52 protein-coding genes (2 of these 52 cut by a window edge) are annotated in these 57,095 nt (G+C 54.9%); 23 read left to right on the forward strand and 29 right to left on the reverse strand.

Annotation, left to right across the window (positions count from 1 at the left end; translation table 11 throughout):
* From GSQ62_RS02565 to murA, 4 genes are all read left to right on the forward strand, one after another.
* A protein-coding gene (locus GSQ62_RS02565) for an ABC transporter permease (protein WP_161888055.1) crosses the window boundary here: on the forward strand, window positions 1-1,246 show its 3' portion. It extends 1,160 nt beyond the left edge of the window; the window shows 1,246 of its 2,406 coding nt (coding positions 1,161-2,406); its start codon lies beyond the left edge, outside the window; its stop codon occupies window positions 1,244-1,246.
* Window positions 1,247-1,390: 144 nt separating this feature from the next.
* Window positions 1,391-1,747, forward strand: a complete 357-nt coding sequence (locus tag GSQ62_RS02570; protein ID WP_161888056.1) for a tRNA-binding protein — start codon at window positions 1,391-1,393, stop codon at window positions 1,745-1,747.
* 151 nt (window positions 1,748-1,898) lie between these two features.
* Complete coding sequence (locus GSQ62_RS02575) at window positions 1,899-2,588, forward strand: DUF4290 domain-containing protein (protein WP_161888057.1); 690 nt, start codon at window positions 1,899-1,901, stop codon at window positions 2,586-2,588.
* Window positions 2,589-2,594: 6 nt separating this feature from the next.
* Entirely contained in the window at window positions 2,595-3,899 is a 1,305-nt protein-coding gene (gene murA / locus GSQ62_RS02580; RefSeq protein ID WP_161888058.1) for a UDP-N-acetylglucosamine 1-carboxyvinyltransferase, read from the forward strand.
* A 127-nt stretch (window positions 3,900-4,026) separates the two neighbouring features.
* On the opposite strand, the gene GSQ62_RS02585 is transcribed toward murA, so the two are convergent.
* Window positions 4,027-5,211 (reverse strand): THUMP domain-containing class I SAM-dependent RNA methyltransferase, encoded by a 1,185-nt coding sequence (locus tag GSQ62_RS02585; RefSeq protein WP_161888059.1) that lies wholly within the window; start codon window positions 5,209-5,211, stop codon window positions 4,027-4,029.
* Between the two features lie 234 nt (window positions 5,212-5,445).
* Here GSQ62_RS02585 and murB point away from each other — a divergent pair, with 234 nt between their 5' ends.
* The 3 genes from murB to GSQ62_RS02600 all read left to right on the forward strand — a co-directional run bounded on the left by murB (window position 5,446) and on the right by GSQ62_RS02600 (window position 7,727).
* Entirely contained in the window at window positions 5,446-6,462 is a 1,017-nt protein-coding gene (gene murB / locus GSQ62_RS02590; RefSeq protein WP_161888060.1) for a UDP-N-acetylmuramate dehydrogenase, read from the forward strand.
* A 94-nt stretch (window positions 6,463-6,556) separates the two neighbouring features.
* The gene (locus tag GSQ62_RS02595; protein WP_161888061.1) at window positions 6,557-7,057 is read left to right on the forward strand and encodes a hypothetical protein; all 501 of its coding nucleotides are present in this window, start codon (window positions 6,557-6,559) and stop codon (window positions 7,055-7,057) included.
* Between the two features lie 187 nt (window positions 7,058-7,244).
* On the forward strand, window positions 7,245-7,727 hold the full coding sequence (locus GSQ62_RS02600) for a lipocalin-like domain-containing protein (RefSeq protein ID WP_161888062.1): 483 nt from the start codon (window positions 7,245-7,247) through the stop codon (window positions 7,725-7,727).
* Window positions 7,728-7,855: 128 nt separating this feature from the next.
* Here GSQ62_RS02600 and GSQ62_RS20610 read toward each other — a convergent pair whose 3' ends face one another.
* From GSQ62_RS20610 to GSQ62_RS02640, 8 genes are all read right to left on the reverse strand, one after another.
* Window positions 7,856-9,010: an NTP transferase domain-containing protein gene (locus GSQ62_RS20610; RefSeq protein ID WP_202621828.1), complete on the reverse strand. Its 1,155-nt coding sequence runs from the start codon at window positions 9,008-9,010 to the stop codon at window positions 7,856-7,858.
* Window positions 8,991-9,467 (reverse strand): cyclic pyranopterin monophosphate synthase MoaC, encoded by a 477-nt coding sequence (gene moaC / locus GSQ62_RS02610; RefSeq protein WP_161888063.1) that lies wholly within the window; start codon window positions 9,465-9,467, stop codon window positions 8,991-8,993. The genes GSQ62_RS20610 and moaC overlap by 20 nt, the downstream gene beginning before the upstream one ends.
* 140 nt (window positions 9,468-9,607) lie before the next feature.
* On the reverse strand, window positions 9,608-10,801 hold the full coding sequence (locus GSQ62_RS02615; protein WP_161888064.1) for a molybdopterin molybdotransferase MoeA: 1,194 nt from the start codon (window positions 10,799-10,801) through the stop codon (window positions 9,608-9,610).
* A 108-nt stretch (window positions 10,802-10,909) separates the two neighbouring features.
* Entirely contained in the window at window positions 10,910-11,899 is a 990-nt protein-coding gene (gene moaA, locus GSQ62_RS02620) for a GTP 3',8-cyclase MoaA (protein ID WP_161888065.1), read from the reverse strand.
* A 210-nt stretch (window positions 11,900-12,109) separates the two neighbouring features.
* Complete coding sequence (locus GSQ62_RS02625) at window positions 12,110-12,601, reverse strand: hypothetical protein (protein ID WP_161888066.1); 492 nt, start codon at window positions 12,599-12,601, stop codon at window positions 12,110-12,112.
* Window positions 12,602-12,818: 217 nt separating this feature from the next.
* Window positions 12,819-14,963: a xanthine dehydrogenase family protein molybdopterin-binding subunit gene (locus tag GSQ62_RS02630; protein ID WP_161888067.1), complete on the reverse strand. Its 2,145-nt coding sequence runs from the start codon at window positions 14,961-14,963 to the stop codon at window positions 12,819-12,821.
* Window positions 14,964-14,965: 2 nt separating this feature from the next.
* Window positions 14,966-15,427, reverse strand: coding sequence for a (2Fe-2S)-binding protein (locus GSQ62_RS02635; protein ID WP_161888068.1), 462 nt, complete (start codon window positions 15,425-15,427; stop codon window positions 14,966-14,968).
* Between the two features lie 78 nt (window positions 15,428-15,505).
* On the reverse strand, window positions 15,506-16,102 hold the full coding sequence (locus tag GSQ62_RS02640; RefSeq protein ID WP_161888069.1) for a nucleotidyltransferase family protein: 597 nt from the start codon (window positions 16,100-16,102) through the stop codon (window positions 15,506-15,508).
* A gap of 491 nt (window positions 16,103-16,593) precedes the next feature.
* On the opposite strand from GSQ62_RS02640, the gene GSQ62_RS02645 reads away from it, so the two are divergent.
* Entirely contained in the window at window positions 16,594-17,061 is a 468-nt protein-coding gene (locus tag GSQ62_RS02645) for a MaoC family dehydratase (RefSeq protein WP_161888070.1), read from the forward strand.
* A 32-nt stretch (window positions 17,062-17,093) separates the two neighbouring features.
* On the opposite strand, the gene GSQ62_RS02650 is transcribed toward GSQ62_RS02645, so the two are convergent.
* Complete coding sequence (locus tag GSQ62_RS02650; RefSeq protein ID WP_161888071.1) at window positions 17,094-17,831, reverse strand: Mut7-C RNAse domain-containing protein; 738 nt, start codon at window positions 17,829-17,831, stop codon at window positions 17,094-17,096.
* 73 nt (window positions 17,832-17,904) lie between these two features.
* Window positions 17,905-18,210, reverse strand: a complete 306-nt coding sequence (locus tag GSQ62_RS02655) for a Dabb family protein (RefSeq protein ID WP_161888072.1) — start codon at window positions 18,208-18,210, stop codon at window positions 17,905-17,907.
* Window positions 18,211-18,646: 436 nt separating this feature from the next.
* Here GSQ62_RS02655 and GSQ62_RS02660 point away from each other — a divergent pair, with 436 nt between their 5' ends.
* Together GSQ62_RS02660 and GSQ62_RS02665 are read left to right on the forward strand one after the other, a co-directional pair.
* On the forward strand, window positions 18,647-19,951 hold the full coding sequence (locus tag GSQ62_RS02660) for an NCS2 family permease (protein WP_161888073.1): 1,305 nt from the start codon (window positions 18,647-18,649) through the stop codon (window positions 19,949-19,951).
* Between the two features lie 226 nt (window positions 19,952-20,177).
* Window positions 20,178-20,855 (forward strand): hypothetical protein, encoded by a 678-nt coding sequence (locus GSQ62_RS02665; protein ID WP_161888074.1) that lies wholly within the window; start codon window positions 20,178-20,180, stop codon window positions 20,853-20,855.
* Window positions 20,856-21,172: 317 nt separating this feature from the next.
* On the opposite strand, the gene glgX is transcribed toward GSQ62_RS02665, so the two are convergent.
* Window positions 21,173-23,311 carry a glycogen debranching protein GlgX gene (gene glgX, locus GSQ62_RS02670; protein WP_161888075.1) on the reverse strand — a complete coding sequence of 713 codons (2,139 nt, stop codon included), beginning with the start codon at window positions 23,309-23,311 and terminating at the stop codon, window positions 21,173-21,175.
* A 548-nt stretch (window positions 23,312-23,859) separates the two neighbouring features.
* Window positions 23,860-24,513: a response regulator transcription factor gene (locus tag GSQ62_RS02675; RefSeq protein ID WP_237586925.1), complete on the reverse strand. Its 654-nt coding sequence runs from the start codon at window positions 24,511-24,513 to the stop codon at window positions 23,860-23,862.
* Between the two features lie 249 nt (window positions 24,514-24,762).
* Between GSQ62_RS02675 and GSQ62_RS02680 the strand changes: the two genes are divergently transcribed.
* Window positions 24,763-25,347, forward strand: a complete 585-nt coding sequence (locus tag GSQ62_RS02680) for a heme NO-binding domain-containing protein (RefSeq protein WP_161888077.1) — start codon at window positions 24,763-24,765, stop codon at window positions 25,345-25,347.
* Window positions 25,348-25,361: 14 nt separating this feature from the next.
* Here the strand turns inward: GSQ62_RS02680 and GSQ62_RS02685 are convergent, their stop codons facing one another.
* Window positions 25,362-25,877, reverse strand: coding sequence for a YdeI/OmpD-associated family protein (locus tag GSQ62_RS02685; protein ID WP_161888078.1), 516 nt, complete (start codon window positions 25,875-25,877; stop codon window positions 25,362-25,364).
* A 135-nt stretch (window positions 25,878-26,012) separates the two neighbouring features.
* Complete coding sequence (mscL, locus tag GSQ62_RS02690) at window positions 26,013-26,447, reverse strand: large conductance mechanosensitive channel protein MscL (RefSeq protein WP_237586927.1); 435 nt, start codon at window positions 26,445-26,447, stop codon at window positions 26,013-26,015.
* A 776-nt stretch (window positions 26,448-27,223) separates the two neighbouring features.
* Between mscL and GSQ62_RS02695 the strand changes: the two genes are divergently transcribed.
* From GSQ62_RS02695 to GSQ62_RS02715, 5 genes are all read left to right on the forward strand, one after another.
* On the forward strand, window positions 27,224-27,604 hold the full coding sequence (locus tag GSQ62_RS02695) for a hypothetical protein (RefSeq protein ID WP_161888079.1): 381 nt from the start codon (window positions 27,224-27,226) through the stop codon (window positions 27,602-27,604).
* A 111-nt stretch (window positions 27,605-27,715) separates the two neighbouring features.
* Window positions 27,716-28,882: a sigma-54-dependent transcriptional regulator gene (locus GSQ62_RS02700; protein WP_161888080.1), complete on the forward strand. Its 1,167-nt coding sequence runs from the start codon at window positions 27,716-27,718 to the stop codon at window positions 28,880-28,882.
* 200 nt (window positions 28,883-29,082) lie between these two features.
* Window positions 29,083-30,435, forward strand: coding sequence for an MATE family efflux transporter (locus GSQ62_RS02705; RefSeq protein WP_161888081.1), 1,353 nt, complete (start codon window positions 29,083-29,085; stop codon window positions 30,433-30,435).
* Window positions 30,436-30,516: 81 nt separating this feature from the next.
* Window positions 30,517-31,092, forward strand: coding sequence for a DUF922 domain-containing protein (locus GSQ62_RS02710; RefSeq protein WP_161888082.1), 576 nt, complete (start codon window positions 30,517-30,519; stop codon window positions 31,090-31,092).
* A gap of 63 nt (window positions 31,093-31,155) precedes the next feature.
* Window positions 31,156-31,356 carry a hypothetical protein gene (locus GSQ62_RS02715; protein WP_161888083.1) on the forward strand — a complete coding sequence of 67 codons (201 nt, stop codon included), beginning with the start codon at window positions 31,156-31,158 and terminating at the stop codon, window positions 31,354-31,356.
* On the opposite strand, the gene GSQ62_RS02720 is transcribed toward GSQ62_RS02715, so the two are convergent.
* Together GSQ62_RS02720 and GSQ62_RS02725 are read right to left on the reverse strand one after the other, a co-directional pair.
* The gene (locus GSQ62_RS02720) at window positions 31,303-32,871 is read right to left on the reverse strand and encodes an FAD-dependent oxidoreductase (RefSeq protein ID WP_161888084.1); all 1,569 of its coding nucleotides are present in this window, start codon (window positions 32,869-32,871) and stop codon (window positions 31,303-31,305) included. The two genes, GSQ62_RS02715 and GSQ62_RS02720, sit on opposite strands and share 54 nt — an antisense overlap.
* A gap of 69 nt (window positions 32,872-32,940) precedes the next feature.
* Window positions 32,941-33,123 carry a hypothetical protein gene (locus GSQ62_RS02725; protein ID WP_161888085.1) on the reverse strand — a complete coding sequence of 61 codons (183 nt, stop codon included), beginning with the start codon at window positions 33,121-33,123 and terminating at the stop codon, window positions 32,941-32,943.
* 65 nt (window positions 33,124-33,188) lie between these two features.
* Between GSQ62_RS02725 and GSQ62_RS02730 the strand changes: the two genes are divergently transcribed.
* A complete protein-coding gene (locus GSQ62_RS02730) occupies window positions 33,189-34,157 on the forward strand; it encodes a PA0069 family radical SAM protein (RefSeq protein WP_237586929.1) in 969 nt (322 codons plus the stop codon).
* A 496-nt stretch (window positions 34,158-34,653) separates the two neighbouring features.
* Here GSQ62_RS02730 and ilvA read toward each other — a convergent pair whose 3' ends face one another.
* The 9 genes from ilvA to GSQ62_RS02775 form a co-directional block, all read right to left on the reverse strand.
* Window positions 34,654-35,922: a threonine ammonia-lyase IlvA gene (gene ilvA / locus GSQ62_RS02735; protein ID WP_161888086.1), complete on the reverse strand. Its 1,269-nt coding sequence runs from the start codon at window positions 35,920-35,922 to the stop codon at window positions 34,654-34,656.
* A 6-nt stretch (window positions 35,923-35,928) separates the two neighbouring features.
* Window positions 35,929-36,975, reverse strand: a complete 1,047-nt coding sequence (ilvC, locus tag GSQ62_RS02740; protein ID WP_161888087.1) for a ketol-acid reductoisomerase — start codon at window positions 36,973-36,975, stop codon at window positions 35,929-35,931.
* A 121-nt stretch (window positions 36,976-37,096) separates the two neighbouring features.
* Window positions 37,097-37,705, reverse strand: coding sequence for an acetolactate synthase small subunit (gene ilvN, locus GSQ62_RS02745; RefSeq protein ID WP_161888088.1), 609 nt, complete (start codon window positions 37,703-37,705; stop codon window positions 37,097-37,099).
* A 12-nt stretch (window positions 37,706-37,717) separates the two neighbouring features.
* On the reverse strand, window positions 37,718-39,451 hold the full coding sequence (ilvB, locus tag GSQ62_RS02750; RefSeq protein WP_161888089.1) for a biosynthetic-type acetolactate synthase large subunit: 1,734 nt from the start codon (window positions 39,449-39,451) through the stop codon (window positions 37,718-37,720).
* Complete coding sequence (gene ilvD, locus GSQ62_RS02755; protein ID WP_161888090.1) at window positions 39,414-41,132, reverse strand: dihydroxy-acid dehydratase; 1,719 nt, start codon at window positions 41,130-41,132, stop codon at window positions 39,414-39,416. Before ilvD ends, ilvB begins: the two co-directional genes overlap by 38 nt.
* 638 nt (window positions 41,133-41,770) lie before the next feature.
* Window positions 41,771-42,889: a 3-isopropylmalate dehydrogenase gene (leuB, locus tag GSQ62_RS02760; protein ID WP_161888091.1), complete on the reverse strand. Its 1,119-nt coding sequence runs from the start codon at window positions 42,887-42,889 to the stop codon at window positions 41,771-41,773.
* Window positions 42,877-43,473, reverse strand: coding sequence for a 3-isopropylmalate dehydratase small subunit (gene leuD, locus GSQ62_RS02765; RefSeq protein WP_161888092.1), 597 nt, complete (start codon window positions 43,471-43,473; stop codon window positions 42,877-42,879). The genes leuB and leuD overlap by 13 nt, the downstream gene beginning before the upstream one ends.
* Complete coding sequence (gene leuC / locus GSQ62_RS02770; protein ID WP_161888093.1) at window positions 43,473-44,867, reverse strand: 3-isopropylmalate dehydratase large subunit; 1,395 nt, start codon at window positions 44,865-44,867, stop codon at window positions 43,473-43,475. The genes leuD and leuC overlap by 1 nt, the downstream gene beginning before the upstream one ends.
* Window position 44,868: 1 nt before the next feature.
* Window positions 44,869-46,035: a 2-isopropylmalate synthase gene (locus tag GSQ62_RS02775; protein WP_161888094.1), complete on the reverse strand. Its 1,167-nt coding sequence runs from the start codon at window positions 46,033-46,035 to the stop codon at window positions 44,869-44,871.
* 166 nt (window positions 46,036-46,201) lie between these two features.
* Between GSQ62_RS02775 and GSQ62_RS02780 the strand changes: the two genes are divergently transcribed.
* From GSQ62_RS02780 to GSQ62_RS02800, 5 genes are all read left to right on the forward strand, one after another.
* On the forward strand, window positions 46,202-47,746 hold the full coding sequence (locus tag GSQ62_RS02780) for a hypothetical protein (RefSeq protein ID WP_161888095.1): 1,545 nt from the start codon (window positions 46,202-46,204) through the stop codon (window positions 47,744-47,746).
* Window positions 47,747-48,113: 367 nt separating this feature from the next.
* Window positions 48,114-48,908: an FRG domain-containing protein gene (locus tag GSQ62_RS02785; RefSeq protein ID WP_161888096.1), complete on the forward strand. Its 795-nt coding sequence runs from the start codon at window positions 48,114-48,116 to the stop codon at window positions 48,906-48,908.
* A gap of 88 nt (window positions 48,909-48,996) precedes the next feature.
* A complete protein-coding gene (locus GSQ62_RS02790) occupies window positions 48,997-50,127 on the forward strand; it encodes a hypothetical protein (RefSeq protein WP_237586931.1) in 1,131 nt (376 codons plus the stop codon).
* A gap of 396 nt (window positions 50,128-50,523) precedes the next feature.
* The gene (locus GSQ62_RS02795; protein WP_161888097.1) at window positions 50,524-51,417 is read left to right on the forward strand and encodes a transglutaminase domain-containing protein; all 894 of its coding nucleotides are present in this window, start codon (window positions 50,524-50,526) and stop codon (window positions 51,415-51,417) included.
* A gap of 184 nt (window positions 51,418-51,601) precedes the next feature.
* A complete protein-coding gene (locus tag GSQ62_RS02800) occupies window positions 51,602-52,507 on the forward strand; it encodes an IS982 family transposase (protein WP_161887865.1) in 906 nt (301 codons plus the stop codon).
* A 296-nt stretch (window positions 52,508-52,803) separates the two neighbouring features.
* Here GSQ62_RS02800 and GSQ62_RS02805 read toward each other — a convergent pair whose 3' ends face one another.
* Entirely contained in the window at window positions 52,804-53,889 is a 1,086-nt protein-coding gene (locus GSQ62_RS02805; protein WP_161888098.1) for an NAD(P)-dependent alcohol dehydrogenase, read from the reverse strand.
* Window positions 53,890-54,348: 459 nt separating this feature from the next.
* Between GSQ62_RS02805 and GSQ62_RS02810 the strand changes: the two genes are divergently transcribed.
* Window positions 54,349-54,822 (forward strand): DinB family protein, encoded by a 474-nt coding sequence (locus GSQ62_RS02810; RefSeq protein WP_161888099.1) that lies wholly within the window; start codon window positions 54,349-54,351, stop codon window positions 54,820-54,822.
* A 184-nt stretch (window positions 54,823-55,006) separates the two neighbouring features.
* Here the strand turns inward: GSQ62_RS02810 and GSQ62_RS02815 are convergent, their stop codons facing one another.
* Window positions 55,007-56,269 (reverse strand): PQQ-dependent sugar dehydrogenase, encoded by a 1,263-nt coding sequence (locus GSQ62_RS02815; RefSeq protein WP_161888100.1) that lies wholly within the window; start codon window positions 56,267-56,269, stop codon window positions 55,007-55,009.
* Window positions 56,270-56,596: 327 nt separating this feature from the next.
* Window positions 56,597-57,095: the 3' portion of an SDR family oxidoreductase gene (locus tag GSQ62_RS02820; RefSeq protein WP_161888101.1), read on the reverse strand. It continues 356 nt past the right edge of the window; 499 of the gene's 855 nt are visible here — the last part of the coding sequence; its start codon lies off the right edge, out of view — the gene reads right to left on this strand; its stop codon occupies window positions 56,597-56,599.

A 57,095-nucleotide genomic window follows, 5' to 3' on the forward strand; every position in this document is an offset into this window, starting at 1 on the left:
GCTGTTCCTGGTGGCAGAGGTGCTGCTGGTCACGCTTTTTGCGGGCCTGTACCCGGCCTTGATTTTGTCGAATTTTCAACCGATTACGGCCCTCAAGAGCCGGATTTCCACGCAGCAGGTGGCGGGGCTGCCAATCCGGCAGGGGCTGGTGGTGCTGCAGTTCACCATATGCCAGGTGCTCATCATCTGCACCATTCTGGTAAACGAGCAAATGGATTTCTTCCGGACCAAATCGCTGGGTTTTGACAAGGAGGCCGTGGTCACGGTGCAGCTACCCAACCAGGCGGGGAAAAAGATTATGCCGTTGCGCGAGGAACTGCTGAACAGCCCGGCCATCCGAAAGGTGAGCCTTGCCGCTGCGCCGCCCTCTGCCAACATGACCTGGGGCTCCGGCTTCGCCTACAACAATTCCAGCGAGCCTGCCAACTTCCAGGCAAACATGAAATTCGCCGATGAGCACTACCTGGACCTCTATGATATAGAGCTGGTGGCCGGGCGCCCTTACTCCGATGGCGACTCAACCGCAGCGCTCATAAACGAGACCATGCGCCGCAAGCTGGGCATTGCCAGTGCGGAAGCAGCTGTCGGCAAGACTATTCAGCTTGGCAGAGACTACAAAGTTACCATCATCGGGGTAGTGGGAGACTTTCACCAGAACCCGCTCCAGCAACCCATCGACCCTTCCATCTTAATGACCAGCCCTGGCAATTATCATTTTCTCTCCGCCAAAATAGACCTGAGCAAAAAGCAGGAGGCTTTGCAGCACCTGGAAAAAGTCTGGAACATGGTTTACCCGGATGATGTGTTCAGCTACGAGTTCCTGGACGAAACCATCGCCAACTTTTACCAGGACGAGGCGCGGCAAAACAAGCTGTTCAAGATTTTCTCCTTTATCGCCATCTTCATTGGCTGCCTGGGTCTGTATGGCTTGGTTGCCTTTATGGCGGCGCAGCGCACCAAGGAAGTAGGTATCCGTAAAGTGCTCGGCGCCTCCATCCTCAATATCACCTACCTGTTCTCAAAGGAGTTCATCAAACTGGTGTTGATTGCCTTCGTCATTTCCGTGCCTATTGCCTATTACCTGATCACGCTCTGGCTGCAGGACTTCACGTACCGCATCAACCTGGGGTATGGTCCCTTTCTAATGGCTGGGGTTGCCACACTGGTGATAGCGCTGCTTACGATGGGCACACAGGCCGTGAAAGCCGCCATGGCTAACCCGGTCGTATCGCTGAAGAGTGAGTAAGACCTTCTATGTTAAGCTATATATATAGCGAAGCCTGCTCCTAGCTGAGGCCGGGCTTGGCTTTATATATAGCCGTATATTCAGAAGAAAACCCTATCTTGTAGGCAAATTGTGACCAGGCGCTACCGGAGCGCTTCAGGCCTTATGCATACACTTCCTGATGAGCCAGCCCTGATTACCTGGCAGCACTTTGAGCAGACAGACATCCGGGTGGGCACCATTGTAGAGGCCCGGCCCTTCCCGGGGGCGCGACAGCCGGCCTACCAACTGCTGGTGGACCTGGGGCCGCTGGGGCTGAAAAAGTCGAGTGCGCAGATTACGAACAGGTACACGCCGGAGGATCTGGTGGGCCGGCAGGTGCTTTGCGTCACAAACCTGGGCAATAAGCAGATCGGTAAATTTATGTCGGAGGTGCTGGTGACCGGCTTTGAGGACGAGCATGGCCATATCGTGCTGGCGCAGCCCGGCGCGCCGGTGCCGAACGGGGCCAAGCTAAAATAGCCCCCGCCTCTACCTTGCTGGTGTGGCGCCGTATACCTGATCGCATAGCCTGTGCTTTGTGTACACCCCGGCACGGCCCAGAAAGTTTTTAGTAAAGCCTTGGGCCATTCTGCGCTCAAATTTCTAATTTTGAATCCATATAAAAGAAATAATGGAAGCGAGTACCACTTTTAAACAAGACCTGCTGCTGCGCGAATACGGCCGCAACGTGCAGGACCTGGTGAACTATATAACCAAGGTGGAGGACCGTGCCGAGCGCACCCGGCTCTCGCAGCTGCTCATCAACCTGATGGCCAAGCTGAACCCAACCTTGCGCGACACACAGGATTACCAGCAGAAGCTCTGGAACCACCTGTACGTGATGTCCGGCTCTACCCTGGACGTGGATGCGCCCTACAAGCTGAGCGCCATGGAGTACCTCAACGACAAGCCCCAGAAAATAGAGTACCCCCTGGACACGCCCCGCTACAAGCACTACGGCAAAAACGTGGAGCTGCTGATAGAGCGGGCCACGGAGCTGGAGGACGAGCAGGAGCGCGAGGCGGCCATTGTCTCGCTGGGCAAGCTGATGAAAACGCTGTACCGCTCCTATAACAAAGACAGCATCACCGACGGGGTGATTCTGGATGATATCCGGCAACTGTCGAAGGGCAAGCTGAACATGGACCTGGCTTATATTGAGCGCAACAACCTGTTTGAGTCGAATGTGAAGCCACAGCAGGACAACCAGAACCAGGGCCAGAGCCAGCGCAGCAACCAGCCCCAGCAAAACCGCGGCAGCGGCGACAACCGGCCCCGCAAAAACGTGAGAACCTCTTCTTCTAACCAAAGAAACAAATAATACTGCATGGCTTCATTCGAAGTAATAGGCGGAAACAAACTTAAAGGCGATATATACCCGCAGGGGGCAAAAAACGAGGCGCTCCAGATACTGTGCGCGGTGCTGCTGACCTCCGAACCCGTTACCGTCTCCAACGTGCCCGACATCCGGGATGTAAATAAACTGATCGAGCTGCTGCGCGACCTGGGCGTGGCGGTGGAGCAAACTGCCCCCGACACCTATGTTTTCCAGGCAGACCATGTGAACCTTGACTACCTCGAAACCGAGCAGTTTGTGGAGCAGGGCCGTGCCATCCGGGGCTCCGTGATGATTGTGGGTCCGATGCTGGCCCGCTTCGGGCAGGCGAAAATGCCCAAGCCGGGCGGCGACAAGATTGGCCGCCGCCGCCTCGACACACATTTCCTCGCATTCGAGAAGTTGGGCGCACGCTTTGAATATGACTCGGAGGAGAGCTTCTTCGATGTCACAACTGAAGGCCTGAAGGGCGCCTATATGCTGCTGGACGAGGCCTCCGTCACCGGCACCGCCAACATCGTGATGGCCGCCGTGCTGGCCGAGGGCACCACCACCATCTACAACGCCGCCTGCGAGCCGTACGTGCAGCAACTCTGCCGCATGCTCAACCGCATGGGCGCGAAAATCACCGGCGTAGGCTCTAACCTGCTGACGATTGAGGGGGTGGAGAAACTGCACGGCACCGAACACGCCATGCTGCCGGACATGATCGAGATTGGTTCTTTTATCGGCCTTGCTGGCATGACGGGCTCCGAGATCACCATCAAGAACTGCAAGATCCCTGAGTTAGGGTTGATACCGGAGACATTCCAGCGCCTGGGCATCAAAATGGAGTTCCGGGGCGATGACATTTATATACCCGCGCAGGACCATTACGAGGTGGACACCTATATAGACGGCAGCATCCTGAACGTGTCGGACCACACCTGGCCGGGCCTGACGCCGGACCTGCTGAGCGTGGCGCTGGTGGTGGCGACGCAGGCGAAGGGTACGGTGCTCATTCACCAGAAAATGTTCGAGAGCCGCCTGTTCTTCGTCGACAAGCTCATAGATATGGGTGCCCAAATCATCCTCTGCGATCCGCACCGCGCCACCATCATCGGGCAGAACAACCAGATACCCCTGCGCGGCATCCGGATGACCTCGCCTGACATCCGGGCCGGAGTTGCGTTGCTGATTGCCGCCCTGTCTGCCGAAGGTACCAGCATCATCGACAACGTGGAGCAGATAGACCGCGGCTACCAGAACATCGACGGTCGCCTGAACGCCATCGGCGCGCAGATCAGAAGGATATAAAAGCTAAGTTTATATATAAAAAGCATCGGGAGCACCTGTAACAGGTGCTCCCGATGCTTTTTATATATAGGCGGCTGTAGAACAGTCAACTTAGTTCATATACGATTTATATAGCAAGAGAAGGGAGTTACTCATTTTCTTCCACTCCGCTCCTGCGGCTGCCCCGGTACAGCTCGTATTTCAGCAGGCGGCACTCGATGGGGCCATTGTACAGCGGGATGCGGCGTGAAGCCTTCAGGCCCACACGCTTGGCGGCTTCCAGGTTTCCGGTGAACACAAAAGCATCGTAGCCCTGGTAGTTGTGCTTCAGCGTATCGCCGATGTTCTTGTAAAGTTCGTTGATGTCGTCGGAGAGGATGCGCTCGTTGTAGGGCGGGTTCATCACCACCACCCCCGATTGCGCAGGCGCCTCCGTTTTGAAGAAGTCGGCCTCCTCCACTTTAATTATATCCTGTAGCCCCGCATTGTCGATGTTGTTGCGGGCAGCCTGCACGTAATCCGGGTCAATGTCGTAGCCGATGATTCGGGCTTTGGGGGTAAAAGAGGCTTTGGCCTCGGCGGTTTTCCAGACCATCTCCAGCAGGCTGGCATCGTAGTCTTTCCAGTTCTCAAACCCATAGGGGTCGCGGCGGTACAGGCCCGGCGCGATGTTCTGCGCCATCATAGCGGCCTCAATCAGCAAGGTGCCCGAGCCGCACATCGGGTCGATGAAGGGAGATTTCCTGTCCCAGCCGCTCAGCCCGATGATGCCTGCCGCCAGCACCTCGTTCAGCGGGGCCACGTTGGTTTGTAGGCGGTAGCCCCGGCGGTGCAGTGAGTCGCCGGACGAGTCGAGCGAGAGCGTGACCATGTTCTCGTGCATGTGCAGGTTCAGGCGTATATCCGGGTGTACCAAATCCACGGAGGGGCGCTCGCCGGTAGCTTTCCGGAACTGGTCCACAATGGCGTCTTTGGTGAGCTGCGCCACAAACAGCGAGTGCTCGAAGGTAGAGTGGCTCACGGCGGCGCTGATGGCAAACGTCTGCTTCAGGTCCAGGTACTCCGACCAGTCTGTCTTCTGCACCTGGGCATATAAATCCTGCTCGTCGCGGGCCTTAAAGCTGCGGAACGGCTTGAGGATGCGGATAGCCGTGCGGCACCACAGGTTGGCTTCGTAGAGCTGGCGCAGGTTGCCGGAGCAGGTCACGGCCCGGGTGCCCACCTTGATGTACTCCATGTCCAGGGCACGCAGTTCCTCGGCCAGCACCTCCTCCAGCCCGGCCAGCGTGGTGACCGTCATGTTAAAATTCCCGTTCTGTTTCGGCTTCGCCATAGTCTATATATAAACCACAAAGATAGGCTTGAGAGTTAAGAGTTGAAAGTTATGAGTTAGAGGTTATATAGCTTGTAAATGCATTGGCTTACCTGGTGCTTTGGTGCGGCAGCATATAATCTATATATAACTCATCCCCGCGCCACCTCAGCTACACACAGTCTTAAACTTTTAACTCAAAACTCATAACTTTCAACTCTTAACTCCCAGCCCTATCTTTGCAAAAAACAGCTTATGAACCTGCAGCCCGACTTCCCACTGAAAGAACTCAACACCTTTGGCATCGACGTGAAAGCACGCTTCTTTGCCCGCTTCGAAAATGTGGAGGAACTGCAGCAGCTGTTGACTTTACCAGAGGTTCAGTCCCTTGAAAAACTGGTGCTGGGAGGCGGCAGTAACCTGCTCTTCACCAAAGATTTTGAGGGGGTGGTACTGCAGAACGGCATCCGGGGCATAGAACTACTGCACGAAAACGAGGACGAGGTATATATAAAGTCGGGCGGCGGCGAAGTGTGGCACGACTTCGTGCTATATGCCCTGCGGCACAACTACGGCGGCGTCGAGAACCTGTCACTCATACCGGGCACGGTGGGCGCCGCGCCGCTTCAGAACATCGGGGCATATGGCGTGGAGTTGAAAGATGTTTTCCATGAGTTGGAGGCCGTACACCTGCAAACCGGCAGGGTGCATCTGTTCGACAATGCCACCTGCCGGTTTGGCTACCGCGAGAGCGTGTTCAAAAATGAGCTGAAAGGGCAGTTTGTGGTGACGGCAGTTGTGTTCAGACTGTCTAAAAAACATATCCTCAACACCTCCTATGGCGCCATCACCACCACGCTGCAGGAAATGCAGGTGCAGCAGCCCAGCATCCAGGACGTCAGCGCCGCCGTGTGCCATATCCGCCAAAGCAAACTCCCCGACCCCAAGCAGATCGGCAACGCGGGCAGCTTCTTCAAAAACCCGGAGATTCCGCTGCAGCAATTCGAGCAACTGAAAGCGCAGTACCCGCACCTCCCCTCCTACCCCGTTAGCCCCGGCGCGGTGAAAGTGCCCGCTGGCTGGCTGATAGAGCAATGCGGCTGGAAAGGCAAAGTAATCGGCAATTATGGCGTGCATAAAAACCAGGCGCTGGTGCTGGTAAATTACGGCGGGGCTAACGGCGGGCAGGTGCGGCAACTGGCTTACGACATCATCACGTCGGTGGAAGAAAAGTTCGGCATCCGGCTGCACCCGGAGGTTAATATCATTTAAAAAATAATCCCCATAACTGTGTGGCAAAAGCATCTTTCCGCTATAAATATCGTTCTTACAATATACTCAAGATACACTATAGCTTTTTTGAAAGATGACAAAACAACTACGCCCGCTCCTGCTGGCGCTTCTCACCCTTCCCCTTTTTGTTGCCTGCGACCGCCACGAGGAGGACAAGGAGGTAGGCCCTTCTAAAACAGAGCTTCTTACGGCGCACCCGTGGCAGGGCGATAAAGTCCTGATGATGGGCATTGACGTGACGCAGACGGGGGCCATTCCGCCGGATGCGCCGGACGTGCGGACACTGCGGCTCACGTTTCACGAAGACAACACTTATATAGCTGAAAGCGAGGGCCTGACTTTTGACGGAGACTGGCGCTTCAACGAAGACGAGACGAAAATCTATTTCGATTTCCTGGGCCTCAGCGAGGCGGATGTGAACGAACTGACGGAAGAAAACCTGCACCTCGGCACCAGCGTGTCTAAGGGGCAGGTAGAACTGCTTGCCGACCTCCTGAACGTGGATCTGGGCCCAATCAGGAATTTACCAGACGGAACCCCGATTAAGGTGGAAATAAGGCTCGTGAAGCCATAGGCTTTACCAGAGAAGCGTTTCTTCCTGGGAGCATATAACAGGCGCGAAGCAGTGGCACCCAACCGGCCAAGGCATAAACCTGCTAGCTACATATATAACACTTACCAAAAGTATAAAGACTCCTTTTATCTATTTATCTATTCTTTACGTTAGCTCTTTAAAACGCTTTACCTATATAATCTGACCTATGAGAAATTTGAGACTGATCGCCCTGCTGCTGGTGACACTGTTCAGCCTGTCCCTTTCAAGCTGTAAAGACGATGATGACAGCGAGGATATGTCTCCCAAAACCGCCCTTTTGACCGAGAAAGAGTGGACCGGGGAGGGAATTTATGTGCAGGGTACCTCACTGGCACTTCTGCTGCAACTGGCCGGAGAGGAAGATTTAGCCGAACAGTTTAACATCAGTTCTACTAAAATTAAATTTGAGAAGGACGGCACCTTTACCGGAACGTCGAATGGCGTGATGGATTCCGGTAAGTGGAAGTTCACAGATAATGAGCAGAAGATCGTCATCACCAACGCTGACAACCAGGAAACCACTTTTAAAGTCAACAGCTTAACAGAGTCCAATCTTAATTTGGAACTGAATGTTGAAGACTTAGGGATGGAGCCGGTCGAGTTTCAAGGTGTTACAATAAATACAGTTGAGCTGCGCTTTGTACGATGATAATAAGATAGCTTTCCTACATAAACAGCGAAGGCCCCTGATACAGGGGCCTTCGCTGTTTATGTAGGAAAGCCTCATGGAACGCTCCCATTCCTTTGCCTGAAGCTGACACTTTGCTGCATCACCAACTACGGCATCATCTGCCTTACCTGCTCCAACTCCTCCGGCGTGTTCACGTTCAGCAGGGTATTCGGGTTCAGTGGCTTTAGCAGCCTGATATGGCTGTTAATTAAAACTTTGCGGGGGCAGGTGTAGCCCTGGGCCAGAAACGAAAGCAGCACAGCGTAACTTTTCGGTTCCCATATCGCAATCAGTGGCTCCGGAAAACCGTCATGCGGACTCTCAATGGTAGTGGCAATGGCAGCGGTGTTCCGTTGCGCCGTTAGCTGCTGCAGCGTCTGCCGGTCCAGCAGCGGCAGGTCGCAGGCCACCACCAGCCACGCAGCGTCCGGCTGCTCCCGGAAAGCCGAAAGGATCGCCCCGTACGGTCCAAGGCCGGTGAAAGTGTCAGGCAAGGTTTTATAGCTCCTGTTCAGGTCGGGCTGCTGTTCGGCGCGGCAGGATATATAAACCTCCCCGCAAACCTCGCCGAGCAGGTCGGCCATATGGTAGCGCTGCGCCTTGCCATGCCACGCAATGGCTCCTTTGTCGCGGCCCATGCGCTGGCTCTTCCCGCCTGCCAGCACCAAGCCCTGCAACACCGGCTTTGCCCGCCGCATTTCCTGCTCCAAAAATGCGATGATCTTCTTCGAATCGCTCAGCTTATATATGGGCAACTCCTGCCACCCCGGCACCGCCTCCCGCACAAATTCAAACACTTCCGCTGCATTGTCGGCCAGCAGAAACAGCGACACATTGGTGAGTTGCGAGAGCCTTTTTTGCAGCGAGGCTTTTTTGCTTTCATCCATCACGACTACCTGCGCTTTCGCATGCTGGTGGTTGCCGTTTACCAGCACTAAATCCATCTCCGAGAAAAGCTGCCGGAACTGAAACGAATTCGGCTGCTCTTTATACTCGAACTGGTGGTGGCTGATTTGGTCGGTATATACCGCTGCGGCACCTGCTGCCAGTCGGCCAGGCTGGGCGGCTCCCGCATCTGCCTGCGCATGGGAGGCATCTACATACCCACAGGTATATTGGGGCGAAAGGGCAGCGATCACTTTATCGGCCAATGCTTTTATCTCCCCGCAGGGAGCGCCCACGATGGCCCACTCGTTGCGGGCAAAGTTGCCGTGGGCGGGCCTGGCTATAGCGCTGTGCTTTTTATGCTCTTTTAAAGTCACGCTTCCCTCCTGTTTTTGCTAGCAGCTTCGTTTCCTTGATAACGATGTCGTGGCTCAGGGCCTTGCACATGTCATATACCGTCAGGGCGGCCACCGAGGCTCCTACCAGCGCCTCCATCTCCACGCCTGTTTTTGCCGTGATGCTGGCGGTGCAGTCAATCACCAGTTCCTGCTGTTCGTTCAGGTGGAGTTCTATCTGGCAGTTGTCGAGGCCCAGCGGGTGGCAAAGCGGAATCAGGTCGCCTGTTTTCTTCGCGCCCATGATGCCGGCGATCGTGGCAATCTGGAACACCGATCCCTTTTTGGTCTGGATATCGCCTTCGTTCAGTTTCTCCAGTACCTCGCGCGGCAGCACCACCGTGCATCGGGCGGTGGCGGTGCGCTGCGTTACCTGCTTGCCGCCCACATCCACCATCATGGCTTTCCCCTTCTCATCCAGGTGCGAAAATTCACTCATGTTAGGGTTATTTTTCTGATTTTACTTTTAGGAATTGACTTACACGAGGACTAAGTTCATTTCCTCTATTTCTCTAAGTATAAGTCCTTTATATTACTGCTTATCTCTCAAGCCAAGCCAGGCAAATTAATGCCTTGCCTCTACTTAAACGGCCATATTCTGAAAACGTCTCCTTTTGTAAAGTTAACTTTATCCTGCGGGAGTTCCAGAAAAGCGTCCGCTTCTACCAGATTGGCAAAGTCGCCGGAGCCGTTTCCCTCCAGCGGCGTGGCCAGCATCTGACCCTGCGCATTCATGTGCAGGGTCACCTGCAAAAAGTATTGCAGCGGTGGCTTGAAGGTGATGTCCCCGTTCAGAACAGCGTACCTGTCCGGTTTATATATACCCAACGATGCCTCAAGCCAAGGCAGGAAGTAACGGTGCAGGCACATGAACGTGGATGCCGGATTGCCGGGCAGCGCAAGTACCACGGCTCCGCTGTCGTGCTTCCCAAACCACAAAGGCTTACCCGGCCGCTGCTGCACTTTATGAAACAGTTGCTGCACCGACAGCGCTTCCAGCACCTGCGGCACATAATCGAACTTGCCCATGGAGATGCCGCCACTCAGGATGATTACCTCGTACTGCTGCAGGCACTTGGCTATCTGATTATCTATGGCGGCGGCATCGTCGGGTATGTGCAGGAGGTGGGCGTGCAGTTGGTATTTCTGCAGGGCGGCCTGTACCATATAGCTGTTGGAGCGCCTGATCTGGAAAGGCAGCGGCGTTTCCTCCACTCCCACCAGTTCATCTCCCGTTGAGATGACCACCACCTTCGGCAGCTTTTTCACCTGTAATTCTGTCGCGCCCACGGCAGCGGCCATGCCCACCAGCGCGGGAGATATAACTTGTCCGGCTGAAGCCACCACCTCGTGCCGCTTTTTGTCCTTTCCCTGCGGGTGTATGTTCTGTCCCTTGCTGATTTCGGCTGTTAGAATGGTCGCTATGCCGTTCTCTATCGAGAGATCTTCGTAGCGGATGATCGTGTCTGTGGAGGGAGGCAGGGCTGCCCCGGTCATGATTTCGATGCATTCTGCCGCCGTCTTTATGTCTACCGGCGCGTCTCCGGCGGCCTGTGTGGCCCGAATGGTGAAAGAACGTCTGCCCTCGGCAAAAGCAGCATAAGCGATGGCGATGCCATCCATGGCTACGCGGTTGAAGGGAGGAAGGTCGCGGTCCGTTTTCAGGTCTTCGGCCAGCACCCGGCCCAGCGCCTGATCAAACGCCACGGCCTCTGTTCCAAAACCCCGAACCTCCGCCTGAATGATGGCTTCCGCCTCTTCCACTTTAACCATATATGCTTCAATAAGTAATTGATCTGAATTGGCTGACGCAGAAAGATAGTTTGATGCTGATAAGTCAGTAGTAAAAGGGGGTTGGCTGCTCTTGACTCTACACTGAAGCTACCCACCAATCGTGGCCATCGAAGCGCTTAAAGAGGAACGGCCTGTGTTGTTCTTCTCGGCCACCCATCCGTTTAAGTCCTTCTGGTTTACAGCTTTATAGAGCGCAGCCTGGATTTCTTCTTCAGTTGCCCCGCTGCGAAGCAGGTCTTTAAAATTGAGCACGCTGCCCCCGTAAAGGCAGGTTTTCAGATCGCCCAGCGGCGTGAGCCGGATGCGGTTGCAGGTGCCGCAGAAGGAGCGCGTGTAGGCGGCTATGATGCCCACGTTTCCTTTGTGCCCCGGAATCTGGTAATTGAAGGAAGTGGAGAAAGGCGGGTCGACCAGTTTATATATAGCCGGATATTTTTCCTTTATCGTTTCCAGAATTTGCACATGGTCCCAGCCCAAACTTTTAGCGTGAGCTTCGTCGCCGTTAAAGGGCATTTCCTCGATAAAACGCACACTGATAGGCAGGTCTTTGGTGAGCGCCACCAGCGGCAGGATGTCGTCGGTGTTTTTGCCTTCCATCACCACGGCGTTCAGCTTAACGTCGATTTCATGGTGCAGCAGTTGCTCAAGGGTTTCCAGCACGCTTGGCAGTTCGTCGCGGCGCGTGATGGCGAAAAAACGGTTGCGGTCTAAGGTATCGAGGCTGAGGTTGACGGATCGGACGCCGATTTTCTTGAGTTCCGGCACGAAAGGAGCTGTCAGCACGCCGTTCGTGGTAATAGTCAGTTGCTGCAGCCCATCCAGCTGAGAGAGTTTTGTGAGAAAGGGCATAAAGCCTTTCCGCACAAAGGGCTCACCGCCCGTGATGCGAATTTTCTCAATGCCCGTTTTCACAAACACCGAACAAAGATGCAGCATTTCCTCGTAGCTCATCAGCTCTTCCCGGCCCAGCCAGTCGATTCCCTCCTCCGGCATGCAGTAAAAGCACCGCAGATTGCACCTATCCGTTACGGCCAGCCTCAGGTAGTTTATCGTTCTTCCGTGTTTGTCCTTTAGCATATAAAATTCTCTTCGAGCCGATGTGGCTATATATGGCTTTGCTTTGTTGGCAGCAGCCACAGGTATTTTGCATAGAATTGGCTATCGACACTGTACTTGGCTAAACGACGACCGAAAGACATGTCTCCCGAAGTCCAGCATAATAGAAAAGAAGCAACGTTAACAATGTTGAAATCCATCTGACGTTTAGGTGTCGAAAGCTGCTATCTTTTAATTATCTTCTGCAGATTTGTCTATAAATACAATACCAAATTTGTAGCACGCGGCCCGGAAAGATTCTTTGACAACATTCAAGGCATTATTAATTTCTTGCCCTCTATATCCATAAAACTCAATCCAAAATGTAGCTCCACTACCTCTGAATTCAAAAGAATACTCATCAATAGAAAAATCGGTATTATATAGAGCAGAGACAATCGCTTGAGAAGACCATTCAATTTCCTCTAATAGTTGGTTCTCAATTTCAGACTCCTTCTCAAGTTCATCCATTATCTCTTCAAGATAATCTCTCCTATCTTCACCAATTTCCTCATCAAAACGCTGTAATTTTTCTTCTACCGATTTTAATTCTGGTATTGCAGCTTTAAACTCATCTATAGAAACATTTTCTCTGTAATGTCGAACTTTCTTGATAAGTTGTCCAAGTTGATGATTATAAGAGCCAATCGGGGCTTCCATATACTCATATTTTAATAAGCTCATAATATTTGGTTATAAAAAGTTTGTCAGTTTTAAAGTGCAGCTAATTACGGCTTATATATGTCCCTAAAATAGCACGGCCTAACATTTAGCAGCTATATATAATACATGCTTAGCTCTACCCAGAAACTTAAACATGCCGCCCGGTCAATGGCATCAACCCTCACCCGACGGCATGTTTATATATAGTCAGCGAAACTGGGATTGACAGGTTCTCTACCTAAACCGTTTTCAACTCTTCCTGTTCCACGAACGGCTGGCTGCGGAGGCGCTTGCCGGTAGCCTTGAAGATGGCATTTGCCACGGCACCGCCTGTCGGTGGAAGCGCCGGTTCACCCAGACCTGTCGGGTCAATGCCGTTATTTACAAAGTGCACCTCTACTTCCGGTATTTCCTTCATCCGGATCAGGCGGTACGAGTTGAAGTTCTGCTGCTCTGGCGCACCATTTTTAAACGTCAGGTTGCTGTACATAGCATGGCTCAAACCATCCACGATACCACCGCACACCTGCTGTTTCGCACCGCTCAGGTTCACCACCATGCCACAGTCTGAGGCCGCATATATCTTCGTGAGCACCGGCTTTTTATTTTCCATCACTACCTCTCCCACCTGCGCCACGTAGGAGCGGTGCGAAAAGTAAACGCTGAACCCCTGCGCCACGCCTTTCTTCTTGCCCCAGCCCGATTTCTCGGCGGCCAGTTCTATCACGCCTTTCATGCGGTTTATGTCGTATTTGATTTCCCCAACTGGCGTTTTCTTGGCTTTGTCCAGCAGCTCCAGCCGAAACTGCACCGGGTCTTTGCCAGCGGCATGCGCTACTTCATCAAGAAACGACTGCTCGGCAAAAGCCAGGAAGTTGGTGATAGGCGCGCGCCAGGGGCCGGTGGTGATAGGAGACTTGTGCTCCACCGAATCGATCAGCAGGTTGTCTACGGCACCTGAGGGGAAGTTGTCCTCACGGGTCGGGTTGCCGGAGTTCATGCCTACGCCCCGCAGCTTGTAGCCAATCATGTTGCCATTGGCATCGAGAGCCGCCTCAAAACGGTAACGCACCGCCGGACGGTAGGTGCCGCCGGTCATATCGTCTTCGCGGGTCCAGATAACCTTAACGGGTGCTTTGATGATGCTGGAGAGTTCGGCAGCCTCCAGGGCAAAATCAGCACTTAGCCGGCGACCGAATCCGCCGCCGAGGCGGGTCAGCTGCACCGTCACTTTCTTCGGGGCTATTTTCAGCAGTTCGGCCACCTGGTCGCGGGCCCGTTCCGGTGTTTGTGTCGGGCCCACCAGTTCCACCCCGTCCGGGCGCACATGCGCAAAAAAGTTCATTGGCTCCATCGGGCTGTGCGACAGGAACGGGCACTGGTATTCGCTCTTGATGACTTTGGCAGCCGATTTGAAAGCAGCCTCCACATCCCCGTCTTTTCGGCGCACTTCTGCGTTCGGGCTGTTGAGGAGCTCTTTAAATATGCGGTCATGGTCCGCGCTGCTTTCCAGCGCCGCCTCTGGCTCATACTCTACTTTCAGGGCTTTGCGGGCTTTGTTCACCTGCCATGTCGATTTGCCCACCACGGCCACGTTGTTTTTGAACGTCACCACGTCCACAATGCCGGGCATGGCTTTTGCTGCTGCGGCATCTACTGATTTCAGTTTCAAACCAAAGGCCGTCGGGCGCTGAATCATCGCAAACAGCATCCCCTCTTTGTAGAAATCAAGCCCGTAAAGTGGTTTGCCCGTTACCATCTCGTGGTTGTCCACGTTGCGGACTGCCGTACCAATCAGCTTAAAATCCTTCGGGTCTTTCAGCTTCACATTCTCCGGCACCGGCACTTTGGAAGCCTCAGTAGCCAGCTCGCCGTAGCTCAGTTTCTTGCCGTTGGCAGGGTTCAGCACAAAGCCATTTTCTGTTTTGAGCGCGCTTGCAGGTACTTTCCAGCGTTTGGCGGCAGCCTCAACGAGCATGTGGCGCGCAGTGGCTCCCGCTTTGCGCAGGCGCTCCCACGAGTGCGGCACAGCCCCGCTGCCACCCGTTACCTGGCGCTCAAATTTTTTCGTGTCGAGCGGCGCCTGCACCACTTTCACCTTCGTCCAGTCAGCATCCAACTCCTCGGCCACAATCATCGGGAAGGAAGTCTTGATGTTCTGGCCCAGCTCAGGGTTCGGGGAGAGAATGGTCAAGATGCCATCCGGGGAAAGCGCTAAATAGCTGTTAAAATTAATTTCGCCTGCGGCAATGGCGGTGTCGCTCACCACCTCGAGGGCCGACGCCAGGGAGCCGGTCCAGCTAAAGCCCAGGAAAAGCCCGCCACCCGCAGTGGCAGCCAGCTTCATAAAATTGCGTCTGCTTGGTTTGGATAGAGTCGACATGGCTATTTGGTTTTAGTGGCGGCTAAGGCAACGGCTTCGCGGATGCGGTGGTAGGTGCCGCAGCGGCAGATGTTGCCGTTCATGGTGTTTTCTATATCCGCTGTGCTCGGGTTCGGGTTCTTGTTGAGCAAGGCCACGGCCGTCATAATCTGGCCTGCCTGGCAGTAGCCGCACTGAGCCACGTCCACTTCGTCCCAGGCCTGCTGCACCGGGTGGTCGCCGTTGGCGGACAGCCCTTCGATGGTGGTGACGCTGGCGTCGCCGACGGAGGAAACCGGCAGCACGCAGGAACGGGTGGCGTTGCCATTGACATGCACCGTGCAGGCACCGCACTGCGCAATTCCGCAACCATACTTGGTTCCGACCAGCCCCAGGTTGTCGCGCAGCACCCACAGCAAAGGGGTGTCTGATTCAACGTCGGCCTCGTAGCTTCGGCCGTTGATTTTCAGCTTATATATGGCCATAGGAAATAGTAGATATGATTTTTAAAGTAAGGTAAGCATATAATAGCAAATCAAGAAAAAATGTTCAAAATTATCAACTTAACCCTTTGACTCCGTTCTTCTTAACAAGGCATAATCTTCCGGTGTGTCGATGTCTATGGCACCCAGGGCAAATGGCATGTCGGCCACATCTTCGTTGTGCCGGAACAGCAGTTTCTTGGCTCCCTCTTTCCCCCGCAGGTAAAGCAGTTCATCAAAATAATCCTTGCTGAAAAGCACGGGCGTGCCCAGGGTGTCCTTGTACTGGCAGGCGACAATGCCCTTACCACTCGACTCCTTTGTGTGTATCAGGCTGTTGAGCAGGGATGCTTTCACAAAAGGTTGATCGCACACCATCAGGATAACGCCCTCCGTATGCGGCGCGGCAGTCAGCAGGGCAGAAAGGCCGCAGCGTATGGAGGAACTCATCCCCTCCTGCCAATCCGGGTTGTGGACCGTGGCGACGGATTTACTCGCCTCTTCCGGCATATATAAATTAGTGTTCGCTCCCAGCACTACGATTACCGGCTGGCAGTTGGTGGCGAGCGCGGCGTTGACGGCGTGCTGCAGCAGGGTTTCCCCCTTGTATAGAAGCTCCTGCTTCGGCTCCCCCATCCGGGCGGAGGCCCCCGCCGCCAGTATGACTATTCCTATCATCGACTTTCTTTAATTTAAGACAAAAGTATCAGGACACAAGACTTTAGACATTAGATTTTAGACATGAGACATTAGATGGTACCCTTGATTGGCTGCTTTCCTGTATATGCTAATTCCGGAAGCTCCCCATCCTTAGCGACAGCCACTTTCTGAAAATCTATTCCGACGCCTGCTTTTGTCTATAGTCAGGCCTATGTCCTATATATGGTGCGCGTTGCGCTGTTTCCGTACCAGCCACGTTAGAGCCTGCCTTATTTTGAGGCGTCGCGCATATAGCGGCATATACCGAAATTACCTATATTGAGCCGGTGTTCGAGCACGCGCTGCCGCACAGGCGCCGGTGCTCCCCAACCAGGCCGCCCCCGGCCGCACAAACTTAAGTTAACCTTTCGCACCCGAAGCCCATATAGGAGGTAGCCACGCTGTTTCCGCAGGCGGTGCGGGAGCAGGGTATTGACAGGAAATTTAACCTTTGTTATATATAAACTTTAATGAGCAAGCTAACTATCGGGAGCCTGAAAGAGCTCGAGCAGCACGAAGGGGCTGAAATGGGTGTGTCAGATTACCATACCATTACGCAGGAGCAAATAAACAAGTTTGCCGACGCCACCCTGGACCACCAGTGGATACACCTCGACGCGGAGCGGGCCAGAACGGAGACACCCTTCGGAAGCACCATCGCCCACGGCTACCTCACCGTGTCGCTCCTGCCCTACCTGTGGTCGCAGATTGCCTTGATTGAAAACCTGAAGATGCAGGTGAACTACGAGATCGAGAGCCTGCGCTTTAACCAGGCCGTGACGGTGAACAGCGCCGTGCGCCTGCGGGCAAAACTGCTTTCGGTGAAAGACCTGCGCGGCATCGCCAAGGCGAGGCTGGAGGTAACGATGGAGATTCAGGACAGCAAAAAACCCGCCTTCACCGGCATCATCACCTTCCTGTACCACTTCAACAGCTAAGCTATATATGGCTTACTTATAAACACTTACAATCAGATCCAGTGTTCTATAATCCGTTGCATCCGGTCGTAATGTGAGCCTTTCCAGTAAACGCGGTTACAGCCAGTGCATTGGTAGAACTCGTGGAAATATAGCCTGGTTTTGGGAGGAAGCTGCGCTATTACGCTTTCCTTCGGCACTTCGGTGATGGTGCCGTTGCAGGCGATGCAGCGGGAGAAAGGCTGTAGCCGGTCCTGCAGGTTGAAGTAGGTGATGACCTCCTGCAGTTGCGCCTCCAGGTGCTGGGAGCGCAGCCAGTAGCCCCATTGTATAGACTTCTGTTTTAGCAGCCCGACGTCCCGCGTCAGGACGGTGCGGTTTTCGGATTGAGCTATATGAGCGATGTCCTGATCGGTGTAGTCGTTGCGATAGCAGCTGTCGAAGCCCAGCATCCGCAGCGCCCTGGCCAACCTGCCCAGATGCACATCCAACACAAACTTCTCCGGGGCGGCCTCGCCGGAGCGCAGCGAAAAATCAGCAGGAAAGAACTCCCTCCAGCCCGCCGGATAAACGGCTACAGTATCGCCCGGCTGCAGGGAGTGGTAAAAACCTACAGGCTTTTCATTTATTAAAATCACCGCTACTTCCGGGTGGGGCACACCCAGCGCTTCGATGGCATCTTTCACGGCCGGGGCACCGGCAAACCTATATAGCAGCTGCATTTCCCGTTTCGCCCTGGGCAGGAAGTCGTTCAGGCTGCCGTAGAAAGTGAAGGTGGCGGAGTTGTCCATGTCCTGTGCCGCCGTTGTGTCGGTTATATATAGCCGGAGCCGCCACGCTTGTGGCAGCGGCTCCGGCTACACTTTATTTTACATCTGTGGCATCATACACCACCACCTTAGCCCAGAGCGAGGAGCACTTCTCTACAAAGGCTTTGTGTACCGGGTGTACCTGGTAAACCTCCTGGTCCTCCAGGTTGTCGAAAATCAGCAGCCACGACACGTCGTAGCCTTTCTCGATTACATCCCTGTTGGTGCTGGCCGGCTCTCCGATGTGTAAGGTCCGGATTTCCTTGATAGACGTCATTTCGCGCAGGCCTTCCAGCAGTTTCGCTTTATCTTCTTCCGAACCGGCATTCTTAAGCCAGAAAAATACGTGGTGTACAAACATGTCTTTCGTTTTAGTTTATATATAGGTTTAGAAACAAGCAGGTGCCGCAGCACCTGCTGGCCTGAAATTAACAGTTATCAGGGCGAATAACAATATATAGCCCAGTCCTAAAGCTCCGGGGGCGGGGATCATGGCCTGAGACGAAAATGGCCGATACATGAATCGAAGGCGGCTGATGTAATTTAGAAGTTCATCCTGACCATCCTTAAATCCTGAAATCCTGGGGGTAGGGGCCCTTGAGAAGATTCAGATTAGTGCGAGGAAGTTTCGTGCAGGCCGCGACCTGTCCCTATGAAAGCATGTCGGCATGCAACCTGCCCGTTTCTAACAGCTGTACCCACCTTTTATAATCCTGTTAACCTGCTTTTTCTTAATTTTGGCTTTCTTTGCCGGTTCAAGGCCGGTAAAAGCGCCCGTGTCATAACGCAGATACAACATGCAGGACTTTTTTGAACTGAAGAAGAACAACACTACGGTGCAAACCGAGATTATTGCCGGAGTCGCTTCTTTTCTGGCCACCTCCTATATCATTGTCGTCAACCCCAGCGTCCTCAGCCAGGCCGGGATGCCCTTTGCCGGGGTGCTGACAGCCACGGTCATCGTCTGTTTCTTCAGCAGCCTGATGATGGGGCTGTACGCGAAGAACCCCATCATTGTAGCGCCCGGCATGGGCCTGAACGCCTTCTTTACTTACTCAGCGGTGCTGGGGCTGGGGGTTACGTGGCAGGTCGCGCTGGGGGCGGTGTTCTGGTCGGGCATTGTGTTTCTGCTGCTGTCGGCCTTCAACATCCGCACGCTTATCCTGCTGGCCATTCCGCGGCCCCTCCGCTATGCCATCGCGGCGGGCATCGGCCTGTTCATCACGCTGATAGGTTTTGCCAATGCCAAATTCATCGTGGCCAACCCGGCTACCATCCTCAGCATCGGCGACATAACGCCCTCCGTGCTCACCTTCCTGGCCGGTCTGCTCCTGACGGCCGTTCTGCTGACGAAGCAGGTGAAGGGCGGCATCCTGTTCGGTATCCTCTTCACCACGCTGGCCGCCTACCCGCTGGGCCGCTGGTGGGGCCTGGGTGCGGACCCGCAGGTGAACTGGCAGGGTGTTTTCGCCGCGCCCGATTTCAGCCTGCTGCTGCAGCTGGACTATATAAACTCATTACAGTGGGCGGTGGTGCCGGTTATCTTCGCGTTTGTGTTTACGGATATGTTCGACAGCATCTCTACCTTCGTGGGCCTGGCCGAGGCCGCCAACCTGACGGACGCGCAGGGCCAGCCCCGGAACATCAAACGCTCCCTGATGACGGACGCCTTTGCCACTACCCTAGCCGGACTGGTCGGGTCTAGCCCCGGCACGGCCTATATAGAGTCGGCGGTGGGGATAGAGGCAGGCGGGCGCACCGGGCTCACGGCGGTGGTGGGCGCGCTGCTGTTTCTGCCGTTCCTGTTCCTGGCACCGCTGCTTTCCGTTATTCCGGCCATCGCCACCGCCCCGGCGCTGGTGCTGGTGGGCGTGTTTATGGTGCGCCCTGTCACGAAGGTAGACTGGCAGCAACTGGACGAGGCGATTCCGGCATTTCTGGCAATGGTGCTGATTCCGTTTTCCTACTCCATCACGCAGGGCATCATATGGGGCTTTCTGAGCTGGACGGCCATGAAACTGGTGAGCGGGAAGACGCAGGATATCACCCTGGCGCTGCTGGTGATTGACGCTTTCTGCATCCTGGCCCTTTTCGTACACTAAAAGGACCGCAAGATATATAAACGCATTGCGCAGGCAGTGCCTCTTACCTGAAAAAGAGCCGCTTCGGGAGGTACTTTTGGGGCTTTAACAATAAAAAGTGCATTTTTAAAGTTAACTTTAGTAGTCTTGTACTTCACCGCATCAGCAAAACACTTAAAATAACGCTCTAACGCATAAATATTTTGTTTCACCCTGGCTACTTCGCCCGGACATCATTCTCAAAACCATGAAGTCATTCTTTTTACTCTTAATCTTTGCGTCGTCTTTCACCGTTGCCAGCGCACAGGGAACAGCTAAAGAGGGAGCTCCTGCCAATAACTCGCTCGCCAGGCAGTTCAAAAATCTGAAGGACGACGCCAACTCCTACGTGGAAAACAACAGGACTTACAAAGTTGTCAATGTAAAGGCCCTGGATGCGTTCTGGAAAAGTGTGCAGGACTCGATGGAGGCGCGTGAGAAAGCGCTGCTGGAGGCAGGTAAAGAAAGGGACGAGGAACTGGCGCAGGCCAAGGAGAATATCCAGCAGCAGAACAGCCAGCTGCAGGCCCTGAAAGAGCAGTATGCCGCCAAGGAGAAGGAAGTGGAGCAGAGCGCCTACAACGTGGCCAACCTCTCGGTGCTGGGGATAGATATGGAAAAGCAGAATTACGTGATACTCAGCTTCGCCGTCATCATTATCCTGCTCGTGCTGTCGGGCATTTTCCTGATGCAGTACAGGAGCAGCAAGCTGGTGGCCGTTGAGAAACAACGGGCCTTTGAGGAGATAGACCAGGAATACAACGAGTACAAGAAAAACGCCCGGGAGAAAGAGCTGAAGGTGAAGCGCGAGCTGCAGACCGAGATGAACCGGATCGATGAGCTGAACCAGCAGATCGCCGCGCTGAAGAAGCAATCGCATGTGTAAGCGGCAGCGTAACTGGATTTACTGAGTTCCGGGTGGAACAAGCTTAGGTTTAGACCACCTCATAATCAGTGTTCAGCAGCATTACATCTGAAATCATATATAAGCCGGGCCCCACTCTGTTACAGAGTGGGGCCCGGCTTATATATGGCTCATGTGGCAAGCTATCAAACTGACGGCTCTCGGGAATTATTAGGCCTGGACTCTAAACTGCTTGCTTGTCCCTCCTTCCGGCCCTTTGTAAATAAGGATAACCGATTGACTTACAGCGATCCATATATAAACCAATCCCCGTGTCTATGCTTCATATATCCTCCAACTCAGCTCTTATCGAGCGGGCACAGCAGCAGCACCATTGAGCGGCCCTCTACTTCAATTGTTTTGCGTGGTGCGTAGGTTTCAGGCTCCTTTTCAAATCCTCCCTCGCTGGAGGTGTCCAGAATTTTGATCCACTTGTCGCCATATCTTTTGGAGGGCAGCCTATAGGTAATGGGCTCGTGGTGGGCGTTGAAAATAAGGTAAAAGCTGTCGTCCTTCACCTGCTCCCCTTTCGGACCCAGGAAGTGGATTCCGTGGCCGTTGAGGAACACCGCCAGCGATTTGGCGTAGTCGTGGCTCCAGTGCTCTTCGTCCATTTCGGTGCCCTCGGGCAGGAACCAGGCAATGTCATATACCCCGGTGCCTTTGATGGGCTGGCCCTGAAACCAGCGCCTGCGACCGAAGGCGGGGTGGTCTTTCTTGAACTTAATGAGCTTCCTGGTAAACCGAAGCATCTTTGTATCCGCTTCCTCCCAGTTCAGCCACGAAATCTCGTTGTCCTGGCAATAGGCGTTGTTGTTGCCTTTCTGCGTGCGGCTGATCTCATCGCCTGCCACCAGCATCGGCACCCCCTGCGACAGGAGGAGCGTAGTCAGCAGGTTGCGCTTCTGCTTCTGGCGCAGCGCCAGCACCGCGGGGTCGTCTGAGGGGCCTTCCACGCCGCAGTTCCACGACCGGTTGTGGCTTTCGCCGTCATTGTTATCCTCGCCGTTCTCCAGGTTGTGCTTCTCGTTATACGAGACCAGGTCGTGCAGCGTGAAGCCATCGTGCGCCGTGATGAAGTTGATGCTGGCGGTAGGGCGGCGGTAGTCGTCCTGGTACAGGTCGGAACTGCCCGTGAAACGCTCGGCAAACTCGGCCAGCATGCTGTGCTCGCCGCGCCAGTAGTCGCGCATGCAGTCGCGGTACTTGCCGTTCCACTCTGTCCAGCCAGCCGGGAAGTTGCCTACCTGGTAGCCGCCCTCGCCCACGTCCCAGGGCTCGGCAATCAGCTTCACCTGCGATATTATCGGGTCCTGGTGGATGATGTCGAAAAAAGAGCCCAGCTTGTCCACCCCGTGCAGTTCGCGGGCAAGCGCGGAGGCCAGGTCAAACCGGAAGCCGTCCACGTGCATTTCCAGAATCCAGTAGCGCAGGCTGTCCATAATCAGGCGGAGCGCGCTGGGGAGGCTGGAGTTCAAAGTGTTGCCTGTGCCGGTATAATCCATATAGAACCGCTTGTTGTCCTCCACCAGGCGGTAGTAAGAGGCGTTGTCTATCCCCTTGAATGAGAGAGTGGGGCCCATGTGGTTGCCTTCGCCCGTGTGGTTGTACACCACGTCCAGGATCACCTCAATACCGGCCTTGTGCAGCGCCTTCACCATGTCCTTGAACTCCACCACCTGCTCTCCGTGGGTGCCGTTGCTGCAGTAGCGCACATCCGGGGCGAAAAAACCAATAGAGTTATAGCCCCAGTAATTCGTCAGGCCCTTCTCCTTCAGGTAGCGGTCCGTTATGAAATGGTGTACGGGCATGAACTCCACCGCTGTGATGCCCAGCTCTTTCAGGTACTTGATCGACTCAGGGTGAGCCATGCCCTTATAGGTGCCCCTTATCTTGTCCGGGATGTCAGGGTGCAGCATGGTGAAGCCCTTTACATGCGCCTCATATATGATGGACCTGTGGTAAGGAATCTTGGGTGCTTTGTCGTCTTCCCAGTCGTACTGCTGATTCACCACAACAGATTTGGGAAGGTAGGGTGCGCTGTCGCTCTCACTCAGGCTAAGATCCTCGTCCTCATGCCCCACCTCGTACCCAAACAGCGAGTCGTGCCACTCCACGGTTCCGGAAATGGCTTTTGCATAGGGGTCGATAAGGAGTTTGTTGGCGTTGTAGCGATTGCCCTGCTCCGGCTCGTAAGGCCCGTGTACACGGTATCCGTAGAGCTGGCCGGGCTTTAATCCAGGGAGGTAGGCGTGCCATATCTGGTGGGTGTGCTCGCCGAGCTTGACTTCCGCGATTTCTTTTCTGGGGTCTTTGGCGTCGTAGAGGCAGAGATCGACTCCGGTCGCGTTTCCGGCGTACAGTGCGAAATTAACTCCTTTTCCGTCCCAGGTAGCGCCCAAGGGATATGGGCTGCCGGGGTAAACATTTATCTGCATATAATTCTTTGGTTTTGCTTTGGCCGCCAGCTACAGCAGCTGGCAGGGGTTTGTGAGATAAGCCATTGCTTTCCGGAGGCTGTAACAGCACAGCGCAGGCAAGCCTCCTACGTATACTTTGTTGAGGCCAAATAGTTGGGGGTAGCCGCATAAAGCCATTCGCATAGGATAAAAGCGCTGGTCAGGTGCTCGGCTATTTCGCCGTGACCTGTTTTATATATGGCCTCTGCGTGCGTTGGATAAGGAGGGGATTTGCAGTATAGCAGCCTGCGCTATATGTAAGCGGCCAGAGGCCGCGGGGTAGCAAGTTATGAGCATAGACGCTCGCACCATATATGCGCATCATATTATGCCGCCAGTTTTAGCGGCGCGGAAACCGGTGGTGCTCTATGGCAGCAGGCTTTCAACTTGCGAGAGTGGCTGGGAGAGAATGCCTTTACAAACTCTCCTCCTGTGCAGCCCCTTTTGTACTGTCGCCAAACTCACGGCACTAATTGCGAGGACGACCTCGCCATCATGGTTTTGCCGCGCATAAAAGTTTGTTGGTGCTATATCAGGTCGAAGGCGCGGGCGTACTGCGTCAGCTCGAAGAAGGACTTTGTCTCCAGCTTCTGCTTGATGTTGCGCCGGTGCGTTTCTACGGTGGTGACGGATATATAGAGTTCCTCGGCCGTCTCGGCGGCGCTCTGCCCCAGCGACATCAGCCGCAGCACCTCCTGCTCGCGCCCCGAAAGCTGGCTGAATTTGTGGTAGTGCCCCCGCAGGAAGTTGTTCTCGTCCAACAGCCTCGTCACTTTCGCGGTGACGTGGTGCAGCGGGTCTATCGGCATGGCTACGGTAATGGTGAGCAGCGGTGCTCCTGCCTCGTCGCGCATAAAAATTTTGGTGGTGCTGAGGTGCCAGGCCCAGGGCTGGCCCTGGTTGGTGCGCACTTGCTGGAAAAATGAGACGATCTCGTCGTCATCGTTCCGCTCCAGCATGTCCATCACCTTCGGCACGTAATCTTTGGCGTCTTCGGGGTTGAAATAGTTGGTGTAATATGCTGTGCCGATTTGCTTCAGGTGCTGCAGGCTAACGCCCAGTTCGCGCTCGCCGCGCGGCGATATATACTCCACCGTCATCTGCTTCTGCAGGTTGTGGATGATCACCACCCCGGGCAGTTCGTCGGCCACTGCCGCTATCTCACTGATTCTCTGTGCCATTTTTTCCTCCAGCGAGGTTTTGCCCTGCCGAGCTGTGTCATATGCGCCTGCTGTCATAAAGGGGTCTGCTTCTAATTGTCAGGAAAGCGCAGCCGCGCCTCCCTCCGGGCCTTCAACTTTTAACCTGTCTAATTTATACTTAAATCCGTTAATATCCTACTAAAGAAGCCAAGCCAGCTCACTGGGGGTTTGCCTTTTACATTTTTTATGTAAGTTTACGACATGCGGAAATTGCGAAATTCTTTATTTATGGATAGCAGCGACACAACGGGCATAAACAGGCGGGAGGACGTCATGCATGGCTCTATTTTCGCTTTCCTGAAAAGATTTGTGGAAAGCACGTTCGATTACAGCACCTGGGTCAAGATCATGGACATTACCGGCATCAGGCGCACGGGCTACCAGATGCAGGAGATGTACCCTACGCAGGAATTGGTGAAAATTGTGGGCGCCGTAGCCGCCCTCTCGGGCAAAACGCCGCACCAGGTGCAGGAGCAGTTCGGCATGTTCCTGGTACCTGATCTGCTCATGATCTACAAAAAGTACGTGAAGCCCGATTGGAACACCTACGACATGCTGCTGCACGCCGAGGACCACATGCACGGGGCTGTCCGCAAAAACGACACGCGCACCAGCCCGCCCCGGCTGTCGGTGAGCAAGGTGTCGCCGAAGCTGCTGGTCATCGACTATCACTCCGAGCGCCGCCTATCCTACGTCGGCATAGGCATTGTGAAGGGCATCGCCGCCTATTTCAACGAGGCCGAGGAGGTGACCGTGACACCCATGACTAACCCGGACGCAGCGCGCGTGCAGTTGCGGGTGGAGTTTGCGTAGACCTGCTGCCGCACTCAGCTCTTTTTGCCCAGTATTTCCCGAAACGGCTCTTTGCCATGGGGCAGCCGCTTCAGGTTTTCGATCAGCAGGATGGCACGGTCGATGCGCAGCTGGCTGCTTTTGACGCCGCCGACGTGCTGGATGATGTACCGCTGCTTGCCCGGCGGCAGCAGATGGAAGCGGCGGTTTCCCTCCTCGTCCTGCTCCAGCAGTTCGGTTAGCTCTGGCGGCATCTCCACCCCGTAGGCGCTGTTGTCTTTCGTTAGCGCCACCGTCACCGTGTCGCCGTGGCGCACCTTTGCCTGCTTCATGCGCGCGGCGTTCAGGCTGATATAGCCGCTGCCCTGCCCCAGCGCCACCAGGCCACACTGAAACGTGCAAGCCCCGTTGACGGTACACAGGAGCCGCACGTTCAGCTTGCCGCCCAGTTGCAGCACCACCGCTTCCGGCACCTCCACATAATGCACGCCCATCAGGTACTCGAGCCGCCGGATGGGCGTGGCATAGGCGATGGGCTTTTCTGGTGGCATACAGGGCTTCGTTTTAGCAGGCTAGAGTAAAGAATGGCGGCATATCCATATAGACGCTGGCACGGGCGAGGACACGAAACAGAGGCTGATGGGATATGAAAAAGCCCGGGCTCGTGGTCCCGGGCTATATATAAGCTACCTGGATGCGATTTGGCGGAGCGAGTCGCGCATCTCGGTGAGCAGGATCTCCTCTTTGGTGGGAGCTGGCGGCACCTCCGGGGCAGCAGCCTTCTTGCGCATCAGCTGGTTCATGGCTTTCACGAGCAGGAAGATGATGAACGCCAGGATGAGGAAGTAAATGAGCACCGTCACAAAATTTCCCCAGGCAAACACCGCCCCGAGCTTGCGGGCCTCCTCCAGCGCAAGGCCTTTGGGCACATCGGCCGAAAGCGGTATGTAGTAACTCGAAAAATCGACGTCGCCGATGAGGGTGCCCACCAGCGGCATGATCAGGTCGTTGACGATGGAGTCGACGATGCGGGCGAAGGCCGCGCCGATGATAACGCCCACCGCCAGATCCATGACGTTGCCGCGCATGGCAAACTCTTTAAACTCAGACAGCATTCCCATAGTAGTACAGTTGGTTAAGGGTTATATAGTAGTTTCAATATACGCACAATGGCTGCCGATCCCTTACGCCTGCTCCCCCGTCTGCTCCTGAGCAGTATGTCAGCAATGGTAAATATATAAATTCATCCGGAACACAAAGCATTTCCCGGCTTAAAAATATGGATAGTTTATATTTATTCCCTATTGGTTTCTTCGTAAATACCGTGTTGATTGCGTCTATTGGGATGTACAGCAGCTAGAGGAATAAGCAAAATAATTCCCGAGTTCGCGTCAACTTGATAATTGACAGGACGCGAACGTCCACGCTCGTGACCTGCTATCCCGCGGCTCCCGGGCGCACTGCGCACCGAATACTGCCCGGGTACTATACGCGCATGTGGCCGCGCCATGTAGGCCGTCTGAGAAATATTAAATTATCATGCCACACCACTGCACAAGGCCCTTATTGTCAGCTTTTTAAATTTATATAGCGCTGTAGTGAATTTCTTTCTGTTATATAATGTATTAACCTTAGCTTTGCCTCAGGAAAGAACGCTTCGTTTCGTTATGGGTACGAGTCCTGTTCTGGCAGTGGCCGGAACTCCTGCAACAGATGCTGCAGGGGGTGTACAAGATCTGAAAGGTATTCGTTCGGGCTGGGGGGCCGCCCGGGCCTTATATCCCGCCACTAACCATAAATCAGGGACTAACCACAACAAACAGAGCGCGTTGAGAGTTATATGCTCTCGGCTATCAGAACATTAGCTTACCGACAAAACACATTAAGTCTAAATATTATGGAATGCATTGATCTTCGAACCGGCTATATGCTGCTGGCTTTCAGAAGCCAGAAGGAAGTGGAGCGGGCAAAGGCCCTGAGCGAGTTACGGGGAATCCGCGTTGCCAGCGCCCTTGACTACGGGGAAATGACAGAAAGCGACGCCGCCAGCTTCGTGAAACCAGTACAAATTGAAGGCAGGGAACTGTTCACCAATTATACCACCCAAAACCCGGACGCGCAGTGCGACACAGCCAAAGCCTCTCTGCGCACCGCACTCGACTATCTAAATGCCATCAACGGCATGGAATGCGACTACGTGCTGCTCTACGAGAAAGAGGAGCCGCTGCTGCAGGTGCGGGTGCCGGCGCAGGCCGAGCCGGAGGCGCCGCTCGCTTAGAGCAGCTGCCCGGCGGCGGTATCGGTGTGGCTGTTTTTGCGTAAAACCACTGACCGACTTGACGCGCGGCCCACGAATCGCTAACTTATCCTGACAACACCACATAAAACTATGCCCAAAATATTAATTGTAGATGATGAGCGGGCTATCCGGTACACGTTAAAAGAAATCCTGGAGTTTGAGAGCTACACCGTAGACGAGGCCGAGGACGGCGAGAAAGCCCTGCAGCTGCTCGGCCGCTCGAAGTACGATGTGGTGCTCTGCGACATCAAGATGCCCGGCATGGACGGCATTGAGGTGCTGGAGAAAGCCATGGAAATCTCGCCCGACACCCCCTTCATCATGATCTCCGCCCACGGCACCATCGACACGGCCGTGGAGGCCACTAAAAAGGGTGCCTACGATTTCCTGCAGAAGCCGCCGGACCTCAACCGCCTGCTGGTGAGCGTGCGCAACGCCCTCGACAAATCGAGCCTGGTGACGGAGACAAAGATACTGAAGAAGAAAATCTCCAAAACCTATGAGATGGTAGGCAGTTCCCCCGCCCTCTCCCGCGTGAAGAGCGCCATCGAGAAAGTGGCGCCCACCGATGCGCGCGTGCTCATAACCGGGCCCAACGGCTCCGGCAAGGAACTGGTGGCCCGTGCCATACACGAGTACAGCAACCGCAGCAACGGCCCGCTGATAGAGGTGAACTGCGCCGCCATCCCGAGCGAACTCATCGAGAGTGAGCTTTTCGGCCACGAAAAAGGCTCCTTTACCTCGGCGGTGAAGCAGCGCATCGGCAAGTTTGAGCAGGCCAACGGCGGCACGCTGTTCCTCGACGAGGTGGGCGACATGAGCCTCTCTGCACAGGCCAAGGTGCTGCGCGCCCTGCAGGAGCACAAGATTACGCGCGTGGGCGGCGACAAGGACATTCAGGTGGATGTGCGCGTGGTGGCGGCCACTAACAAAAACCTGCTGCAGGAGATCGAGGCCCGCAACTTCCGCGAGGATTTGTACCACCGCCTCGGTGTCATCCTCATCCACGTGCCCCCGCTCAACGACCGCCGCGAGGACATCCCGGACCTGGTGCAGAAGTTCCTCAACGACATCGCCAACGACTACGGCAACAAACCAAAGACTATCTCCCCGGAAGCCATCCGTTTTCTGCAGGAGTTGGACTGGCGCGGCAACGTGCGCGAACTCCGCAACGTGGTGGAGCGCCTCGTGATCATGAGCGGCCCCGAAATTTCACTGGAGGACGCCCAGGCCTACGCCCGCCCCGTCACGACGTAAGAATTTGTATATAAAAGCATGACAGCCTCTGCAGCTCCATAGGTGTAGAGGCTGCTGCTATATAGGCAAAGCCACTTTGGCCCCAGTACCCGCATAAGTCTTCAGCTTTTCGCTCCCTCCACCGAGCATCCTTCTGAATACCCACACCGCGTCCGCAGAAAAAGCGCTACTTTTGAGGGCCGAATCAAGAGACCGCGTGCATGGACAGCTTCACCTATAAACAACATTTCTCCAAAAACTTCACGCTCGCCTATCCAGTGATGCTCAGCCAGCTGGGCCATATCATGGTGAGCGTGTTTGACAGCCTGATGGTGGGGCAGGCGGGCACACTGCCGCTGGCGGGGGCCTCGCTGGGCAACAGCATTTTTACGCTGGCGATGGTGTTCGGGCTGGGCGTGTCGTACAGCATCACACCGCTGATTGCCGCTGCCGACGGCCGCCGGAACCACACACGCATCTCGCTGCTGCTGCTCAACGGGTTGGTGTCCAATGTGCTGCTCGGCGTCGTGCTCTTCCTTATGGGCTACCTCCTCTCGCCTTACATCACCCTGCTGGGGCAGCCGCAGCAGGTGGTGGCCCTCGCCATACCCTATATCAATATCCTGTTCCTGTCGATGGTGCCGCTGATGGTGTTCCAGGCTTTCCGGCAGTTCGCCGAGGGGCTCTCGCTCACCAAGCAGGCGATGTGGATCTCCATCGTGGCAAATTCTCTGAATATTATTCTGAATTATATCTTAATTTTCGGTAAGTTAGGGTTCGAGCCAATGGGGCTGGTGGGCGCCGGTTGGGCAACGCTGATTTCGCGAGTGGTGATGGCCATGATGATGGCAGGATACGTGCTGCGTGCAAAGCGCTTTGAGGTTTTCCACCATTTCCTGCGGCTGCGCCACCTGTCCTTCCTGCACATGTACCGCATTTTCCGGCTGGGCCTGCCCATATCGGTGCAGATGATCTGCGAGATGGGCGCCTTTAGTTTCTCTGCCGTGATGATCGGGTGGCTGGGAGCTAAAGAACTGGCCGCGCACCAGATTGCCATCAACGTGGCCGCTGTCACTTACATGATGGCAAGCGGTATTGCGGCTGCGGCCACCATCCGGGTGGGTAACCAAAAGGGACTCGGAAATTTCAGGGCCATGCGCATGGCGGGCATCAGCAACCTGGTGATGGGAGCACTTTTCATGATCGGCAGCGGTCTGCTGATCATGCTGGGAAACAGGATTATCCCAATGTTGTACATTGATGACCCAGAGGTGATCCGCATCGCTTCCTCGCTGCTGGTGATCGCCGCGCTGTTCCAGATTTCGGACGGAGTGCAGGTGGTGGGGCTTGGTGCCCTGCGCGGGATAGAGGATGTAAAAGTGCCGGGCCTGATATCGCTGCTGGCCTACTGGGGAATTGGCCTGCCCATTGGCTATTTCCTGTGCTTTAAAGCAGGCTTTGGGGTAGACGGTATATGGACGGGGCTGCTGGCTGGGTTGACAGTGGCCGCGTTGCTGCTTACATTGCGGTTCCGCGCGCTAAGCAGCCACCTGCTCCACAGCAAAAATATGTGATAGCGGCGTCTTTCCGGAATTAAAATCCATCCGCTCCTGTTGCCGTAAAAGAATTGTATTTTTAACTTTTAGCCGAGAAGAATGTACACCTTTACCGTATTCCTGTCGTTGTGGGCAAGAATATTGCTTCCCCTCCTCTTTCCGGACGCTGCCGCTGCAAAAAAGGAAATGATCGCCGCCCCTGAAGAGAAAGTATATACTGAGCAGGTGCGCTGGTCGCCGGACCGGCGCCTGTCCTGGGAGGATTTTAAGGCAGACCCGGATGCCGAGAACCCTCACCACGCCCTGACGGCGGCCAACCTGGCCGTAAACGCGCAGTGCCAGCAGAACGGTTTTTCTTACCAAGTGAGCTGCGTGTTCCTGCCTAGCCAGTCATGGACGAAAAACGTTGAATCGGAGAAATTGCTGAAGCACGAGCAGCTGCACTTCGACCTGACGGAGGTGCATGCCCGCCTGCTGCGCCGTGAGCTGGAGGCGCTGGGCTGCGCTGATCTGAAGGACAAGCTCAGCGTAACCGTAACCAACGCATTCGCGCATTGGAAGGCCGAGCAGAGCGCCTTTGACGACGACTGCAAACACGGACTGAACGCGGCAAGAGAGCGCGCATGGGCCGCAGACATTGCGCAGCGGCTGAAGCAGCTGGAAGCCTACCAGTAAGCATTAACTGTCCACTCCGTTCCGGAAACATTATTACGAGGATTCTCGCGCCATATAAATGCCATGCGCACCAAGCAGCCGGAGGCGAAGAAGCCATATATAAAAGCGGAAGCCATCGCCCTGATCTACGGCGATGGCTTCCGCTTTTACATACAGGGCTATATGGACCCGATGATCCTCAACCTTATAGCGACACAAAATTTTGTGTCGCTACGGCATGCCCTTCGGGCTATTCATGCCAGGACTTTCATCTACTTTATCTAAATCAGAGGTGGCGGGCCCGGTGATTACTTTGCCGAGCGGGTCGAAACGGGAGCCGTGGCAGGGGCAATCCCAGGAGCTTTCCACATCGTTCCAGGTGACGATGCAGCCCATATGCGTACAGACGGCGGAGAATTTATGCCGCACGCCGTCCTGATCGCAGTACACGGCCACCTTCGCCATCCCGTCGCGCAGGATGCGGCCGGTGCCCGGCAATACCTGCGACGGATCGTCTACCTCGCCGCCCGTCACGTATTCCTTCAGCTGCGCCGCCACATTCAGGTTGTGCTTCAGGTATTCGCCTGCCGCTTTCATGGGGCTGCGGCCGGGGTCATACAGGCTGGCCCACGGGTTCTGGCGGCCCATGATCAGGTCGGTGATGAGCATGCCCCCGATCGTGCCGTGGGTGGTGCCGTGGCCTGAGTCGCCGGTAATGATATAGACATTGTCCGCATCACCGGGGTTGCGGCCTATATAGGCCAGGCCGTCCACCGGCTCGAACACCTGCCCCGACCAGCGGTACTCCACTTCCTGCGACTCCGGGAAATTCAGGCGCGTCCAGCGCTCCAGTTCCTGAAAGTGCTTGATCAGGTGGTGGTCCTGCCCCGTCTTGTGGTCCCCGCCGCCCACAATCAGCACGTCATAATCCATATCGGCACCGGTGCTGCGCTGCAGCCGGATATAATGGTAAGGGTCCTTCATGTCCCAGTACAGGGCGTCTGGCACAGCGTTCTTGGGCACCCGCACCCCGATGGCGTACGTGCGGTACGCTTCCAGTTTGGTGTGCATGGTCACCTTGTCATTCACGGGTGTGTTGGTGGCCACCACCAGGTGGTTTGCCGAAACAGCGTGTCCTCCCTCCGTTACTACCGTTGTTACCGGACCAGTTTCAAAACTAACCACGTGTGTACTTGTAAAAATCCTTCCGCCCTTATCGAGTATGGCGCCCGCCAGTCCTGCCATATATTTCATAGCGTGGATGCGCCCTTGGTTAGGGTAGTGCAGGCAGGGCAAGGCGGTTAGGTACGGGGCCGGGCACTGCTTCCGCAGCACCACGTCGTGCCAGCCTATTTGCTGCAGGGCCTCCAGTTCCTGTAGCAGCAGTTGCTCCTCCTCTGGGGTGGTGGCCACCAGGTAACCGTCCACACGGGCAAAATCGCAGTCGATGTTGGCGTCTTTGGCAATTTCCTCTATCTTATCGATGGCTTTGCCGTGGCTCTGGGCAGCCAGCCGGGCTCCGTCTTTACCGAATTGCTTTACCAGGTTATAATACCGCTCGTCGAGGGCGTTGGAGAGGTGGGCCGTGGTACGACTGGTTTCGCCGCCGCCGATGCTCTTCGACTCCAGCACAACCACACGTTTCCCCTCCTTCGCCAGCAGGTAGGCCGTGGTCAGGCCTGAAATGCCTGCACCCACCACGCACACATCGCAGGTCAGGTTCTCCTGCAGTTGCGAGGTGCTTGGCAAGGTGATATTTTTCTCCCAGATGGGCAAAGTGGCTCCGGATTCCTGTTTCATAGTTTATAGTTTTAGTACTTATAGCGGCTGCGATAGCTCTTTTGCAGGCAATAGCCCTGTTGCATAGGATTACGGTGTGGCGGGCCTTATGTTGCTACAGCTGCCATCGGCTCCATGGATGAGGATATCTTCCAGGATAGCTGCCTGCCACTTTTTCTGCTGTTGCCTTCGCTGGCGCAGGTTTACCGCCAAGGCCAGGTCCTCCTTTCCCTGAGAGAGCCTGTCACTGTTCCTTCTAGAGGATTTTTTCAAAAAACATTTTTATATACACCAAATATATTAGCAAACTAATTATATTAGCATCAGTAAAACTGAAGATGAAAGCAGCAAACTATTTGAAAGGCCGAGGGGCGCAGTACAAGCCAGCCAACCCGTACCGAAAGCAGGAGTACGTCGCGGCGCACGTGGAGGGGCTGGATGAACCGATGCTCTCCAATACGCACACCGAGTTCCTGACGGAGCGACCGAAGACGGTGGTGAACAAGGTGGAGAGCCCCGACCTGGGGATAGGCTATTCTCTGAACCCGTACCAGGGCTGCGAGCACGGCTGCGTTTACTGCTATGCCCGCAACACCCACCAATATTGGGGTTATGGCGCGGGGCTCGACTTTGAGCGGAAGATTATTGTGAAGGAGGACGCCCCACAGACGCTGGCGCGGCAACTGGAGAGCAAAAACTGGCAGGTGATGCCCATTATGCTGGCCGGCAACACCGACTGCTATCAGCCGATTGAGGCAAAGAAAAAACTGACGCGCCAGATATTGGAAGTGCTGCTGCAGTACCGCCACCCCGTCAGCATCATCACCAAGAACGCGCTCATCCTCCGCGACCTGGACCTTCTGGCGGAGCTGAACAAACTTGGCCTTGTGCATGTGAACATCAGCATCACTACCCTGGATGAGAAGTTGCGCCAGAAGCTGGAGCCGCGCACGGCCTCGGCGGCCAAGCGCCTGGAGGTGGTGCGGCAACTCAGCACCGCCGGGCTGCCGGTAAATGTGATGGTGGCCCCCATCATTCCCGGCCTCAACGACTCCGAGATTCCGGCCATATTGAAGCAGGCGGCAGAAGCTGGCGCCTGCAATGCCGCCTACACCATCGTGCGCCTTAACGGCAGCGTGGGCCCCATCTTCGAAGACTGGATCAGGCAGACCTTCCCGGACAGGGCGGAAAAGGTTTTGAAGCAGATAGCCGACTGCCACGGCGGTCAGATGAACGACAGCCGCTTTGGCACCCGCATGCGGGGGAGGGAAAATTTGCGGAGGCCATCGGCAGGCTGTTCCGGATGAGCAGGCAGAAATATATGGGAGGCCGCAGCACCAGGCCCTATGACTACAGCCACTTCTGCCAGCGCGGCGGCAGGCAACTTGGTTTGTTTTGATGGGCTGTGTTTATGTTGTGGAGTATATATAGCAGCTTAGGCACTACCCAAGCTATATATGCAGCCTGTATATGAACTCGAACTATATATGAATTCAACCTATATATTACAACAGCCTATATATGGGTGTAACATATATATGAACGCAGGCCGGGGCCCTAGGATAGCAGACACGAGCGAGGACGCTCGCGTTATATATGCCCTGGGTTCAATAGCATTGATGGAGCGCAGTTACCGCTCCCAACCAAGATCCCCCGGATCAAGTGCGGGATGTACCATTTTCAGGATGACAACAAAAAAGTCAAACTAATTTAGTCTCCATACAATTTAGTCTTCATACCTATAATAAAAAGAGCCGCCCTTCCAGAAGAAAGGGCGGCTGCTTGTATATGAACAACTAACTATTACAGGAACATGTTCAGGAAGTCCTGCTTCCCGTTCAGGTATTCGTAGCCAAAGCCCTCTTCGGTCATCCTGTGTTTTATATCCTCCACGTCCTGCGCGTGCTTTACCTCCACGCCAATAAAAACCGGACCTTTCTCCTTGTTGTTTTTCTTGATGTACTGGAAGTGGATGATGTCATCGTCCGGGTGCAGCACCTTGTTCACGAAAGTACGGAGGGCGCCGGGCTTCTGGTTGAAGGTGATCATGAAGTAATGCTTCAGCCCCTGGTGCTGCATCGCCCGCTCCTTGATGTCCTCCATGCGGGTGATGTCGTTGTTGCTGCCGCTGATGATGCAGACCACGTTTTTGCCTTTGATCTGGTCGGTGTAATACTTCAGCACAGATATAGACAGCGTACCGGCAGGTTCCAGCACCACGCCCTCCTCGTTGTACATCTTCAGGATGTCGACGCATATCTGCCCCTCCGGCACCAGCACCACATCGTCCAGCAGTTCACGGCATATCTCAAAAGTCAGCTCGCCGGGGCATTTCACGGCTGCGCCGTCCACAAAGCTGTCGATGGTGTCCAGCGCCAGGCGCTGCTGGGCCTTCAGCGAGTTGTACATCGACGGTGCCCCCTGCGGCTGCACGCCTATCAGCTTTGTGGCAGGGCTGAGCTGCTTAAACACGCTGGAAACACCAGCGGCCAGCCCGCCGCCGCCAATTGGCATGAACAGGTAATCTATCGGGAATGTGGCGGCTTTGAGAATCTCCAGCCCCACGGTGGCCTGCCCTTCCACAATGGCAATGTCATCGAAGGGCGGTATGAAGGTGCTGCCACGGCTGTCGGAAAATTCCTTGGCCGCCTTAAAGGTATCGTCGTAGGTGGCCCCTGTCAGCACCACCTCCACCATCTCCTTCCCGAAGCCACGCACCTTGTTTACCTTTTGGGCGGGTGTGTTGGCTGGCATAAAGATATAGCCCTTCAGGCCGAGCAACTGACACGCGTAAGCCACGCCCTGGGCATGGTTGCCGGCGCTGGAGCATACAATCTCCCGTTCCGCCTGCTTCGGCAGTGTGCTCATTTTGTTGTAAGCGCCCCTGATCTTGTAAGAGCGCACCACCTGCAAATCCTCCCGCTTCAGGTACACCTGGGCCTCGTACAATTGCGACAGCCAGTGGTTCTGCAGCAAAGGCGTCTTGTTGATGACTCCTTTCAGATTCTTGGCGGCCTTCTCTACATTCTCCAGGGAAACTACGTTGTCTGAAGCGACTATATCCTTATTCATTAGTATTTACTTTGATCGGGAGCGCAGTTTTCTAACAGTTGCTCCCGTTTGCCATAACTCTGACTCGCGCAGTTCTTTCAGTTCTGCCTCCAGCTCTTTTCTGTAACCCGGCGTGGAACCGCGCTGGATGGTGCGGGCTGCTTCCTTGCCGGACGCCACGCTTTCATACAACTCATTCATAACAGGCAGGGTAGCCTCTCTGAACTTGCCTTTCCAATCCAAAGCGCCACGCTGGGCTGTTACGGAGCAGTTGGCGTACATCCAGTCCATGCCGTTTTCGCCTACCAGCGGCACCAGGCTCTGCGTCAGCTCTTCCACGGTTTCGTTGAAGGCCTCAGACGGAGAGTGTCCACGCTCGCGCAGCACTTGGTACTGGGCCTCGATGATGCCCGCCAAAGCGCCCATCAGCACGCCGCGCTCCCCTGTCAGGTCGCTATATACTTCTTTCTTGAAATCAGTCTCGAAAAGGTAGCCGGAACCTACGCCGATGCCCATGGCAACGGCTTTCTCATAGGCCTTGCCTGTAGCATCCTGGAACACCGCGAAAGAAGAGTTGAGGCCGCCGCCGCTCACAAACAAACGGCGCAGGCTGGTACCGCTGCCCTTTGGCGCAACCAGTATCACATCCACATCGGCAGGTGGCACAATGTTGGTCTGCTCTTTAAACGTAATGCCGAAGCCGTGTGAGAAATACAGTGTTTTGCCTGGCTTCAGTCTTTCTTTGATCACCGGCCAAAGCGCTATCTGACCGGCATCGGAAAGCAGGTTGCAGATGATGGTGCCACGCTCTGCGGCTTCCTCTATAGAGAAAAGGGTCTCGCCCTCTACCCAGCCGTCTTCCAAAGCTTTTTCCCAGGAAGGAGAATCTTTACGCTGCCCAACAATTACGTTAAACCCGTTGTCTTTCATGTTCAGTGCCTGTCCGGGGCCTTGCACACCGTAACCAATCACTGCAATCACTTCGTCTTTCAGCACTTCCTGTGCCTTCGAAAGCGGGAATTCTTCGCGTGTAACTACTGTTTCGTCTACTCCTCCAAAATTGATAGTTGCCATTTTGTTTTAGCTGGTTTTAGTTTACTTGTTTATAATTTTTTTTACGATAGAAATCCTGACAAAGGAAAGCGTTAAATTATTATTGAATGCTTTTCGTCCTCTGTCTTTCTCTATATATGCCTTACATCGAGAAGATTTTTTCCCGGCTGTTGAGGTACTCGTTTTCAACTGATTCGCTGCCGGGCTCGGCACGCTCAAACTCGCGCAGCTTCCTGTTGAAGCCTTCGCTGCCTTTGATGATGGCGATACGGGCGCTGCGCACAAACTCAATCAACCCGTAAGGCTGCAGCACCTTTATCAGGTTGTCGGTTTCCTCGCGGTGGCCGGTCGTTTCGAATACCGTGTAGTCTTTGCGGATGACCACGGCGCGGGCGCCGTTCTCGCGCAGCAGCCGCTCCACCAGCGCCTTCTCCGCAATCACGTCGGTTGGCACTTTGTAGAGCGCCATCTCCTGCCAGATCACATCCTCGTTGGTGTGGTAATACACTTTCAGCACCTCTACCTGCTTCTCTATCTGCCTGGTGAGCTTGCGGACAACGTCTTCCGTCTCGTGGATCACGATATTGAAGCGGTGGATGCCCTCAATCTCAGACGGAGAAGTGTTCAGGCTTTCGATGTTCATCTTCCTGCGCGAGAAGATGGTGGCAATCCGGTTCAGCAGCCCCACCTGGTGCTCGGTATATACCGTGATGTTGAACTCCTGCCTGTCTATATGATTTTGGTTCGTCATGCCTTTACCTCCTTATTTCAATCTGATTTCGCTTACGCTGCACCCCTGGGGCACCATCGGGAACACGTTGTTCTCCTTGGTCACCATCACCTCCAGCAGGTAGGCGCCTTTGTGGGTCAGCATTTCCTGCAGACCGCTTCTGAGGTTTTCCCGCTCGGTGATTTTTTTACCGGCAATGCCATAGCCTTCAGCCACTTTTATATAGTCGGGGCTGGTGATGTCCACGAAAGAGTAGCGCCGCTCATGAAAGAGCTGCTGCCACTGCCGCACCATGCCCAGGAACTGGTTGTTGACGATGATGATTTTCACGTCCACGTCGCTCTGCATGATGGTGCCCAATTCCTGGATCGTCATCTGGATACCGCCGTCGCCTACGAAGGTCACCACCGTTCTGTCGGGCGCGCCGAACTTGGCCCCGATGGCGGCAGGCAGGGCAAAGCCCATGGTGCCCAGGCCGCCGCTGGTGATGTTGCTGCGCGTGTGGTTGAGTTTGGCGTAGCGGCAGGCCACCATCTGGTTCTGGCCCACGTCGCTTACAATGATGGCATCGCCGTTGGTCAGTTCGTTCAGTTGCTGCATCACCTCCCCCATCGTCATTTCGCCGGAGGCCGGGAACAGCTCATCCTGAATCACCTGCTCTACTTCCTGCGCCTCATACTCCCTGAATTTCTGCAGCCATTCCGGATGGCTTTTCGCCTCTATCAGCTCCGTGAGAAGCGGCAGCGTCTCTTTGCAGTCGCCCCATACCGGCACAGTGGCCTTCACGTTCTTGTCTATCTCGGAGGGGTCAATGTCCAGGTGGACCACCTGCGCCTGCTTCGCATACTTGTCGAGGCGCCCTGTTACGCGGTCGTCGAAGCGCATGCCGATGGCAATCAGCACATCACAGTCGTTGGTGAGCACGTTAGGGCCGTAGTTGCCGTGCATGCCCAGCATCCCCACGTTCAGCGGGTGGTCGCTTGGCAAAGCGCCTGCTCCCATGATGGTCCAGGCTGCCGGAATGCCGCTCTTTTCGATAAACTGCCTGAACTCCTGCTCAGCAGCCCCTAAAATTACGCCCTGGCCCCACAGCACAAACGGCTTCTTCGCCTGGTTGATGAGGGCTGCCGCCTCCTGTATATACTCCTTCCGGATGATTGGCTTTGGGCGGTAGCTGCGGATATGGTCGCACGGCACATGCTCCCCGCACGTAAACTGCTGCAACTGCGCATTTTTGGTGATGTCGATCAGCACGGGGCCGGGCCTGCCGCTTTTAGCTATATAGAACGCCTTGGCGAGGGCCGCCGGTATCTCGCTTGCGTCTGTCACCTGGTAGTTCCATTTAGTAACAGGGGCCGAGATGCTGATGACGTCCGCCTCCTGGAAAGCATCGGTTCCCAGCAGATGCGCGAACACCTGCCCCGTGATGCACACCAACGGCGTGCTGTCGATCATGGCATCTGCGAGGCCTGTAATAAGGTTAGTGGCACCGGGGCCGCTGGTGGCGAACACCACCCCCACTTTGCCGGAGGCGCGGGCATAGCCCTGCCCGGCATGGATGCCGCCCTGCTCGTGCCGCACCAGCACGTGGTTTATTTTGTCGCAGTAATCGTACAGCGCATCATATATAGGCATGATGGCACCGCCCGGATAACCGAAAACAGTGTCCACCCCTTCCTTCAGCAGACCGCGTATAACCGCCTCACTCCCCGTTATTGTCTTCTTTTCCTCAAGCAATTCTGGAGTTTGTTTCTCTTGCGTTAACATAAGCCTCTTCTAAATCTGTTATACATCCGTTACTTGCGTCGCTCACCGTCCTGATATACTTCTGCAGCACGCCTCTTTTCACCCTTGCCTCCGGAGCCACCCACTTGTCGCGGCGCAGCGCCAACAGGGCGTCGTCCACGTGCAGGTGTACCGTGTTGGAAGCGGCGTCAAGCGTGATGATATCCCCGTCTTCAACCAGCGCGATATTGCCGCCCTCAAAGGCCTCGGGGCACACATGGCCAATCACAAAGCCGTGCGTACCGCCGGAAAAGCGGCCGTCCGTAATCAGGGCCACCTTGTCGCCCAGACCAGCCCCCATGATGGCAGAGGTTGGCTTGAGCATCTCCGGCATGCCCGGTCCGCCTTTCGGGCCGACGTAACGGATGACGACGACATCGCCAGCTTTCACTTTGCTTGCTTTCAGGCCTTCGTTCAGTTCTTCTTCTGAGTCGAACACCACCGCCGGGCCTTCAAACTTTAGTCCTTCCTTGCCTGTAATCTTCGCCACGCCCCCCCTGGTTGCCAGGTTGCCATACAGTATCTGTATATGGCCGTCGGCTTTGATAGGGTTGGAGAGCGGACGCAGCAGGTCCTGCTCCTCACCCAGCGGCTTCACATCCGCCAGGTTCTCGGCGATGGTCTTGCCTGTCACGGTCAGCAGGTCGCCGTTGATGAGGCCTTCGTTCAGGAGCGTTTTCATCACGGCCGGCACACCGCCCAGCGAGCAAAGGTCCTCCATCAGGTACTTGCCGCTTGGCTTCAGGTCGGCGAGCACCGGCGTACGGTCGCTCACCGCCTGGAAATCCTCCAGCGTCAGGTTGATCCCCGCCGCAGAGGCGATGGCAATCAGGTGAATCACAGCGTTCGTGGAACCGCCCAGCACCGTAATCACCACCATGGCGTTTTCGAAGGCCTCGCGCACCAGAATGTCGCGGGGCTTGATGTCTTTCTCCAGCAGGTTCAGCAGGTAGTGACCTGTGTGGAGGCACTCTTCCATTTTCTCCTGGCTCACGGCCGGCGTTGAGGAAGTATAGGGGATGGACATGCCGAGCGCTTCCGCCGCGGAGGCCATGGTATTGGCGGTGTACATGCCGCCACAGGCACCCGGCCCGGGGCAGGCATTGCGGATGATGCCACGGTAATCCTCCTCGGTGATGTTGTTGTTCAACTTCTTGCCATATGCCTCAAAGCAGGATACAATATTCAGTTTCTCTCCCTTAAAGTTTCCTGATTTGATTGTGCCGCCATATACCATCAGCGAAGGCCTGTTGAGGCGGGCCATGGCGATAAGCGAGCCCGGCATGTTCTTGTCGCAGCCCACCACGCAGGCCAGCGCATCGTAGTTATGTGCTCCTGTTATCGTCTCGATGGAGTCGGCGATCACCTCCCTTGAAACCAGCGAATAGCGCATGCCCTCGGTGCCGTTGGTGATACCGTCGCTCACCCCGATGGTGTTAAAGCGTAATCCCACCATTCCCAACTGGTTCACCCCCTTCTTTACTTCGTCAGCCAGGCCGTCGAGGTGCATGTTGCAGGTGTTGCCCTCAAAACCCGTCGAGCAGACACCGACAAAAGGCTTGCGCAAATCTTCTTCTGACAATCCGGATCCGATCAGCATGGCCTGCGATGCTGGCAGGCTGTCGTCTTGTGTGTAAATGCGGCTGTATTTGTTTAAGGCCATGGGGTTTGTTTTTTGTTTCGGATGAGGGACGGCAGCTGAAAAATTGCCCGTCAAAGGCATATTCCATCAGCGGCACCATCACCAATTATGTTTTATATATACTGTTCTGTTTTTTTCACTGTCCTAAAGTTCACCATTCTGCTGCTGCAGCTAAAACGTGTCTTTCAAATGCGTACTATTTCTAAAAGCTAAGAAAAAGTTTTTAAACAACTGCTTACCAATACATTATATATTTAAACCATACATTGTCTAAAGAAAAAAAGTGCCTGCATTTACACCTGTTAAATATTTTTAGGGTGAAACCTACCCGCCTATATATAGCTCTCCCTGCCTGCCTGCTGCAACAAAAAAAAAACAGCCATCCCCGGTAAGAGATGGCTGCCTGTAGCACTTGCTCTGTTCGTACAAAAATCAGCAAGCCATCTCCACTCCCCATGAGTCTATCACGGGAATAAGGATAATATGGCGGATGACTGTTAGATTTAGCATGAATTCTGAACAAAGGTACGTATTTATACGCCGGAAGCGAAATTTTATAGCTGCTAATTACACTGCATTCTCCTCTTACAACAATACACAAGGATGATATATAACCTAAGATGCTATATATGAAATGGTGCAACTGAGGAACTGCACACTTATATAATCGTGCTGAGGCCTACCTCCATGTTGTACTTGTAGGGGCCGGTCTCTGCTCCGTCCAGCACGCAGTAGGAGATGAAAGTGCCCACCTGTTCTGTGGTATAAGGAGAGGCTGCGTTTAGCTCCGGCGTCAGCACTTTCTTTTCGAGTGCAAAATGCACCGCCTCTTTCACCAGATCTGCCTCTTGCTGCAACCCGAAGTGCTCCAGCAGCATAGCCGCAGACAGGATGGCCGCTATCGGGTTGGCAATGCCTTTGCCCTTGGCCTGCGGGTAAGAGCCGTGTATCGGCTCGAACAGCGACACCAGGCTGCCAACGGAGGCTGACGGCAGCAGGCCAAGCGAACCGGCAATCACGGAAGCCTCATCCGACAGGATATCCCCGAACATGTTCTCTGTCAGAATCACGTCGAACTGTTTTGGGTTCAGGATAAGCTGCATGGCGGCATTGTCAACAAACAGATAATCCACGGCAACGTCGGCATATCCTGTGGCGATGCCCTGCACTACTTCGCGCCATAGGCGGGAAGTCTCCAGCACGTTGGCTTTGTCCACCAGTGTCAGTTTCTTCCGTCTTGTCGCCGCCGCCTGGAAGGCTAGTTGCGCAATGCGCTCAATCTCCTCGCGGCTGTAAGTGCAGTTGTCGTAGGCGCTGTCCGAGGTGCGGCCTTTCTCGCCGAAGTACACGCCGCCGGTCAGTTCCCGGAAGATGAGCATGTCAGCCCCGGCGATGCGGTCGTTTTTCAGGGGCGAGTGCTCCAGCAGCACCTCATAGGCCGTGACGGGGCGTATGTTGGCAAAGAGCCCCAGCGACTTGCGCAGGCGCAGCAGTCCCTGTTCCGGGCGCACCTTGGCCGAAGGGTCGTTGTCGTATTTGGGGTCGCCGATCGCACCCAACAGGATGGCGTCCGCCTCCAGGCAGGCCTTCAGCGTCTCATCCGGCAGCGGGTCGCCTGTGGCGTCGATGGCGCAGGCGCCCATCAGGTGCTTCTCAAACTCAAACTTGTGCCCGAACCTTTCGGCCACCGCCTCCAGCACCCTGATGGCCTCGTTGCAGACCTCGGGGCCGATGCCGTCGCCCGGCAACACGGCAATCTTCTTATTTAATACGCCCATGCTCTTGTGCTTTCGTATGCTTCTATGGCCTCTTTCTGGCTCACTAAAAAATCAATGTCGTCGTAGCCGTTAATCAGGCACTCTTTTTTATAGGGATCGATGTCAAAGGAAACCCGCTCCTCCCAGGCCGGGACATATAGCTCCTGCTTCAGCAGGTCCACCACAAATTGCGTCTGCGGCTCCCGCTCCACCTGCTCCAGCAAGCGCTGCAGCATCTCGTCCGACACCTGCAGCGGAAGCAGGCCGTTGTTGAGGGCGTTGCCCCGGAAGATGTCGGCGAAGTAGCTGGAGATCACCACCCGGAACCCGGCGTCATATATGGCCCAGGCCGCATGCTCGCGGCTGGAACCGCAGCCAAAGTTTTTGCCAGCGATAAGTATCTGACCGCTGTAACGCGGGTTGTTCAGCGCAAAACCCTGCTTGGGATTCCCGTTGCTGTCGTAGCGCCAGTCGCGGAACAGGTTCTCGCCGAACCCTTCGCGGGAGGTGGCCTTTAAAAAGCGGGCCGGGATGATCTGGTCTGTGTCTATGTTTTCTATCGGCAACGGAACGGCGCCCGACTCAATTATCTCGAACTTTTCCATTAATTCAGGTATTTGGTGATGTCGACAATCTTTCCTTCCACGGCGGTGATGGCAGCTACCAATGGGCTGGCCAGCAAGGTGCGGGAACCGGGGCCCTGGCGGCCCTCAAAGTTGCGGTTAGAGGTGGAGACGCAGTAGGCGCCCGCCGGAATTTTGTCTTCGTTCATGGCCAGGCAGGCACTGCAACCCGGCTCGCGCAGCGTAAAGCCCGCCTCCGCCAGCAGTTTGTCGATGCCTTCGGCCTTTGCCTGCATCTCTACGTGCTTGGAGCCCGGCACAATGATCGCCTCCACATGGTCTGCCTTATGGCGGCCTTTTACAAACTCGGCCACTACCCGCAGGTCTTCGATGCGGGAGTTGGTGCAGCTGCCGATGAACACGTAATTCACTTCTTTGCCAATCAGCGACTCGCCCGGCTGAAAGCCCATATATTGCAGCGATTTGTCGAAGCTGGCGGCCTCACCCGTTGGCACATCCACCGGAATAGCGGAATTGATGGCAATGCCCATGCCCGGGTTGGTGCCGTAGGTGATCATCGGGGAGATATCGGCTGCATCAAAGAAATACTCTTTGTCGAACGAAGCGCCATCTTCCGTATACAGCGTTTTCCAGTAGGCGAGCGCCTGCTCCCAGCGCTCGACTTTCGGCGCGTGCTCCCGGCCCTTCACGTATTCAAACGTCGTCTCGTCGGGGGCAATCATACCGCCGCGCGCGCCCATCTCAATGCTCATGTTGCACACCGTCATGCGGCCTTCCATGCTCAGGGAGCGTACGGCACTGCCGGCATACTCCACAAAGTACCCGGTGGCGCCACCCGTGCCCAGCTTCGAGATGATATATAAAATCAGGTCTTTGGCGGATACGCCGCGTCCCAGGTCACCATCCACAGTGATGCGCATTTTCTTTGGCCTGCTTAGCAGGAGGCACTGTGATGCCATGACCTGCGCCACCTGGCTGGTACCGATGCCGAAGGCGATGGCTCCGAAAGCGCCGTGCGTGGAGGTATGGCTGTCGCCGCACACAATCGTCATGCCCGGCTGCGTGATGCCCAGCTCCGGCCCGATCACATGCACAATTCCTTGGTTTTCGTGGCCAAGTCCAAACAGTTCTACGCCGTGCTTGGCGCAGTTCTCGGTCAGTTTATCCACCTGCATCCGCGAGAGCGGCTCCTGTATGGGGAGGTGCTGGTTGATAGTTGGCACGTTGTGGTCGGCAGTGGCCACAATCTGGTTCTTCCTGTACAGAGGCAGGTTCCGCGCCGCTATCTCATCGAAGGCCTGCGGGCTGGTCACCTCGTGTATCAGGTGTTTGTCTATATAAAAAACATCCAGTCCGCCCGGAATAGAGCGGACCACATGCGCATCCCATATCTTGTCGAATAATGTTTTCTTCATGTCAGTTGGCAGCAACCAGGTTCTCTTGTTCTACTAAGTTATGCAAATCTGTGTCCACTACTTCTTTGGTGCGGTCTGCTACCTGCAGGAAAGAGGCGTAAGCCTTGTCCAGTGTGTTCTTATCAAAATTATACCCGATTTTCTGCAGGCGGTAGGCCAGCGCGGCACGCCCGGAGCGGGCAGTGAGCACGATAGAAGAATCCGGCACGCCCACATCACGCGGATCGATGATCTCATATGTCTCGCGGTGCTTGATGACGCCGTCCTGGTGAATGCCGCTGGAATGCGAGAACGCATTGGCCCCGACAATGGCCTTGTTTGGCTGCACCGGCATGCGCATCATGTGCGACACCATGGCGGAGGTTTCTGCCAACAGCTTCGTGTTCACGTTCGTGTCGAGGTTGAGGTACGGGTGCTGGCGCAGGATCATCACAACCTCTTCCAGGGCTGTGTTCCCGGCACGCTCCCCTACCCCGTTGATGGTGCACTCTATCTGGCGCGCCCCGTTTACCACGCCTGAAATAGAGTTGGCCGTGGCCAGTCCCAGATCGTTGTGGCAGTGGGTGGAGAGGCGCACTTTGTCAACGCCCTTCACATTTTCGTAGAGGTACTTTATCTTCGCGCCGTATTCTTCGGGCAGGCAGTAGCCGGTGGTGTCGGGGATGTTCAGCACGGTGGCGCCCGCTTTGATGACCGCCTCGCACACCCGCGCCAGGAACTCGTTCCCGGTCCGGCCGGCGTCCTCGGCATAAAACTCCACATCCTCCACGAAGCTCTTGGCCAGCGTTACCGCGGCCACGGCCCGTTCCAGCACCTTCTCCTGCGTGCTGCGCAGCTTAAAGTTTATATGCGACTCGGAAGTGCCGATGCCGGTGTGGATGCGGGGGCGGCGGGCGGCGGCCAGCGCCTGGGCGGCCACGCGTATATCCTCCTCCACAGCCCGGGAAAGGCCGCACACGGTGATTTCCTTCACCTGGGCGGCAATGGCCTTCACTGCTTCAAAATCTCCGGGGCTCGACACAGGAAAACCTGCCTCTATCACATCCACTCCCAGTAGCTCGAGTTGCCGTGCAATTACCAGTTTCTCATCCATGTTGAGTTTGCAACCGGGCACTTGCTCGCCATCCCGCAGGGTGGTGTCAAAGATTTGTATTTTTTGAGCCGACATAGTTAATTTGATCTTGATTACAGAAATTAATTCAGTACTTAGCACGCAAGTAAACCTAAAAGCCGATGCAACAAAAACTATTTTTGGAATAGCCTGTTATTTCCAATCGCATCAGGCACGTTTATAGTTCCTTGTGCCACAGGAATTTACACAATAATCCTATACAATGTCTAACGAAAACACCGATCCTGTTTTTCAACTGGTTAAGTCACTGACCAAAACTGAAAAACGGCATTTCCGGCTGTTTGCCAAGCGGCAGGGCTCCACGGAGGGGCTCAAGTTTCTGCAGCTGTTCGACGCCATGGACGGGCAGGCGGTTTATGATGACGAGAAGGTGCTGGAAAATGCACCCGCCGTGAAGAAGACGCAGCTGGCCAACATGAAGGCCAATCTCTACAAGCAGCTGCTCTCCAGCCTGCGCCTCTACCACTCCGGCCAAAACCCCGACATCCAGTTGCACGAGCAGCTGGATTATGCGCGGGTGCTTTACAACAAAGGCTTTTACCAGCAGAGCCTGAAGATGCTGGAGAAGGTGAAGGTAAGTGCTTTGCACGGCCAGATGCCGCACATCGCCCTGATGGCGCTGGACTTCGAGAAGATGATCGAGTCGCAGTACATCACGCGCAGCCTCGAGGGCCGGGCCGAGTCGCTCTCCGCCGAGGCCATCGACACCGCCCGGCACGTGTCACAGATTCACGCGCTCTCCAACGCTGCCCTGCGCCTGTATGGCTTATATATAAAAACGGGCCACTCCCGCAACGAGGAGGACTACATCCACACCACGCAGTTCTTCAAAGAGAATCTGCCGCAGGTGGACATGCGGCAGGCAGGCTTCTACGAAAAGCTGTACTACTGCCAGGCGCACGTGTGGTACCACTACATCAACCAGAACTTTAAGTCCTGCTACCGCTATGCGCAGAAGTGGGTAGATTTGTTTGAGCAGTACCCGGACATGAAGTACAAACAGGACACTTTATATATAAAGGGCCTGCACAACCTGCTGCTGGCGCTCTACAACATGCTCTACTACAGCAAATTTATGGAAGTGTTGCACAAGCTGGAGCGCTTTGCCGTGGATGAGCACAGGCGCCCCAGCCCCAACTCGGAGGTGCTGCTGTTCCTGTTTATATATACCAACCGGATAAACAGCTACTTTCTGGAGGGGCGCTTTACGGAGGGGCTGGAAATAATACCCGAACTGCTGGAGAACCTGAACCGCTACCGCTCGCACCTGGACCCGCACCGCATGCTCACGTTCTACTATAAAATCGCGAGCCTGTACTTTGGCAGCGGCGACAATTACAAGGCCATTGAGTACCTCAACAAGATCATCCAGTACAAAGACACCAGCCTGCGGGAGGACCTGCAGTGCTTCGCGCGCATCCTCAACCTGATTGCCCATTACGAGGCAGGGGAAGACGAAGGGCTGGAGTACCAGATCCGGTCGGTGTACCGCTTTCTGGGCAAGATGAACGACCAGCAGCAGATGCAGGTGGAGATATTCAGGTTCCTGCGAAGCCTGGGGGACGTGGCGCCGCACGAGCTGAAGGACGCCTTCATCAGCCTGAAGGAGAAACTCCTCAAAATATCGGCGGACCCGTACGAGAAGCGCCCTTTCCTGTACCTCGACATAATTTCGTGGCTGGAGAGCAAGATTGAGAATGTGCCGGTGCAGGAAATTGTGCGACGCAAGCACCGGCACCTGAAGTAGAAATTAGGGCTACAGCTTCTCCAGGTCGCGCCTATCGAGGTAGGCCAGCACCTCGTCCACTGAGGCCTGGTCGCCGGTGGCACATTGTGCGAATGATCTGTTCTTTTATCATAGCTACTCCTATAAGGCGTACGGGGGCACCGGGTGACTACGCAAAAACGGAGACCACCGCCGCGATTAACTCACGCGAAGAGTTCTCAGGGAATATATGAATTCCATCTGATCCTGCACGTGCCCTGTTGCCACGGGTCATATATGTTGCCACTTGCCATATATCAAGTCGGGCCTGAAACATACAGCGGGCGCAGCAGTATGATAAATCCAGCCCCCAGATTATTTACTGATTCTAACCTTACACCCTTCATATATGGAAACGGGAAAAGACGTTGTCGTGAAAACATGGCTGGAGCTGCAGGAGGCGTTGTTTCGCCATAGTTGGGACCCACACATCGGCCGGTTCCGATCGCCGTATGTGTACCGCGGCTCCTATAGCAATGACTTTAACCTGAAGACCAGCATCATGCGCATCGGGAGCGGGTACGACAAGTTGGAGCCGCACCTGCTGCGCAACTTCCGGAAATACGCCCATTACGACGCCATCCCGCCCGGCAACTCCATCTGGAACTGGCTGGCGGTGGCGCAGCACCACGGCCTGCCCACCCGCCTCCTCGACTGGACTTACTCCCCCTACGTCGCGCTGCACTTTGCCACCGCCGACCTGTCCAAATACGACCAGGACGCGAGTGTGATCTGCATCAACTACGTCAAGACGAGTAAGTACCTGCCCGTGCCCCTGAAGAAGGCGCTGGAGGAGGAGGGCTCAAATGTATTTACGGCAGAAGTGCTGGAGCCGGTGGCCCCCACCTTTAAGGCACTCCAGAGCTTTCAGGAAGGAGATTTCGTGCTCTTCCTGGAGCCGCCCTCCCTGGACCAGCGGATTGTACACCAGTATGCCCTTTTCTCCATGATGTCGAGCGTGAAGGCGGATCTGGGCGTCTGGCTGCAGCAGCACCCGGAACTGTATTTCAGGGTCATCATCCCCGCTTCGCTGAAATGGGAAGTGCGCGACAAACTGGACCAGGCTAACATAACGGAGCGCGTGCTGTTTCCCGGGCTGACGGGACTGAGCCTATGGCTGAAGCGGCATTATACCCATTCGTGACTTTTTCACCAAGTAATTCAGCAGCCAGTAGCACACCTGCGCCGAATAGGCTATATTCAGACCAATTTACCATACGATACTTAGATTGATGAAACTGCACCGAATACTCCGCAAGGAGAACCCGCTTGCCCTTACGCCGGAACCAGCACCTCTCAGAGCACCAAACCCTCGCCCCCTCACGTATGCCGCTCGTTCTGCGGCCCTTTTGTGCGCGGTGCTGCTTGCGGGCGGTTGCTCCGAGGAAAGGAAGCCGGAGGGAGGGGCCCAGGCCGCAGGGCATGAAGAAACGCTGACCGCCCTGTCTGAAAAGCCGGATTCCGCTGTCACGGGAGCAGACTCGGTTTTGGCGGAAACACCAGTTGTACCTGCCGCCACCCCAGTGCCCGAACCGGACACTGCGGCCTATGCCTTTCCAGGGCCGAGGCCACTGCCGGGCGCCATCCTGCCTCACAAGCGCATACTGGCCTACTACGGCAACCCGCTCTCCACGCGCATGGGCATTCTGGGAGAGTTCCCTCCGGAGGAGATGCTGCAGAAACTGGATGAAGAAGTGGCAAAGTGGGCGAAGGCCGACTCGCTTACGCCGGTGCAGCCAGCCCTCCACGTAATTGTGGTGACGGCCCAGGGCCAGCCCAGCGCCGGAGGAAAGTACAGGCTGCGCATGACCGACAAAATGATTGACGGGGTGCTGGAGACAGCGGAAAAACGCGACGCCATCGTGTTTCTGGACATACAGGTGGGGCAGAGCACGCTGCAGGAGGAACTGCCGGAACTGGAGAAATATCTGAAACTGCCGCAGGTACACCTGGGCATTGATCCCGAGTTCTCGATGAAAAACGGCGGCGTGCCGGGGCGGCGCATCGGCACATACGATGCCGCCGACATCAACTATGCCACGCAGTATCTGGCTGACCTGACAAAAGAACACAACCTGCCCCCCAAAATACTGATCGTACACCGATTTACGGAGGGCATGGTCACGAACACGGAGGATATAAAGCTGCGACCGGAGGTACAGGTTGTCATGCACATGGATGGTTGGGGCGGCCCCACCCTCAAAAGAGACACGTACCGCCGCTATATCCAGAAGGAGCCGGTGCAATTCACAGGCTTCAAGATTTTCTACAAGAACGATATAAAGCGGCCTCCGGGGCGCCTAATGACACCTGAGGAAGTGCTCGCGCTGGAGCCAGAGCCGCTGTATATCCAGTATCAGTAGGGCTTATATGAACGATTGCCTGCGCCAGGACATGCGCCCCATTTGGAGGGCAATTCTGGCGCAGGCAACCGTGCATATAGCTTTGCCGTCACTTTCACAGCCTTTATAGGCAGCGGCAAGCCATATCATATTCCCGAGCCTCCGCACCTCCTCCCCTCCCAGCCACTTCCACATTAACGCCATGCAATTGCATCGCCGCTCCCCCGCTGCCTCCCGCAGAACCGGCGGGAAGCCCCTCATACACCAGCCCTTTGAAAAAAATTCAAAAAAAGGGTGCGCAAAGGAGTAAAAAGGACTGGAATTTGCGTTGTCATAATAACAGCAGGCTGCTATATACCGGTGCTTCCCTTACCGTCTATAGAAAGCCAGATCAAACGCCCGGTAAATCAGAAAATTATGTCGCAAAATTTACACATATCACGCTTTGTGAACTTTGCGGTGCGGTTCATCCAAATCATCATCGTGTTCCCGATGGCTGTATTGCTCAGCTTTTATATACCGCCCTACAACTCCATGGATTATGAGCTGCACTTCCTGCTCTGCCTCATGTTCTCGGCCGTTATCTCTATTGTTGCCACTAAACTCAGCCGGAAACTCGTGATGCTCATGTTTTTCGCAATACTGGGTACTTTTATATATAACAGCACCTTCAAGGATCAGACTTTTGAGGGTATATATGATGATTACAACGCCCTGCTGGTAAACATGACGAGCAACCCGCACAAGGTTTCTTACTTTAAACCTGTTCGGGGCACTTATTTTCAGACCCAGCGGGTAAAAAGTGCCATGCAGCCCACACACCCGAGGGTGCGCGACTTCAGTGTCAAGAACTCCACCCGCTACTTTCACGACGAGTACTACCAGAAGTTCGGTAAAATGACCCGCTACTTTTCCCTGTTCAAGCATATCCGGCTGAACTGGAAATACGTGAACGACCCGCTGGGCATGGACTATTACTCCCCTCCCGTTGAGAGCATGAACCTCCTGGCAGGGGATTGCGACGACTACGCCATCCTCATGGCCTCATCAGTCATGTCGATTGGCGGCGAGGCACGGGTGGTCATTTCTCCGAACCATATGTATACCGAGGTGAAGGTTGGCGCGGTGGAAGACCTGGACAAAGTCAGCTTTGCTATCCGCACCCTGTTCCCGGATGAGGTGGCGGGAAGCAAAATTCACTTCCATGAAACGGGCGGCGACCTCTGGATCAATTTCGATTATACCGCCAGCTACCCCGGAGGCCCTTTTCTGGAGCCAGAACTCTACAGCGTGATCTCCTTCGAGAAGTAAATTTCAGCGCAGGAGCACATATAATTCCCGCTGCTGCTCAGGCCACTCTGTTGCAACAAGCGCTTTTTTCTTGCATAACGTGAACTCGGGAATTAAATATTTTTAAATCAAGTACTTGCGCAACAAAAAAGGCTAAGGATCAGGTAGAAATATTGCCTTATGTTTCACCTAAACCCTTAGCCTTATGCACTTTATCATAGATACTGCCAGGGTGGTAGAAGTGTTCTGCTTCATTGACGATTTCTGTAAGGAGGTTGAGGATTATTTCACTTCCCATCCGCTGCCAAAAGGGCTCTTAGAAAAGCACCCCGCCGGCAGGAAGCCCTCCCTCTCCGAGAGCGAGGTGCTCACCATCCTGGTGCTCTACCACCTCTCGGGCTTCAAGTGCTTCGAGTACTACTACCGGCGCCTGGTACTCGGAGAACTGAGGAGTTTCTTTCCCAGGGCCGTCTCCTACACGCAGTTCCTCTCGCTGGCCCGCCAGGCCTGCTTCCACGCCTTTCTGCTGGCCCAGTGCCGGTGCAGCCTCTCCGCCCGCACCGGCCACTACTACATAGACTCCAAGAAGCTCCCTGTCTGCGACAACCTGCGCATTCACTCCCACAGGGTCTTCGAGGGGATAGCCTCAAGGGGAAAAGGCTCCACCGGCTGGTTCTTCGGCCTCAAGCTGCACCTGGTCATAAACCAGCACGGAGAGCTGGCGCGCCTGCTCATCACACCGGCTAACGTGGCAGACAACAACCACCAGGTGCTGGGGCGCCTGCTCGAGGGGCTGAAGGGCAAGTGCTACGGGGACAGAGGCTACCTCTCCTCCCTGCTCGGGGAACTGCTGGAGAAGGGCCTGCACCTGGTGGCTAAAATAAGGAAGAACATGAAAAACATGCTCCTGACGCTCTCAGACAAGCTCAACCTGATGAAGAGGGGAGGTATAGAGGCCGTCAATGATATTCTGATGAGCGTTTGCGACATCGACCACACCCGTCACCGAAACCCGCTCAACGCCCTGGTCCACATCCTCTCCGGCCTGACCGCCTACACCTTTCTCGACCACAAAAACAAAAGATTTAATCCTGCCAGAACTTTGGCTTAATTCCCGAGTTCACGCTTGCATACGCCTTGCATACAGCACCCGCCACTATATTTGCACCCTCAACCAGAAAAGCGAGCGACACAAACAGAGCCCGTTCGTGTAGGGATCACCGGTTAACACGGCCTCTGCTTCCGGGCCTTAGTCCGTCGCAACTCTCCTATATGTGGCGTTAGGTGTTTGCAATACCACCTAACGCCCTGCCCAATCAAATCAATCGCGGCCAATTCTGAGCCATTAACCGATTCTTTTCACAAACACCCTTAACATTTCTATGGATCCGCCTCGCGATTCTCCAATCAGCTCTCCTGATGAGCCTGTTTGGTGTCATTATTCCTCAGCGATGCCATGTCAATCACAAACCGATATTTGACATCCCCTTTCAGCAGGCGTTCATAGGCTTCATTGATTTGCTGCATGTCGATCATTTCAATATCCGAAACAATGTTGTGTTTGCCACAGAAGTCGAGCATCTCTTGTGTTTCCGCTATGCCGCCGATCATCGAACCGGCGAAGCTTCTACGGAAAGGGATAAGACTGAATGCCGCAACGGGAAGCGGATTTTCCGGGGCGCCTACCAGTACCAGCGAGCCATCTACCCGTAACAGGTTCAGGTAAGCATTGATGTCGTGCTGTGCCGAAACGGCGTCCAGCACAAAGTGGAGCTTGCCGGCATACTTAGCCATTTGGTCTGCCTCTTTCGACAGCACCACATCATCGGCACCGAGGCGCTTGGCGTCTTCCACCTTGGAGGGGGAAGTGGTAAACACAACTACCTCTGCTCCCATGGCCTTGGCCAGCTTTACCGCCATATGCCCCAGACCACCCAGGCCAACAACTCCTACTGTTTGCCCAGGGCCGACGTTCCATTTCTTCAGCGGCGAATAAGTGGTGATGCCGGCACATAAGAGTGGCGCAGTAGCTGCCAAATCAAGGTTGTCGGGCACCCGCAGCACATAGCCTTCATTCACCACGATGCTTTCAGAGTAGCCTCCGAGGGTATGCGTGCCCAAGTGTGCATCGGGCGAGTTATAGGTTCCGGTATTGCCTTCCTGACAATACTGCTCCAGGCCTTCGTGGCAATAATCGCATTCCTGGCAGCTATCCACCATACAACCTACCGCTGCCAAGTCTCCCTCCCTGAACTTAGTTACATGGCTGCCGACTCTTGTCACCTTCCCCACTATCTCGTGGCCGGGTACGCAAGGGTATACGGTGCTGTGCCATTCGTTTCTGGCCGTGTGAAGGTCGGAGTGGCAAACCCCGCAGTAGAGTATCTCGATCTCTACGTCGTGTGGCGTGGGGTTCCTTCTTTGGATGTTCAATTGTTCCAGCGCTGCTTCGGCGGCTTCTGTGCCGAATGCTTTTACTTCTTTCGCTTTCACAGGAATTGCTCCTTCTGCTGTTGCTTTTACTTTTTCCATAATTAGATTTTGTGCTTTAGAATTTGATTTAAAGTATTTAAAGGAATTTCAAGCCGTTTTGTTTGAATGCCCTTTCTAACAGACAAATTATTATTGTATACTATATCTGAGGCAGCTTGCATCCATGAAACAATACCTAACTCAGTTTGGGTATATTGTACCGCCATTGGCATCTTCGGCATCAACAGCGGTCAGGCCTTTGCCAGCGTGACCGGGCCGTTGGTGTAGGTGCCTGCGCTGATCCTGTTGGTCATTGCCGCCTTCTGGTTCAAAAGGAAGTGGTACAGCATAGAGGAGGCTCCGGCTCCAAATTAGACGTTAGATCAAGAAGGGTTGGCGGTGATATGGTCAGTCTCTTTTCTGCCAGTGCCCGTAACAAAGTTATATGTTCCACAACAATCCTGACTTTATTCTAAAGCAATGCCAACGTCAGCTATTCTCATCGAACTTTGGCTGGAAGCCAGAACCAGGTTCACAAACCAGTTAAAGGATATCACAGAAGAAGATTTAACAAAGAGGCTGCCGCCTTCTCCCAACAGCCTGGGCTTCCTCATACGGCACATTGGGGAGGTTGAGCTGCTTTTCGCCAAGAATGTGTTCGGGGCCCCGGACGTAAAGGTGGTGGCGAAGACGGTGATAGCCAAAAAGGACACCGGGGAGTGGGTTCGTCTGAGTGAGTTGAAGGAGCATGTTGATTTCTCCTGTCAAAAACTCAAGTCTATCCTGGAGCAGCAGTCTGAAGCCGATTGGCAGTCAACCGTCACCACCCAGGAGTTCGGCACGAAGACCAAAGCGGAGGCACTCGGAAGGATCGTGTCACACACCGCTTATCACGCGGGTCAGATGGCACTCATCCATAAATACGGGGCAAGACAGGACAGGCAGGCAATATAAAAACTCGTGTTCAGAATAGAGTGGGTGGTGATGATCGGCCATAAATTTACGATGTGCGTGCAGCAGTACTGAATAGCTATTTTATCCCTACTTTACTTAATCGGCGTTATAAAAACAAGGAAGGCTCCACGCGATGTGGAGCCTTCCTTGTTTGCATCCTTTAAGCCCGGACAGGGATTAGTTCCTATTTTTTGTACAGCCGGTATAACCTTCCCTGGTCAGTCACTGCATACAGGGCGCCGTCTTTCCCCTGCGTAATATCACGGAACCGCTGTTTCTCATCTGCCAGCAGCCTTTCCTCCCCTACTACCTTGCCGTCCTCAATTACGAGCCTGATGATATGCATGCCGCTAAGCCCTCCGATGAAAAGGTTGTTTTTCCATTCCGGGATACTGTCGCCGCTGTAGAAAGTCATCCCGCTTGGAGAGATGCTTGGGTCCCAGTAATAAACGGGCTGTTCGAGCCCTTCTTTCTGCTGTATGGCCTCCCCTACTTTCTCTCCGCTGTACTCAATCCCATATGTGATGATTGGCCAGCCATAGTTTTTGCCAGCTTCAATTCTGTTGAGCTCGTCGCCGCCCCTGGGGCCGAATTCATTTTCCCATAGATCCCCCGTCTCCGGATGAATGGCAAGGCCCTGCACGTTCCGGTGCCCATAGGAGTAGATTTCCGGTCTTGCCCCCGCCTTGTCTTCAAAAGGGTTTCCGCCAACGGGTTTTCCCTCTTTGGTGATCCGTACAATTTTCCCCAGTCCGGAATCAAGCTGCTGCGCCTGCGGCCGCGTGACGGTGTCGGAGCGCTCACCAGTGCTGACAAAGAGATTATCCTCCTGATCGAAAAGGATTCTTCCCCCGTAGTGCAGCGTGCCGTTGTAGGCCGGGGTGGCGCGGTATATGACAGTTGCCCCCTCAATCCTTTTTTCATCTGCCGACAGCTTTCCTTTGGCTACGGCAGTGAGGTTACCCCCCGGGAGCGGCTCCGAGAAAACCCAGTACACCATCCTGTTCTGCTCAAAGTCCGGATCAAGCCTGACGCCGAGCAGGCCACCCTGCCCCTCGGCATTTACTTTCGGAATGCCAGTGATAGGGTCACTCAGTTCCCCTGATAAAGAAGCGATGCGCATCGTGCCGCCTTTCTCGGTAATAAGCAGTCTGCCATCAGGCATGCTGGTCAGGCCCCATGGGTTCTGAAGACCGTCTGTCAGCACTTTTCCCTCATAGGCAGTGGCTGACTTCACCCCTGCAACTCTGGTCTGGCCCTGAAAGGCTGGCTCGTAAGCCGTGTTGGGTTCTTTGGATTCTACCGGTGGGGCCGCCACAGGTGTATCTTCACGCTCGTCTTTAACGGTTTGGTCTTGATCCGAGGGGTTTTCCGCGCAGGAGGTCAAGGTAAGCAGAGCCCCTGCTACCAGGGTCAATGTCGTTTTCGTTAATGGATTTTTTCTCATGTTTTTTATAAAGAGGTTGCATTCATACGGTAAGATAAAAAAGGATTTGCTTCAATCCACACTATTTCATCTTCTTGTATTGCATAGAGCCAAAACTTCCGACTCCGGTTCCAGACAATGGGGGCTGTTTCGGCGATAGCGCCGTATATGCTCAGCAGGCTTAAATTAAAAAGTGGCGGATCTTTTTTCTCCGCATCCCTCACCACCAGCTAATCACGCAGCAAGGGCAAATCAATGAGGAGAAGGCGCCAACGCTCGCTCCTTCAGCCTACACAAAAGCCCCTCCGATGCAACTGAGGGACTTTTAGTGTAAAAGGAATCAAATGCTCAGGCTACTCCTTTCAAGGCTTCAGCCACGGTGTCAGGCATTGGTGTGGTTGGCCTTCCGATTAGCTCGGAGAGCTGACGGCTGTCATCAAACAGATCTCCTCTCGATGCGGACATGTCCCAACCGGCAATCGCCTGTGCCAGTCCTTTCGGCAAACCAAAGCTGGCAAGCACACCTGCGTACTCCGCTTCAGGCAAATTGTTATAAGGGATATTTTTCCCGGTCTGCCGGGAAATCTCCGCAGCAAGGTCGCTCAGCGTATATGCCTCGTCTCCGGCGAGCTCATATGTTTTGCCCTGGTGCCCTTCGCTTGTCAAAACGGCAACGGCGGCCGCTGCAAAATCGGCCCGTGCGGCGGAGGAAATCCTACCTTCGCCTGCGCTTCCGACAAATGCACCTCCAGCCAGCGCCCCAGGAATAGAGCCTGTGTAGTTTTCGGTATACCAGCCGTTGCGCAGAAGGGTATAGGGGATGCCCGATTCTTTCAGGGCCTGCTCG

This window comes from Pontibacter russatus (genome assembly GCF_009931655.1).
Classification (GTDB): Bacteria; Bacteroidota; Bacteroidia; order Cytophagales; family Hymenobacteraceae; genus Pontibacter; species Pontibacter russatus.

What these genes read in the sequence shown, in the direction of transcription:
- GSQ62_RS02570 (WP_161888056.1), top strand. Translation starts at nt 1,391, where the DNA reads ATGCATACACTTCCTGATGAGCCAGCCCTGATTACCTGGCAGCACTTT.
- GSQ62_RS02575 (WP_161888057.1), top strand. Translation starts at nt 1,899, where the DNA reads ATGGAAGCGAGTACCACTTTTAAACAAGACCTGCTGCTGCGCGAATAC.
- murA (WP_161888058.1), top strand. Translation starts at nt 2,595, where the DNA reads ATGGCTTCATTCGAAGTAATAGGCGGAAACAAACTTAAAGGCGATATA.
- GSQ62_RS02585 (WP_161888059.1), bottom strand. Translation starts at nt 5,211, where the DNA reads ATGGCGAAGCCGAAACAGAACGGGAATTTTAACATGACGGTCACCACG.
- murB (WP_161888060.1), top strand. Translation starts at nt 5,446, where the DNA reads ATGAACCTGCAGCCCGACTTCCCACTGAAAGAACTCAACACCTTTGGC.
- GSQ62_RS02595 (WP_161888061.1), top strand. Translation starts at nt 6,557, where the DNA reads ATGACAAAACAACTACGCCCGCTCCTGCTGGCGCTTCTCACCCTTCCC.
- GSQ62_RS02600 (WP_161888062.1), top strand. Translation starts at nt 7,245, where the DNA reads ATGAGAAATTTGAGACTGATCGCCCTGCTGCTGGTGACACTGTTCAGC.
- moaC (WP_161888063.1), bottom strand. Translation starts at nt 9,467, where the DNA reads ATGAGTGAATTTTCGCACCTGGATGAGAAGGGGAAAGCCATGATGGTG.
- GSQ62_RS02615 (WP_161888064.1), bottom strand. Translation starts at nt 10,801, where the DNA reads ATGGTTAAAGTGGAAGAGGCGGAAGCCATCATTCAGGCGGAGGTTCGG.
- moaA (WP_161888065.1), bottom strand. Translation starts at nt 11,899, where the DNA reads ATGCTAAAGGACAAACACGGAAGAACGATAAACTACCTGAGGCTGGCC.
- GSQ62_RS02625 (WP_161888066.1), bottom strand. Translation starts at nt 12,601, where the DNA reads ATGAGCTTATTAAAATATGAGTATATGGAAGCCCCGATTGGCTCTTAT.
- GSQ62_RS02630 (WP_161888067.1), bottom strand. Translation starts at nt 14,963, where the DNA reads ATGTCGACTCTATCCAAACCAAGCAGACGCAATTTTATGAAGCTGGCT.
- GSQ62_RS02635 (WP_161888068.1), bottom strand. Translation starts at nt 15,427, where the DNA reads ATGGCCATATATAAGCTGAAAATCAACGGCCGAAGCTACGAGGCCGAC.
- GSQ62_RS02640 (WP_161888069.1), bottom strand. Translation starts at nt 16,102, where the DNA reads ATGATAGGAATAGTCATACTGGCGGCGGGGGCCTCCGCCCGGATGGGG.
- GSQ62_RS02645 (WP_161888070.1), top strand. Translation starts at nt 16,594, where the DNA reads ATGAGCAAGCTAACTATCGGGAGCCTGAAAGAGCTCGAGCAGCACGAA.
- GSQ62_RS02650 (WP_161888071.1), bottom strand. Translation starts at nt 17,831, where the DNA reads ATGGACAACTCCGCCACCTTCACTTTCTACGGCAGCCTGAACGACTTC.
- GSQ62_RS02655 (WP_161888072.1), bottom strand. Translation starts at nt 18,210, where the DNA reads ATGTTTGTACACCACGTATTTTTCTGGCTTAAGAATGCCGGTTCGGAA.
- GSQ62_RS02660 (WP_161888073.1), top strand. Translation starts at nt 18,647, where the DNA reads ATGCAGGACTTTTTTGAACTGAAGAAGAACAACACTACGGTGCAAACC.
- GSQ62_RS02665 (WP_161888074.1), top strand. Translation starts at nt 20,178, where the DNA reads ATGAAGTCATTCTTTTTACTCTTAATCTTTGCGTCGTCTTTCACCGTT.
- glgX (WP_161888075.1), bottom strand. Translation starts at nt 23,311, where the DNA reads ATGCAGATAAATGTTTACCCCGGCAGCCCATATCCCTTGGGCGCTACC.
- GSQ62_RS02675 (WP_237586925.1), bottom strand. Translation starts at nt 24,513, where the DNA reads ATGGCACAGAGAATCAGTGAGATAGCGGCAGTGGCCGACGAACTGCCC.
- GSQ62_RS02680 (WP_161888077.1), top strand. Translation starts at nt 24,763, where the DNA reads ATGGATAGCAGCGACACAACGGGCATAAACAGGCGGGAGGACGTCATG.
- GSQ62_RS02685 (WP_161888078.1), bottom strand. Translation starts at nt 25,877, where the DNA reads ATGCCACCAGAAAAGCCCATCGCCTATGCCACGCCCATCCGGCGGCTC.
- mscL (WP_237586927.1), bottom strand. Translation starts at nt 26,447, where the DNA reads ATGGGAATGCTGTCTGAGTTTAAAGAGTTTGCCATGCGCGGCAACGTC.
- GSQ62_RS02695 (WP_161888079.1), top strand. Translation starts at nt 27,224, where the DNA reads ATGGAATGCATTGATCTTCGAACCGGCTATATGCTGCTGGCTTTCAGA.
- GSQ62_RS02700 (WP_161888080.1), top strand. Translation starts at nt 27,716, where the DNA reads ATGCCCAAAATATTAATTGTAGATGATGAGCGGGCTATCCGGTACACG.
- GSQ62_RS02705 (WP_161888081.1), top strand. Translation starts at nt 29,083, where the DNA reads ATGGACAGCTTCACCTATAAACAACATTTCTCCAAAAACTTCACGCTC.
- GSQ62_RS02710 (WP_161888082.1), top strand. Translation starts at nt 30,517, where the DNA reads ATGTACACCTTTACCGTATTCCTGTCGTTGTGGGCAAGAATATTGCTT.
- GSQ62_RS02715 (WP_161888083.1), top strand. Translation starts at nt 31,156, where the DNA reads ATGCGCACCAAGCAGCCGGAGGCGAAGAAGCCATATATAAAAGCGGAA.
- GSQ62_RS02720 (WP_161888084.1), bottom strand. Translation starts at nt 32,871, where the DNA reads ATGAAACAGGAATCCGGAGCCACTTTGCCCATCTGGGAGAAAAATATC.
- GSQ62_RS02730 (WP_237586929.1), top strand. Translation starts at nt 33,189, where the DNA reads ATGAAAGCAGCAAACTATTTGAAAGGCCGAGGGGCGCAGTACAAGCCA.
- ilvA (WP_161888086.1), bottom strand. Translation starts at nt 35,922, where the DNA reads ATGAATAAGGATATAGTCGCTTCAGACAACGTAGTTTCCCTGGAGAAT.
- ilvC (WP_161888087.1), bottom strand. Translation starts at nt 36,975, where the DNA reads ATGGCAACTATCAATTTTGGAGGAGTAGACGAAACAGTAGTTACACGC.
- ilvN (WP_161888088.1), bottom strand. Translation starts at nt 37,705, where the DNA reads ATGACGAACCAAAATCATATAGACAGGCAGGAGTTCAACATCACGGTA.
- ilvB (WP_161888089.1), bottom strand. Translation starts at nt 39,451, where the DNA reads ATGTTAACGCAAGAGAAACAAACTCCAGAATTGCTTGAGGAAAAGAAG.
- ilvD (WP_161888090.1), bottom strand. Translation starts at nt 41,132, where the DNA reads ATGGCCTTAAACAAATACAGCCGCATTTACACACAAGACGACAGCCTG.
- leuB (WP_161888091.1), bottom strand. Translation starts at nt 42,889, where the DNA reads ATGGGCGTATTAAATAAGAAGATTGCCGTGTTGCCGGGCGACGGCATC.
- leuD (WP_161888092.1), bottom strand. Translation starts at nt 43,473, where the DNA reads ATGGAAAAGTTCGAGATAATTGAGTCGGGCGCCGTTCCGTTGCCGATA.
- leuC (WP_161888093.1), bottom strand. Translation starts at nt 44,867, where the DNA reads ATGAAGAAAACATTATTCGACAAGATATGGGATGCGCATGTGGTCCGC.
- GSQ62_RS02775 (WP_161888094.1), bottom strand. Translation starts at nt 46,035, where the DNA reads ATGTCGGCTCAAAAAATACAAATCTTTGACACCACCCTGCGGGATGGC.
- GSQ62_RS02780 (WP_161888095.1), top strand. Translation starts at nt 46,202, where the DNA reads ATGTCTAACGAAAACACCGATCCTGTTTTTCAACTGGTTAAGTCACTG.
- GSQ62_RS02785 (WP_161888096.1), top strand. Translation starts at nt 48,114, where the DNA reads ATGGAAACGGGAAAAGACGTTGTCGTGAAAACATGGCTGGAGCTGCAG.
- GSQ62_RS02790 (WP_237586931.1), top strand. Translation starts at nt 48,997, where the DNA reads ATGAAACTGCACCGAATACTCCGCAAGGAGAACCCGCTTGCCCTTACG.
- GSQ62_RS02795 (WP_161888097.1), top strand. Translation starts at nt 50,524, where the DNA reads ATGTCGCAAAATTTACACATATCACGCTTTGTGAACTTTGCGGTGCGG.
- GSQ62_RS02800 (WP_161887865.1), top strand. Translation starts at nt 51,602, where the DNA reads ATGCACTTTATCATAGATACTGCCAGGGTGGTAGAAGTGTTCTGCTTC.
- GSQ62_RS02810 (WP_161888099.1), top strand. Translation starts at nt 54,349, where the DNA reads ATGCCAACGTCAGCTATTCTCATCGAACTTTGGCTGGAAGCCAGAACC.
- GSQ62_RS02815 (WP_161888100.1), bottom strand. Translation starts at nt 56,269, where the DNA reads ATGAGAAAAAATCCATTAACGAAAACGACATTGACCCTGGTAGCAGGG.